We start from the raw sequence: 56,311 nt of genomic DNA, 5'->3' as shown, positions 1-56,311 counted from the left end.
GGGCATCGGCGCGGACGCGGCACGCGTCTTCGCCGCGGACGGCGCTTCGGTGATGCTGGTGGCCCGCACCGAGGAACCCTTGGCGAAGCTGGCCGCGGAACTGTCCGATTACGACGTCGCCTACACGACGGGCGACATCACGTCGGCGTCCAGTGTGGACGCGTTCGTAGCGGCGACGGTGTCCCGTTTCGGCCGCCTCGACGGCGCGTTCAACAACGCGGCGATGGGCGGCAGCGGCCGGCTCGACGCCGTTTCGGAGGAGGACTTCGACCGGATCATGGCGGTGAACGTGAAGGGCACGTGGCTGTGCCTGCGCGCCGAGGTCCGCGCGATGACGGGCCCCGGCTCGATCGTGAACGTGAGCAGCATCGGCGGCCTGCGCGGTAGTTCGGGCATGGGCGCGTACCAGGCGACGAAGCACGCGGTGATCGGCCTGACCCGCACGGCGGCCCACGACTTCGGGCCACTGGGCATCCGCGTCAACGTCCTGGCCCCGGGCCCCACGGAAACCCCGATGCTGGCCGAGCTGCGCCGAACGATCCCGGGCGGGGTGGAGGCCCGCATCGCGGCAACGCCGTTGCGCAAGGCGGGCACGGGCGAGGAGGTCGGCTCGACGGCGGCGTTCCTGCTGAGCGACCGTGCCAGCCACCTCACCGGGGTGGTCCTCCCGGTGGACGGCGGCTTCACGGCTTGACCCGTACGTCGTGAAGGCCACTGTGGGGAAGTTGTGCTTCCTCACGGTGGCCTTCACGAATCAGGCGTCCGAGTTCGATGGCGGGGCTCACGCCTGACGACCCTCATCGATGGAGGGTTCGGGTAGAGGTCGGAATGCTCCTGCGCGCTCTGCGCGAACTGGCGGAGGTACGGCGAAACCGGAGTTCCTTCCTGCTGCGAGTCTCGCAGAGCGAAGAACCCCGCGGTCTCGGCCGGAGCGACGACGCGTACCGCGATCAGCCCCCACAGCGCGATAGCGTCCCGCGTCGAGACATACCGCCGGCAGCAGAGGAATCCGAGCATGTTGAGCGACGAAGCGCGTGGTTGGCCGACCGGAAGTCCGCGGCGGACAGGTCGCCGGCCGGAGTGCCGCTTGCCTGCGCTTCGAACAGCACCGCCCGTCCATGCTGGTTTTCGACCAAGAGCTGACGTTCGTGCGTGTCGAGCAGGAGGTCGCGGCGGGATGTACGCCGGTCGTACCTGAAGACGAACGTGCTGAAGAGTACCGCGACGAACGACACCACAACGGCCCTGGGTGAAGCGCTCCAGCCTCCCGAACGACCTGTCCACCACCCGACTCAGGCCAGGTCGGGGATCAGTTCTCCGATCAGCCGGATGCTCTTCAGCGCCTTGTCGTGCGGGATGCCGCCGATCTGCTGCAAGCACATCATCCGGTCGATGCCCAGCTCCGCGTACGCGCGCAGCTTCTTGCGGCACGTCTCCGGGCTGCCCACGATCAGCGAGTCCTGCGCGCTCAGCACCTCGAAGACCTCGTCGTCGGCGACCTGCTCGCCCTGCAGGATGCGGGCGATCAGCAGGTTCGCCTCCGATGGGGTGTTCGCCGCCTCGCCGCGGAGGAAGTCGCCCGTCAGGCCGCCGCCGTCCGGGGACGAGAGCAGCTGTTCGTTGCGGGCGTTGGCGCGGACGAACTCCGTTGCCGCTTCGAAGAACGTCAACGCCGTCACCGTGTACCAGGCGGCCGCCGCCGCGGCGCCGTTGCGCATCGCCTCCTCGTCGGTGTCCGCGCAGTGGACGAACGTGAAGAAGCCGACCTGGTTGTTGACGTACGCGCCGACCGGGTCCGTGCACGCCTCGGCCGCCGCGCGGTAGAGGCCGATCAGGCGGCCCGCGCGCTCCAGCGACTCCCACATCGTCGTGCCCAGCACGCCAACCCCGCGCCGGCCCGCCTCCTCGAACGACGCCGGGCTCGCCGCCGCCTGCCAGAGCGGCGGGTGCGGGCGCTGCAGCGGCTTGGGCCCGATCGCCACGTCGTCGATCTGGTAGTCGTCACTCCCGTGGGAGAACCGCTCGTCGGTCCACATCTTCGGCACCATCTCGAACGCCTGCTGCGTCTGGGCGCGCGCCTCGACCGGCTCGATGCCGAACAGCCGCCACTCCGGGATGGTCGAGCGGGTCAGGCCCAGCTCGACGCGGCCGCCGCTGAGGTGGTCGAGCGTCGCCGCGCGTTCGGCGACGCGGATCGGGTGGTTGAACCGGCCCGGCGCGAGCACGGCGGAGTGGCCGAGCCGGATCCGACTGGTGCGCTGGGACAGCGCGGCCAGCATCAGCTCCGGGGCCGAGGAGAGGCTGAACTCCCCCGCGCCGTGGTGCTCGACCTGCCACCAGCAGCCGTAGCCGAGCTCGTCGGCGAGGACGGCCTGTTCGATCGCCTGGCGGAACCGCAGCTGCTCGTGCCCCTCCGGCCACGGGCGCGGGTTCTGGATCTCGTTGAACAGGTCGATCTGCATCCACGGCCTCCGCTCGTCGGACTTACCGAGAAGTCAGTCCCCGAGAGCGACCACCCCGTTACGCAAGTCGCACGTTCGGCCGAACGATCAGCCCGGCCCCAGGTCGGCCGACAGCCAGTGCTCCGGCCGCAGGAACACCGTGAGGTGCTCGCCCAGCTCCTTCCGCTCGTACGCCACGAACTCCTCGGCCGTGCCCGGCGGCAGGTACCGCGACGCCATCTCCAGCGACCGCTCGTCGGTGTCCGGCTCGGTCCGCGTCACCGGCCCTTCCACCGACACGTACCGAACCGTCGGCGACGTCCGCTGCGCCAGCAGGCTGAACCGGCCCGCGGCGAGGATCGCCCGCGTCTTGCGCGCGTCGGGCCCGGTGCGCACCCACAGCTCGCCACCCGGCGTGTACTGGTACCAGATGGGCACGACGAGCGGCGCCCGGTCGGGCCGCTCGACGACGGACAGCGCCCCGACGTGCGGTTGCGCCAAAAATTCTTCGCGTTCCTCCTTGGTCAGCACCATGCTCCGGAAGCTACCCGCGGGGTCCGACAAAAACGTGGGCTGACGCGACGGGGTGACACGGAAGAGGCGGTGACCATGGCCGTCCAGCCGAACGTGCCGCGCCGGGCCGAGGTGCTCGCCGCCCTCTCGCTGGCCATCGACCTCGGCCTCGGCCAGCCGATGGAGCACATGCTGCGCTCGGCGCTGATCGCGACCCGGCTCGCCGGCCGGCACTGGACGGCGGCCGATCCGGCGGAGATCGTCGGCGACATCGTCCTCGGCCGCTAATTCGGCGCGGGAGACCGGATCCTGGAGCTCTGCTCGGTGACGACCGGCCGGGTCGCCGACCGCGGGCACGTGGCCTACCGGCTGCGGGGGCACCGCGACGACGTCGACCACATCGTCGAGCAGCAGGCCTACTACGCGGTGCGGGACGGCGAGATCGACTGGCTGCGCGTCCTGTGCTCGGGTTACCGGCCGCTGCCCGGCTGAGATCCGGATCACGTGGGCGTGGCTCGCCGTGCCCACGGGGCCGCCGCCTGCCATCCTGTGCCGTCAGGAAGACAGGCGGACGGAGGCACCCGTGGGCGTCATCAGCTGGATCGTGCTCGGGCTCATCGCGGGGTTGATCGCGAAGGCCCTCATGCCGGGCAAGGACCCCGGCGGCTGCATCATCACGATCCTGCTCGGGATCGGCGGCGCCTTCGTCGGCGGCTGGGTCGGCAAGACCCTGTTCCACACCGACCTCGGCACCTTCTTCGACCTGCGCACCTGGGGCCTGGCGGTCCTGGGCGCGCTGATCATCCTGGTGATCTACCGGATGGCGTTCGGCCGGAGCCGCCGCGACTGACGCTCAGTTGAGGCTGACGCCGTACGCGCTCAGCGCCTCGCCGACCGGCTGGAAGTACGACGTCCCGCTGCCCTTGCCGGACGTGATGCCCAGGCCGACGCTGCCCGCGAACAGGCAGCCGCCCGAGTCGCCGGGGTTGACCAGCGCGTTGGTCTGGATCAGCTGGTAGACCGAGCCTTCGGCGTAGTTCACGGTCACGTTCAGCCGCTGGACCGAGCCCGACGTCAGGTTCGTCGTGCTGCCGCTCTTGCTGATCCGCTGGCCGACGGTCGCGGTGCCGGCGGAGCTGATCCGCTGGGTGGAGCCGTTCCACAGGGTGACCGCGCCGGGGGCGCTGCCGGTCGTGTTGCGGATCAGGCCGTAGTCGTTGGTCGGGAAGCTCGACCCCTGCGACGGCCCGACGTTCCACTGCGACACCGCGCGGGTGCAGTGGCCGGCGTCGACGATGTAGTTCTGGCCGCCGCGGTTGGTGTTGAAGCCCACCGAGCAGCGCGTGCCGCCGCCGGCGATGGCTTCGCCGTTGTAGATGGCCGTGTGCATCTCGCCGGCGACCCGTTCCACCCGGACGCGGTCGCCGAGTGACCCGGCGGCCTTGAGCAGCGCGTCGGTGCCCTTGGCGGCGTCGGCGACGGTCAGCACGATCTGGTTGGTCGTCGGGTCGAGCCCGATCGAGGTGTGCGCGACGGCGGGCAGCGCCTGCAGCGTGTCCTGCGCGCTGGTGAGGGCGGCGCTGGAGTGCTTGACCAGCTTGGCCTGCGCTCCCGCCGCGGTGACCTGGTCGGCGGCGGCCCGGTCGAGCACGTTGACGACGGGCTTCGCGGCGGCGTCGAGGTACCCGCCGGCGGCGCGGGCCCCCAGCGCGGCGGTGACCTGCTGCACCGTGCCGACGCTCGCGGCCTGCGTGCGCAGGAGCGAGACGGCGGCGGACTCGCTGATCCCCGCTTCCGCGGCGAGGGAAGCGACGGCGTCCCGCTGCACCGACGGCGAGTACCCGTCGATGGTGGTGGCGGTGGCGCTGACGGGCGAGAAGAACCCGATGGCCGCCGCGGCGGCGAGGAGGGTCGTGGCGGAGCGTGCGGTTCTGCGCATGCCGGGAGCTCACTTTCACGGGGAAAGCCGGCGAGGGGTGGCCACGCCGGCCACGGTGGGGGAACTGGTGAGCTCGAGGGTGCTGCGCGCGCCGCGAGGGGCGGTACCGACTTTCGTCGGACAGGACAAAAGATAGGTATCGGGCAAATCGCCTACGCAGTTTTCGCGGGCAGTAAGCCGGCCGGTGCGGTCGGTCACTGTGCGCGACTCGGGCGTACGAGTGGTTCCGCCGCCGGAGGGTCAGGGGGCGCGTACCGTTTCAAGAACGGACATGGCGCGCTCTCCTCCCCCTCGGGGCGCGCCCTGTCCGCCCCAGTGAGCAGGGGTGGCGCGACCGCTGCTTCCCGCACACAGCCGCAATCCGGCCTGCGCAGATGCCGCGCCGCGAAGCGCGGGCCACCCGCCGGACCCTCCGGCGCACGACAGCGGCTCGGGAGGCTCGCGGCGACAACCCGACTGCCGCCAGCCCTGGTCCGCGCGAAGGCCGCGCCGCGAAGCGCGGGACAGCCGCTACTGCGGGCGGCCCTCCCAATGCACCACACCCGGCGGCTCGACGAACTTCCGCAGGTGCTGCTCCTCGGTCCGCCCGTGCAGCGGGAACCGGAAGACCGACCCATCCGGCCACGTCAGCGTGTGCCGGCGGAAGTTCACCGCCGGCAGCTCCGGCTGCCGGGCCTCCCACACGATCCGCGGCGCCGGCGCGTCCGCCGGCTCGACGTACGTCGATCCCGTATCCACCAACGCCAGGCACGACGGCGAAAACGCCAGCCACGGCCCCCGCAACGACCGCAGCTGGTCGGCCAGGCCGAGAACCTGCGCGTCCGCCGGCCCGGTCACCCGCACGTCGCGCTGGAACACCCGGCCGGCCCCGCCGCCGTTGGCCAGCGAGAACACCGACACCACCGCGGTACCCACACCGCGCAGGACGCCGCGGAAGAACTGGCTCACCGGCTCCGAGCCCTCGACCGTCCCGTCCGGACGGCGGCCCGGTACCTCGAAGCCCACGTCGGGGTCGCCCAGGCGCAGCACGATCACCGGCTCGTGCCAGCGGTCGCGCACCAGGGCCTCCACGCGCTCGCGGAAGCCCGGGCGGACCTGGGCGTCGTCGGCCCACTGCTCGGCCCGGGCGTTGAGCGCGGCCGCGCGGTCGGTCAGATGTCGAGGTCCTTCCGGGTCTCCTCCGGAGTCCGGTCCCCGCCGATCTCGCTCTTGTCGAACCACGGTTCGTCCCCTTCGGGCGTCACGGCGTCCTTGCCTTCGGCGAACGCACCCTTCGCGGCCCCGATGCCGGCCTTCACACCCGCACCCGCGAGGAGCGGGCCGGCGCCGACCGAGGTGCCGAACATGGTCGTCAGCACGCGGTTGCTCGGCTGGAAGCCCTGGGCGACCGCGCCGAAACCGAACTTGGTCTCACCCGGCATCACGCCGACGCGCAGCTTGGTCGTGAACTTGACGACGTTCGTCGAGAACTTCGCCAGGAACTCGATGAAGGTGTCGAGCAGCTTGCCGAACTTGCCCAGGTACGAGGTGACCTTCTTGAGCACCGTCGCGGCCTTGGCGATCGACGCCGTCATGGCGGCGGCGACCGTGCCGCCGAAGCTGATCACCGACGCGGCCAGCGCCGGCAGCCACAGCGTGATCAGCCAGGACACCAGCTCGGTGATGATCCCCTTGATCACCTCTTCGATGACCACCATGACCATCGACCACATCTGCAGCACCTCGGCCACCGAGCCGGCGGCGGAGCCGATGCCGCGGATGCCCGAGGAGAAGTCGCCGAGCGCTTCCTTCGCGGCGTTGCCCGCTTCGTCGACCCACTCGGCCAGCGCGGTGTCGCCGGTCTTCTCGAAGTCGTCGGCCAGGGCGACGAAGCCCTGCGCGATCGTCACGAAGTTCTCGGACGCGTGCCCGATCGCCGGGCCGTCGCCGGTGACCTGGTGCAGCGCGTCCTGCAGCGGCTGGACGAGCTCGAGCAGCATGTTCAGGCCGTGGCTGACCAGCCAGCCGATCGGGTCCATCGCGAAGGTGACCATGTCGCCCGCGGCGGCACCGACGAACGCGGCCCCGTCGCCGACCAGCGCGCCGCCCGCGGAGGCCAGCTCGCTCGGGTTGTCGGCCTGGAACGCCTGCTGGGCGTGCGCGCCGATCGACTTGCCCGCCTTGTAGGCCGTGCCGGCCACCGGCACGTAACCGGCCGCGCGGTCGAGGTTCGCGCCCATGCTCTCGTCGTACGCCTCGACGTTCAGCGCGTCGGCGATGCTCTTCTTCGGCTCCGTCATTCGCCCTGGCCCCCGACCGCGTCGATTTCCGCCTCGTAGCGCCCGAAGGCGATCTTGCCGGCGTCTTCCATGCCCTGGTACATCTCCGCGGCCTTGGTCAGCTTCGTGGTGAAGCCGTCGACGCCGTCCTTCAGGTCGGTCAGCAGCGACCGCAGCTCGGTGAGGCGGTCGGTGTAGCCCTGCTTCGCGAACAGGCCGATCAGGCCCCAGGCCTCGTTCGTGACGTCGGCGGCGTCGATCTTGGCGCCGAACTTGTCCGCTTCACCCTCGTAGAAGGGCAATTGCCGGGCGTAGGCGTTGATCGCCCCGATGTTCGTCTGAATTCCGTCTGGCATCGCGGTTTCCCTAGGATCGGCGGAGGATGGGGCCCTGACCGAAGTCGTCGTCCTCGTCGGCGGCGGGCCGCCGGACGGGCCGCGACGGCTGCCGCGGCTGCGGTTCCGACGCGGGCTCGGGCGCCGCGGTTCCGAACGCCTCGGTCTGGGCTTCGCGAACCTGCGCGGAGACGTCCACGCCGAACGAGTCGCCGAAGGCGTCGTCGACGATCCCGGCCTGCTGCTGCACGGCCCCGGCGACCGCGCGCCGGATGGTGTTCATGATCGTGGCGGCGAGCTGCCCCGGCTCGACGCGCGTGGCCCCGGCGGTGAGCCGCAGGTCGGTGATGGCCCCGCCCGCCCCGGCGGTCACGGTGACGGTCCCGTCCGGCGACGTCACGGTGCTCTCCAGCCGAGCGACCCGTTCCTGCATGTCACCGACACCGGCGAACCGGGCCTCGGCCTGCCGCACCTTGCTGCGGAAGTTCTCGAACTGGGCGATCAGCTCGTCCATCTGGGCGGACATGTGTCTCCCTTGCGCATTACGGGGGCGTTGTCCGCATCATGACAGATTCGCCCGTCGCCCGATCCGCTTTCGGCGGATCCCGGCGTTCAGAAGTCGACGAGCTCGACGGACACCGCGCAGGTGTCCCCCACGTCGAGCCCCTCGGCTTCGCGGACGGCCCGCTTGACGGGCAGCACGTAGGCGCCGCGCGCGCTGTCCGGGAAGATCGACGTCCGCCACCCGGCCCCGCCGACGGTCACCCGGACGCGCACGGAACCGAACCCGCGCCGCGGACCCGCGGTGAGCTCGCGGATGTCTTCCGAAGCGTCGGCGGGCAGCGTCACGAAGACCCAGGTCTCGGTGCGCCGGGCGGACCACTCCCAGAGCTCGGCTTCGAAGACGACGTTCACGGCCGGGTCAGCGGCAGGGCGGCCGGTAGTGGTCGACGCGCAGGCCGCGGAACTCGAGCTCGTTCGGCGTCTTCCCGACGAACACCAGCCCGCGCGCCTCCGGCAGCGCCGAGGCGAACGAATACGGCGGGGTCCCCAGCTCGGGCAGCGACGTCCACCGATCGGGTGCGAACCCGAAGAACTTCGTGACCAGCCGCCCGTGGGTGGAGGGCACCAGCGTCAGCCACTTGTCGCCGCCGCTCCAGTGCGACGCCGGGCGCAGCTGGACGTACAGGTCGTCGCTCGCCCGGTAGGTCAGCCAGAACCCGGCCGAGTGCGAAAGGTCGGCCTGCGCTTCGAACTCGTTCGCCAGCCACAGCACGGCGACGTGCCACTCGGCGCCGACGAACGACACCTTCGCCGTGTAGCGGTGGTGGTCGCGGACCAGCAGGCTCCCGGTCGCCGGCACGGTGGCGCCTTCACCGCTGGCCAGCCACTGCTGGTACCGGTCGATCGACGGCGTCGCGCACTCGCGGCCCGCGGGCGCGGCACCGGCGGGCGGTGGGGCGAGCAAAGGGAAAACCAGCAGGGCAGCGATTGCCGAGAGCGTCCTGGCGAAGGGGAACCGACCGCGCATTCCCGGGAAACTAGCACAGGAAAGGACCCTTTCCCGCTGTTCACGACCGCCCGGCCGGGCGGCTGGGCCGGACGGCTAGGCTCGTCGTCGGCGAAAACGACCACCATCGCCGACGCCGAACGGCGGGCAAGTGCACCACGACGCGGGAGAACAACCCATGCTGGACCGAGCGGTCATCGACGCCCTCTTCCCTGCCGACCTGCCCGAACCGGGGCACTGGGAGGAGCGCTACCCCGCCCGGCAGCTGCCCGAGGGCGCGCTGGTCACGCGCTTCGGCCCGTCGCCGACCGGGTTCGTGCACATCGGCGGCATCTACACCGCCACCATCGACCAGGACGTCGCCCGCCGCAGCGGCGGCCGCTACCTCGTGCGGGTCGAGGACACCGACCAGTCCCGCGAGGTCGAAGGCGCGCTGGAGCAGTTCGAGCGCGGCTTCGCCTACTTCCACCTCGCCGCCGACGAGGATCTGGACCGCGGCGGCGCCTACGGGCCCTACCAGCAGTCCGCCCGCGAAGAGATCTACCTGACCTTCGTGCGCGACCTCCTCCGCCAGGGCAAGGCGTACCTCGACTTCGCCACCAAAGACGAGCTCGCCGCCATCACCCAGCGGCAGCAGGCCACCAAGCTCCCCACCGGCTACTACGGCAGCTGGGCCATCTGGCGCGACGCCGACCCGGCCGACGTCCAGGCCAAGCTCGACGCTGGCGACCCGTACGTCGTGCGGTTCCGCGTCCCCGAGGACGCCACTGCCGCCGGGGCCCGCGCCCGGTTCACCGACGCCATCCGCGGTCCGCTGGAAGCCGAGGCCAACCGCAACGACGTCGTCATCCTCAAGAGCTCCGACCAGAGCCCGCGGCTGCCGACCTACCACTTCGCGCACGCCGTCGACGACCACCTGATGCGGGTCAACCTGGTGATCCGCGGCGACGAGTGGATCTCGTCGGTGCCGGTGCACCAGCAGCTGTTCGCCGCGCTCGGCTTCGAGCCGATCACCTACGCGCACATCGCGCCGCTGATGAAGCAGGACGGCGGCAGCAAGCGCAAGCTGTCCAAGCGGAAGGACCCGGAGGCGTCCGTCGACTTCTACATCGAAGCCGGCTACCCCACCGAGGCCGTCCTCTACTACCTGCGCGGCCTGGCCAACGGCCGGCTCGCCGAGCTGCCGCTCGAGCAGGCTCTCACCGAGCCGATCAACCTCGCCGAGTGCGGGGTCGCCGGCCCGCTCGTCGACCTGGTCAAGCTCGACGACATCGCCGCCGACCACATCGCGACGCTCTCCGGCCCGGCGATCCTGGCGGCGGTCCGCACCTGGGCCGAGCGGTTCGACAAGGAGCTGCTGGCGGTCCTCGACGCCGAGCCGGAACTCGCGTTGCGGGCGCTCGCCGTCGAGCGCGACGGCGCCGAGAACCCGCGCAAGGACCTCAAGAAGTGGAGCGAATTCCGCGCCGTCTACGGGTTCTTCTTCCCGCAGCTGCACGCGGCGGTGACCGGGGCGGACGACGAGCGCATCGCCGCGCTCGGCGTCGACAGCGCGGTCGTGCAGGCCGTGGCGCGCGACTTCTCGGCCGATTACCGGCAGCTCGACGACGGCAGCGAGTGGTTCGACCAGATCCGCGCGGTCGCCGCCAAGCACGGTTTCGCCCGCAACGCCAAGGAGTTCAAGAAGAACCCGGAAGGGTTCCCGGGCTCGATCCGCGAAGCGTCGCAGATCATCCGCATCGCGCTGTCGGGCTCCACGCGCAGCCCGGACCTGCACGCGATCAGCCAGGCGCTGGGCCGCGACGAGGTCCTGGCGCGGATCGCCGCGCTGACCAAGTAGCGGCCGCTACCCGGCGAGGCGGGAACGGTCGTTCAGCACGGCCCAGACGACCTTCCCGCCCGACCAGGACCGGCTGCAGCCCCACGTGCGGGCCAGCTGCGCGACGAGCTTCAGCCCCATGCCGGGTTCGAACGGGGAGAGCCGTTCGAGCAGCACCGCCGGGCGCGTGTCCTGGTCGCCCACGGCCACCGTGCACACGCCCCGGCGCAGGTCGAGCCGCAGCCGCGGTTCCGAAGTGGTGTGCCGCAGCACGTTCTCGACGAGTTCGGTGGCGATGAACCGGGCGTCTTCGGCGAGCTCGGGCACGCCCCACGCGGCCAGCTCACCGCTGACGAAGTCGCGGACCAGCGCCGAGCTGCCGGCGGCGCGGGCGAAGGTGCGTTCGCTGCGCCGCCGCACCTGGTGGTCCGGCGCCGCCACCGCGGCGGCCAGGTCGGCGTCGGCCGCCACGACCGTGAACGGGATGCCGGGCCAGTCCCCGATCCGCCGGGCGACCAGCGAGAACACCCCGGTCAGCGACGCGTCGGCGATCGCCAGCGCGCGGATGTCGACCACCAGGCCCTCCGGCGCGTCCGTCGCGATCTCGAGCAGGCCGTCGCGCAACACCGGGTACGAAGCCGGGCCGAGTTCGCCCGTGACGGTGACCACGGTGGCCTCTTCGTGACTGCCGACGGCCAAGTGCACCGCGGAATACGTCATCGCCACCCCGTTGCTTCCCCGCTTCCCGCGGCTGTCGCCGCCACGGAGGGCGCGCACCTGGGTTTATACGTTAGCCGAGACACCACACCACGACGTGTAACCCCCATCGCGCGGACTAAACCCGCCCGGAACGCTCGGCGCCCGGAGTGTCCTCGGTGCCGGACTCCGGGCGGACGTGGCATGCTCGACGCGTGACCACCTGGATCGACGTGATCAACTTTGTGCGGACGCGGTACGAAGTCCTGGAAGAGTCGGACGGCTGGCTGCGGTTCCGGCTGCACGGCCCGAGCGACCGGACCCAGCAGGCGACGGTCCACCACCTGGCCGAACTCGACGGCGGCTCGTGGATCGAGATCTCCTCGCCGGTCGGCTGGGCCGACTCCGTCGACCTGCGGAAGCTCCTCGAGCTCGCCGGCGGTTCGGCGGTCGGCGGCGCGGCCGTGGTGGACGGCGTCGCCCTGCTCAAGCACACCGTCCCACTGGAGGACCTCAGCATCCAGGAGGAGTTCGAGCGGCCCCTCAAGGCCGTCGTCGCGCGCGCGGACGCCTTCGAGCACGAACTGACGGCGGCCGACGAGTTCTGACCGTCCACAAGGGACGCCCCGGCACCGCTCCCGTCCCCAGTGGACGGGACGCCGGTGCGCCCCACGGCGAGCGGTCGGGCATGCTTGTCCCCGGTGTCAGTGGGCCGAGGGGACGAGAGGGCGAGAAATGGGTGTTTCACCCGATTTGACCATTCCGGCGAAGGTCGACAGCCCGGTTCCGCCGAAGCCGCCGGCGTCCGGCGCCGCCCGGTGGCTGCTGGAGCACCGGGTCGCCCCGATCGGCCGCGCCGGCGCCGAGGACCAGGGCACCCCGCAGGCCTGGTGGAAGGTCATGTGCCTGACCGGCGTGGACTACTTCTCCACGCTCTCCTACCTGCCCGGCATCGCCGCGCTCGCCGCCGGGGCGCTCTCGCCGCTGGCCACGCTGCTCATCGTCGCGCTCACCCTGCTCGGGATGCTGCCGATGTACCGCCGGGTCGCCCGGGAAAGCCCGCACGGGCAGGGTTCGGTCGCGATGCTGGAGAACCTGCTGCCGTTCTGGCGCGGGAAGCTCTTCGTGCTCACGCTGCTCGGGTTCGTGGCGACGTCGTGGATCATCACGATCACGCTGTCCTCGGCCGACGCCACCGTGCACATGCTGGAAAACCCGTACCTGCCGGGCTTCCTGCACGGCCACGCCGTCCTCATCACCGTCGTGCTGCTGCTGATCCTCGGTGGGGTGTTCCTGCTCGGCTTCAGCGAGGCCGTCGGGGTCGCCATCCCGCTCGTCGCGGTGTTCCTGGTGCTCAACGCCGTGGTCACCGTCGCCGGGGTGATCGACCTGCTCGGCGACTCCGCGGCCCTGTCCCACTGGACCGACGCGCTGACCGCGGGTGGCGGCGGATTCGGCGGCATCGTCGGCCCGGCCGTGCTCGCCTTCCCGCTGCTCGTGCTCGGGCTGTCCGGCTTCGAGACCGGCGTCAGCATGATGCCGCTGGTCGCCGCGGACGGGAAGTCCGCCGAGGAGAAGCTGGAGTCGCGGATCCGCAACACGCGGAAGCTGCTCACCGTCGCCGCGCTCATCATGTCCGTGTTCCTCATCGCGACGAGCTTCGTCACCACCGTGCTGATCCCGGCCGACGCGTTCAAGGACGGCGGCGAGGCCAACGGCCGCGCGATGGCCTACCTCGCGCACCACGAACTGGGCGAGATCTTCGGGACCGCCTACGACATCAGCAGCGTCCTCATCCTGTGGTTCGCCGGCGCGTCGGCGATGGCCGGGCTGATCAACATCGTGCCGCGGTACCTGCCCGCCTACGGCATGGCGCCGGAGTGGGGCCGCGCCGTCCGGCCGGTCGTGCTCGTCTACACCGCGATCAGCATCCTCATCACCATCGCGTTCGGCGCCGACGTCAACGCCCAGGCCGGCGCCTACGCGACCGGCATCCTCGCGATGATGGTCTCGGGCGCGGTCGCGGTCAGCATCTCCGCGATCCGGCGCCGCCACCGCGGTGCCGCCACCGGCTTCGTCGTGCTGACGCTCGTGCTGCTCTACGCGCTCGTCGAGAACGTCATCGAGAAGCCGGACGGGATCGCGATCTCGGCGCTGTTCATCCTGGGGATCATCGTCGTCTCGCTGGTTTCGCGGGTCACGCGGACCACCGAGCTGCGCGCCGAGCACATCGAGTTCGACGACGAGGCGCGCCGGTTCATCGCCGACTCGCTGGCCCACGACGGCGCGCTGAACATCATCGCGAACAAGCGCCAGGGCGGTGACCACGCCGAGTACTCCGCCAAGGAGGCCGAACAGCGCGGCATGAACCCCGTGCCCGGGGCGGCCGACATCCTGTTCCTCGAGATCGACGTCGTGGACCCGTCGGAGTTCAGCAACGTGCTGCAGGTGCGGGGCGTCGACGTCGACGGCTACCGGATCCTCCGCGCCGCCAGCCCGGCGGCGCCGAACGCGATCGCCGCGATCCTGCTGACCCTGCGCGACGTCACCGGCGTCCGGCCCCGCTGCTACTTCGAGTGGTCCGAAGGAAACCCGCTGGGGCACCTGTTCCGCTACCTGCTCCTCGGCCGCGGCGACACCGCGCCGGTCGTCCGGGAGATCATCCGCAGCAGCGAGAAAGATCCCGACCGACGGCCCGGCATCCACGTCGGCGGCTGAGAGGAGATCCCGATGGGTTCGTTCGACGTGCCACTGGACGGCGAACGCGGCCAGCTCGAGGCCTTCCTGGAGGAACACCGAGGCGCCATGGAGGCTGCCCTCGACGGCCTCACCGAGGACCAGGCCCGCCGCCGGCTCGTCCCGTCGGCGACGACGCTGCTGGGACTGCTCAAGCACGTCACGTGGATGCAGCGCGTGTGGTTCGAGGAGTGCGTCGGCGGCAAGTCCCGCGGGGAGCTCGGCCTGGCCGCGAGTCCGGACGAGTCGTTCCGGCTCGCCGACGGCGACACCATCGCTTCGGTCACCGCGGCCCACCGGGAAGCCTGTGCCACGGCCCGGAAGGCGGTCGCGGACCTGTCACTCGACGCCGTCGTGACCGGTCACCGCACCGGACCGCGCACGGTGCGCTGGGTGTACCTGCAGGTGCTGCGGGAGCTGGCCCAGCACGGCGGGCACGCCGACATCCTGCGCGAGCAGATCCTCGCCGGCTGAGACGGCGCTTCGCGACGAGGGCGAGGTACCGTCGGCCGAGCGGTCGTGCCCCCGGGAACTCGCGTAGCTCAGCGGGCCGCGGGCGGCGGTCCCGCACGCCGGACCGGAGCGCGGGCCGGGGCCGGGGCCGGGGCGCGACCCGCCGGCGGACGCGGGCCCCGCGCCTGCTGCCGGACAGGGGGGCGACCGGGATCGCGGGCCGGCGGCCTCGCCTGGGCCTGGCGGACCGGGCGGCGCGCGGGTTCGGGCGGGGGCGGGCCCGGGCGGTTGGCCCACGAGTCGAACAGGAGGATCAGGCCCGCGAAGACCGCGCAGCCCAGTCCCAGCAGGACGTTGACCAGGGAACCGAGGATTCCGGCGACCAGCAGCACCGGCAGCACGGCCATCAGGCAGTACGGGTCGATCCGGCCGAACTTCCGGCGCGACCGCCCCTCGCGCGAGCTCATCGCGCCGCCCCCGGCTTCCTCCTCGACATTCTTGCAGTATGCAGCGTCGCGCCCGGCGGGGCCACCTCCCCGCGCAGGGCCGCCTCGACCTCGGCACCGGTGAGGCGTCGCGGGCCGACGTAGTAGAGCACCGAGCCCGGCGCCAGCTCCGCGTCCCAGGCCGGGTTGACCGCCAGGTCGGTGCCGGTGCGCACGGCCAGCACCGTCGCCCCGTACGTGCGCCCGAGCGCGAGGCGGCAGTGTTCGGCGGGGAGCCGGCCGAGGGACTCCGGCAGCGTGACGGAGAACGTGTCGGCGCCCCCGGCCGTCATCAGCTCGGCGTAGACCTCGGTGATGCCGGGGGACGTCAGCTCCTCGGTCACCATCCGCGGGGTGTGCCACTGGACGCAGCGGATCCGCGGGTCGACGTAGCGGACCAGCTCGGCGCGGTCGAGGTCCCGCAGCGTCACGACGACGTGCGCCGACGGCGTGGCGTGGTCCACCGTGACCGCGACCGCGAGCGCCGCGTTGTCGTCGGCCACGTCGACCAGGACCGCGGCGGCGCGGGCCACGCCCGCCCTGGCCAGCACGTCGGCCGCGGTCGGGTCGCCGCGGACGAACTGCACCGGCCGGTCCGGCATCGGGTGGACGCCGACCTCTTCCCCCGCGCACAGCACCAGCGCGGGCACCCCGTCGGCCAGCAGCTGGGCCACGATCCGCTCGGTCCGCCCGGCGGCGTACCCGATCAGCACCGTGTGGCCGCTCGCGCGCACCGCCTCCGTCCCCTGCATCCGCCGTCCCTTCGCCTGTTCCAGCACCGACGCGAGCTTGGTGAACACCGTCGTCAGGGTCGCGATCCCGCCCACGATCACGTAGGCGCCCACGAGGTGCCCGGCGAACGTTCCGGGCGAGAAGTCGCCGTACCCGACCGTGGTCGCGGTGACGACGAAGTACCACCAGTAGGTGCCGGGCCGGACCAGCTCGCTGCCCGCCGGCTCGGCCAGCGCCATCAGCGGCCAGCTGGTCGCGAACACGACGAGCACCACGGCGGCCGGCAGCAGCCAGCCCCGGCCCGGGTGCAGCACCCAGCGCGCGAACAGCCGCGAAAGGAAGAACGCCACCGGTCCTCCTCACTCAGCGCGACCGCGGTCCCGACACCCGATCACACGGTGCGACCAGGCACAACGGTCTTTACCCGACCGTGACGGCGGACAGAAACGGACAGAATCCCGCCGTTCCCGGGGAAAACCCGACCTTCCGTGGTGCACTGGCTCCGGGTCGGCGACCGATGCGAAGGGGTTACGCGCATGGCAAACGACGTCCGGCGGCGGTTCGGCGCGGCGGTCCTGGTGGTGGCGACGGCGAGCGGGGTGCTCACCGGCCCCGCGACCGCGGCTCCGGCGGCCCGCCCGGCACTCGAGTTCGCGAACCCCGGCAGCCAAGCGCTGTACGGCACCGCCTACGACGCGGCACTCGACAACCTGCTGCGCACCAACACGATCGGCTACGACCCGAAGTACGACAAGAGCGGCCTGCTCGACCCGGCCGTCGGCTTCGTCCGCGCGGGCGGCGGGTACGCGCAGCCGTGGACGCGCGACGCCTCGGTCAACAGCTGGAACGCGACGAGCCTGCTCGACCCCGCGCTCGCGCGGAACACCCTGTGGGCGGTGGTCGACAAGGACGCCGGCGGCGCCCTGCGCGTGCAGCAGGACGACCAGCAGTGGGACCAGGTCGTCTGGGCGACGGCCGCGTGGCACCACTTCCTCGTCACCGGCGACCGCGGGTTCCTCGAAAACGCCTACGCCACCACGAAGAACACGCTCGGCATCCGCGAAACCGCCACCACCGCGGGGTTCAACCGCACCTACGGGCTGTTCACCGGCGCGTCGTTCTTCAACGACGGCATCGCCGGCTACCCCGCGCCGCCCGCCGACGCCACCGAATCGGTCAGCACCGGCAGCATGCCGTGGCCCGGCGTCGCGAGCGGGATGTTCTTGAGCACCAACGAGGTCTACTACGCGGCCTACGTCAACGCCGCGAACATGGCCGGGCAGCTGGGCCGCCCCGCCGCGGAAGCCGCCGCGTACCGCACCAAGGCCACCGCGCTGAAGAACGCGATCAACCGGAACTTCTGGAACCCGAAGACCGGGCTCTACGACTACCAGCTCCTCGCCGACGGCACCCGCGGCGCGTACCAGGAGGGCACCGGGCTGGCGTTCGCGCTGATCTTCGGCGTCGCGAACCCCGCGCAGGCGCGCTCGATCGTCGCCAACGCCCGCGAAATGGCGTGGGGCATGCCCGACACCTACCCGAACTGGGCGCGCTACTCCGACGCGCAGCCGGGCCGGCACAACGCCATCGTCTGGCCGCTCGTCCAGGGCCTGTGGGCGAAAGCGCTCGCCGGGCAGGGCGACCAGAACGGCTTCGCCGCCGAGACCACGCGCCTGGCGAAGCTGGCCGGCGGCAACAGCGGCTTCTGGGAGATCTACCACGGCGGCACCGGGGTCGTCGACGGCGGCTACCAGCGGCTCGGCGACACCGTGAAGTTCCACTGGGGTTCCGAACCCGACCAGACCTGGTCGGCGACCGCTTTCCTCGATATGGTCCACAGTGGACTGTTCGGGCTGCGCTTCACCGCCGGCGGCCTGGCCTTCGCCCCGACCCTGCCCAGCGGCTGGGGTGACGTCACCCTGCGGCACCTGCGCTACCGCGCCGCGGACCTCACCGTCACCCTGCGCGGCGCCGGGACCGCGATCCGCTCGGTCACCCTCGACGGCAGGCCCGCCTCCGCCGAACTCCCGGCCACGCTCAGCGGCGCGCACACCGTCGAGATCACGTTGACCGGCGCACCCGCGGGCGACCGCGACGGCGACGGCGTCCCCGACGCCCAGGACCGCTGCGCCGACACCGCCGGAACCGTCGCGGGCTGCCCGGATCCGGCGCACCTGGAGGCCGAAGACGCGCACAACACCGGCGGGGTCAAGACGAACGTGAACCACACCGGCTACTCCGGGCGCGCGTTCGTCGACGGGCTCTGGGCCGAGGGCGCGGCGTCGACGTTCACGATCCACCGCGCCGGCACCGCACCCGCGACCGGCACGCTCGCCGTCCGGTACGCCAACGCCAACGGCGACGCCCGCACCGTGACGCTGTCGGTGGACGGCCGCCCGCTGCGGCAGCTGAGCTTCCCGAAGGTCTCCGACAGCTGGGACGACTGGGGCACGGCGACCTTCGCCGACATCCCGGTCACCGGCCCGGACCCGGTGCTCACCCTGTCCTACGCGGCCGGCGACACCGCCCGGATCAACCTCGACTGGCTCTCCTACCGCTGACCGCGAACACCATCCCGATGTCGGCGGCCTCCTGCACGGGGTCCTGCACCGCCTCGACGGTGAACCCGCGCGAGGTGAAGACGTCGCGGACGGTCTCGCGGTGCTCGCGCCAGCCTTCGACCTCGACGACCGCCTGCCGCACCAGCGGCCAGTGCCGGTCTTCGAGGCCGCGCAGGACGTCGAGCTCGGCACCTTCGACGTCGACCTTGAGCAGGTCGACGCGCTCGATGCCGTGCTCGTCGAGCACCGCCGAGAGCGGCCGGACCCGGACGCGGTGGGTTTCGAGCTCCCGCATGACGCGCAGCTTGCGGCCGACGACACCGCGCAGGACGGGGGCGGGGATGCGGCGCAGCCCGCCGCCGAGCCCGCCCCGCCGGATCATTTCGACGACGCTGGCGGTGACCCGGCGGCGCTCGACCTCGATGTTGCCCGCGTCGCGCAGCGACGACGAAAAGATGGTGGCGGCCGGGAAGTAGCTGAAGTCGAGCTCGGCTTCGACGGCGGCGAGACCGTAGGGCAACGCGGTCAGCCGGTCCGCGAAGAACTCGCTGGCGTTGCGCTCCAGGGTCGCGAACAGCGGCGGGAGCGGTTCGAAGGCGAAGATCCGCGCGTCCCCGCCGAGGCGTTCGAAGACGGCGGCGGAGAAGACGCCGACGTTGGCGCCGACGTCGAGCACGGTCGCGCCGGGGGAAAGGCCGATGCCGTTGGCGAAGTAGGCGCCCACCTCCTCGCGCAGGAAGGCCACCTCCCACGCGTTGATGCTGTGGAGGTCGATCGCGTCCATGGGCACGGCGAAGGAATATCAGCATCGGCCGCGGCGGTCCACCCCCGGAAGGCGCTTTCCGGGGTCCGCATGGACGGCCGGGGATCCGGGTAACCGCCGATCATGACCGAAGCCGAGCACCAGCCCATCAGCCCCGACGTCCCGCGCCCGCCGGGCACCCCGGACGTCGACCTCGACATCGAAATCCCCCCGGCCGAGCGCGAGAAGCCGGAAGGACAGGACGTCGACGAGGACGCGGGCGAGGTCGAACCGCCCTCGTGAGCTAGCCGGCCGGCCAGGGGCGGGCCGCGGTCAGCAGGCCGATCATGCCCGCGACCAGGCGCAGCTGCTCCACGGTCCGGATGTCGGCCTCGACCAGCCGCGGCGAGCAGACCAGGATCGCGAGAGCCTGCGCCCGCGAGAGAGCGACGTTGAGCCGGTTGCGGGACAACAGGAAGTCGAGCCCGCGGGGCAGGTCGACCGCCGACGACGACGTCATCGTCGTGATCACCACCGGCGCTTCCTGCCCCTGGAACCGGTCGACCGTGCCCACCCGCACCCCGGGGAACCCGGCTTCCTCCAGCGCACGGGTCACCGTGCGCGCCTGCAGGTTGTAGGGCGCGACCACGACGATGTCGGCGTCGCCGAGGGGCCGGGTCGTGCCGTGGTCGGTCCACGCGCGGCCGTGCAGGTCCGCGACGATCGCGGTGACGACCGCGGCTTCCTCGACCGACCGGGTCGTGTTGCCGGTGTGGTCGGTCTCGGCCACGTACAACCCCGCCTCGACGCCCTCGAGCGACCGGTCGGCCGCCGTCGGGTGGGCGTGGAGGCGGCCCGCGTAGGACAGGTCCGACACCGGCGCGCACACGGCCGGGTGCATCCGCCGCGTCTCGTCGAGGAAGTAGCCCAGCTCGGGCGGCATGATGTCGGCCTCGCCGATGAGGTGGCCCAGCGCCGAGGCCTCCGCGCCCGCCGGGTGCGTGCCCTGCACCACCTGCGGCAGCTGCTGCGGATCGCCCAGCAGCAGGACGTTCCTGGCGCACACGGACACCGCGAGCGCGTCGGCGAGGGCGAACTGGCCCGCCTCGTCGATGATCAGGTAGTCGAACGGTTCTTCGCGGATCGCGGCGTTGGCGAAGGTCCACGCCGTCCCGCCGACCAGGTGGCCGGTGTCGTGCTCCTCGCGCCACTTGACCAGCGCCGGGTTGCTCTTCGGCTGGTCCCACGGCGCCGCCGGGTCCGGCGTCCGCTTCGCGCGCTTGGCGCACGGCAGGTCCGGCGCGCTCTTCTTCGCCGCGCTCAGCACGTTTTCCACGGCCTTGTGGCTGTTCGAGGTGACCGCGACGGTCCGGCCGGCCCGCACGAGCCGGGCGATCAGCCGGCCGGCGAGGTAGGTCTTGCCCGCACCCGGCGGCCCCTGGACGGCGAGCGTCGAGCCGTCCAGCTCTTCGGCGGCCTCGATCACCGTGGCGACCAGGTCGTCCCCCGGCGCGGGCAGCGCCTCGCCGAAGCGCAGGCGGGGCGGGGTCCGGCGGAGCAGGTCGATCCCGGGGTGCCGCGGCAGCGCCGGGAGCGCGTCGACGGTCAGGCGGGCCAGCTCGGCGACGGCTTCGTCTTTGGGCGAGGGCCGCACCGGGCTGCCGGGCAGGACCGCGGTCGGCCGGTCGTTCGTGGTGGCGTCCGGCGGGCTGCTCTCCTCCACCGTCAGCTCGACCGCCGACGCCGCGACGACCTTCGCGTCGCGGGCGGTGTCGCCGTAGCGCAGCCGCACCTCGTCACCGGGCGCGAACGGGTGCGGCCGGTCGGGGTCGCACGCGAGCTGCAGTGTCCGCTTCGCCGTGCGCACCCGCCCGGCCGGGGGCACCCACTCCCCCGCTTCCAGCGCCACCGGGACGGCGCAGGCGGTGTCGACTTCGAGGTCGCCGAGCGGCGCGGCCAGCTGGCGGAAGTACTCCCACCAGGCCGGGTTGGTCTCGCGGCGGTGATAGCCGACCGACGCCGCCAGCAGCGCGCGGGCGCGGTCGTCCGCGGTGAAGCCGGCGGGGTCGTCCGGCAGCCCGTCGAGCAGCGGGTCGACCAGCGCGGCCAGCGCCGCGGCCCGTTCGGCACGCCGCTCGGCGGCGACGTCTTCCTCGGCCGCGCGCAGCAAAGCGTCCTCGGCGGACTCCTCGGCCGGTTCGGGCGTGTCGATCCCGGCTTCGGCGCGGACGCGGTGCAGGAAACCGAACAGCCGCAGGGCGGAGACGCAGTCGTCCTCGGTGTCCTCGGCGATCCGGCGCAGCACCTCTTCCGCGCGTTCCGGCTCGCCGGACCGGTCGAACGCCAGGTACTCCTCGTACTCGTCGACGTCGGACACGGCGGTCTTGCCGCGGGCGCCGGGCTGGTAGAGCGGCTCGAGGTGGCGGATCGAGTACGACCGCTGCGACACGCGCAGCGCCTTGCGCACGACGGCGTGCAGGTCCACGACCGCGCCGCTGCGCAGCAGGTGGTCGACGGTCTCCTCGCGGGTGCCGTGCACGGCCGCGAGCCGCTTGATCGCGGTCACCTCGTAGGGCGCGTAGTGGTAGACGTGCGAACCGGGGTGCTCGGCGACGCGCGCGGCGGCGAAGTCGACGAACTCCTCGAAGGCCTGCTTCTCCTGGGCCCGGCTGTGCGCCCAGAACGCCGTGAACTGCCGCTCGTCCGCCTCGGTGACCGCGCCGAAGAGGTACTCCAGCCCTTCGCCGGCGAGGGCGTGCGGGTCACCGGCGAGGTCGGCGAAGACGTCGCCGGGCGCGGGTGCCGGCAGGGCGGCCAGCGCGTCGGGGTCGACGACCTCGTAGGCGATTTCGCCGGTGGTGTCCTGCCGGACCTGGAGCGCGGCCTGGGCACGCAGGGCCTCGAACGCCGTCACGGACAGGTCCCGCGGCCGGTCACCCGGCCCGGCGGCGGCGAGCGCGTCGATCGAGCCCAGGCCGGCGGCGGTCAGCTTGCGCCGCTGGTCACCGCGCATCCCGGCGACGAGCGAGAGGTCCCGGTCGGCCTCCCGGGCCGACGAGCAGTGCCGGGCGAACGCGCAGCCGGCGCAGGCCGGGCGTTCGTCAGCCCACACGGGGACGGGCACCCGCGGGGCGCGATCGCGCAGGCGGGCCCGCAGCCGGGCGACGAGGGGCCGGAAGTCTTCGACGCGCAGCGTGCGGGTGGTGCCGTCGCTCAGCCCGAGGTGCAGGAGCGGCCCGGCGGCCTCGCCGAGGGCGTCGGCACAGGCGGTGAGCCGCACGACGGCGCCGGGCGTCGGGTGCCGGACCGGCTGGGCGTCGAAGACCTCGTAGCGGCCTTCGGCGTTCTTGACGAGAGCGTCGACCTGGCCCGTGAAGTCGCCGTCCCGGAGGACAGCCCGGGGAATCTCGGGCGCCCCGGCCCGGATGGCCGCTTCGGTCGCTTCGGCTTCCGCGGCCTCGGGACGCCGGCCGGGCACCGCGGTGTCGGCGGGGCGCGGCGCACCCGGCAGCCCGGCGGCCCAGGCCTGGTGGAGGAGGCTGCGGTGCTCACATTCGAGCAGGTCGGCAAGATCGGCTGGGGTGACCATCGCGGGGAAGTCTGACACGACGGCCGGGTGAGGCTGCCCGACACGCCCCGCGGCCGGTCTTGAATGAGTCGTTCAGGACCTCGGAAGACCTGAACGACTCATTCAGGACGGCTGCGGAGTGGGTCGGCGAGGCGGTCATCGGGTTGGGTTCGGCGGCGGAGTGGGTCGGCGGGGCTGGTCAACGGGGTAGCTTGGCGGCGCGGGGCGGCGACCCGGCCAACCGGGTGAGCCGGCGGGGCGACCTCAGCCTGGGCCAGCGACCCGGATCGGCAGCGCGGGCCGCCAGCGCCGCCGGGCCGCCGGGCCGAGCCAGCGGGGCAAGCATCAACCCGGGCCAGCCACCAGGTCAGCAACGCGAGCAGCCAACGCCGCCGGGCCAGCGAGGCAGGCATCAACCCGGGTCAGCAACCCAGATCAGCAACGCGGGCAGCCAACGCCGCCGGGCCAACGAGGCAGGCATCAACCCGGGCCAGCAACCCAGAACAGCAACGCGAGCAGCCAACGCCGCCGGGCCAACGAGGCAGGCATCAACCCAGGTCAGCAACCCAGGTCGGCAGCGCGGGTCGGCCAGCTGGGTCCGCAGCGCAGGTCGACAGCAGGGGCCCGCGACCCAACCCCGGCGGTGCGGATCAGGGGGGTCCAGCCGGCAGCGCGGGTCGGCTGGATGGGTCAGCAACGCGGGCCGGCGGCGCGGGCCAGCGCCCCAGGTCGGCAGCGCGGGTCTGCCGCAAGGCCAGCGACCCGGCGGGTGCGGGATAGTGGCCCAGCCGGCAGCGCGGGTCTGCCGCAAGGCCAGCGACCCGGCGGGTGCGGGATAGTGACCCAGCCGGCAGCGCGGGTCGGCGGCGCGGGCGGGCGCCCAGGTCGGCAACGCGGGTCGGCGGCGCGGGCGGGCGCCCAGGTCGGCAGCGCGGATCGGCAGCGAGGGGCCAGCGGCCCAGGCCAGCAACTCGGTTCGGCGCGGGTCAACGACCCAGGCCGGCGACCCGACCCGGCGGTGCGGGTCAGCGGCCCGGGTCGCCCAGCAGGCGGTCCAGCTCCACTGCCGCCTCCTCGTGGCCGGCGTCGCTCACCCGCTGCAGCTCCAGCAGGTCGCCCGCGGCCACCGCGCGGCGGGTGAGGAGGCGGCCGGCGTGGGTGCTGCCTTCGTCGAGCAGCTCGCTCAGCGCCGCGATGTCGTCGCGCGCGTCGGCCAGGTCGGCCAGGCGGTCGAGGGCGCGCTCGTTGCCCTCGTCGGCCAGGGCGCGCAGGGTGGCCGGATCCACGTTCGTCATGGCGGTCAGTCTGCAACCCTGCCCCTGGGGCGGGGTCAAGCGCGGCATGATGGTCAGGTGATCACCATCGGCAGGCTGGCCCGCTACGCCGGCGTCTCGGTCAAGACGGTCCGCGTCTACCACGCGAAAGGCCTGCTCCCGGAGCCGGAACGGGACGCATCCGGGTACCGGCGCTACACCGCCGCGCACGCGATCGACCTGCTCAAGATCCGCACCCTCGCCGAAGCCGGTGTGCCGCTGGCGCGCATCAAGGACCTCGGCGACGCGACGCCCGAGCAGGTCCGCGAAGCGCTCCACGACGTCGACCGCGAGCTGACCGCGCACATCCGCCGTCTCCGCGAGACGCAGCGTCGCCTCCGCCGGCTCGGGTCCGGGCCGGTGCACGGGCTGCCGCCCGAAGTCGCGCGGCACCTCGAGCACCTGCCGGAGCTGGGCTTTTCCGCGCGCTGGGTCGCCATGGAGACGGACCTGTGGATCCTGGTGTACGCGACGCACCCGGAGCAGGCCGCGGAGTCCTTCCGCGACCAGGCCCAGGCCCTGACCGACCCCGAGCTGAGGCAGCTCTACCTGGACTACGACCGCGCCCACGACCTGCCTCCGGCGGACCCGGCGATCGACGCCCTCGCCGGCCGGATCGTGACGGCCACCCGGCAGCGCTACGGCCCCGGTCCCCTGCCCGGCCTGGACGCGCCCTCGGCGGTCCCGGCCTTGATCCAGAGCGCGGTCAACGCCGGGTCACCGGCGTGGCGACGCCTCGACGGCCTGCTCCGCGCCCAGCTGATCCCCGGGAGGTAGCCGTGCCGCATCGAGGTCGCGTTCCCGGCGCCACCGGGCCCGTGCTCGGCCGCGCGCTCAAGGTGCTCGAAGCCTTCACCCCCGACCACCCCGCGCTGCGGCTGAGCGAGGTCGCCCGCCGCGCCGGGCTGCCCGCGGCCACCGCGCACCGGCTGCTGCGGGAGTTCTGCTCTTGGGGCGCGCTCGAACGCGACGACACCGGCGTCTACCGGGTCGGGTTGCGGTTGTGGGAACTGGGCTCGCTCGCCCCGCGCGGCCTCGGCCTGCGCGAGCGCGCCCTCCCGTTCCTGGAAGACCTTTCGCAGATCACCCGCGAGAACGTCCAGCTCGCCGTCCGCGAAGGCACCGAGGTCGTCTTCATCGAGCGCATCGCCGGCTCGGGCGCGGTTCCCGTGCTGACCCGCGTCGGCGGACGGTTCGCGCTGACCGCCACCGGGGTCGGGCTCGTCCTGCTCGCCCACGCGCCCGCCGAGGTGCAGGAAGACGTCCTCAGCCGCCCGATCGAGCGGTACACGCCGGACACCGTCACCGATCCCGATCGGCTGCGGCACCTGCTCGCCGACGTCCGCACCCACGGGTTTTCCATCAGCGAGCGGCAGGTGACCCTCGACAGCCTGTCAGTCGGCGCGCCGATCCACGGCGCCCGCGGCCAGGTCGTGGCGGCGGTGTCGCTCGTCGTGCGGCACGGCAGTGCGTCGCCGCACGCGCTGGCTCCGCTGGTCCGGACGAGCGCCCGGGCGATCTCCCGCGCGCTCGGCTGAGCTTTCCGTCTTATGGAAGAGCCCTTCGCGGCGAGGGGCCCGCCCGCCCAGGCTGGGGGCCCCGCCACGAGAGGACGAACTCCGATGAGCGCCATTCCCCGTGACCAGTGGTACGTCGCCGCCTACGGCTCCGAAATCGGCGCGGAACTGTTCAGCCGCACCATCTGCGGCGAACCGGTCCTGTTCTGGCGGACCCGCGACGGGAGCGTGACGGCCGTGGCCGACCGGTGCGTCCACCGGCGGTTCCCCTTGTCCCAGGCGCCTTCCCGGCTCGTCGACGACCAGGTCGTCTGCGGCTACCACGGCTTCACCTACGGCGCGGACGGCAAGTGCGTGGCCGTGCCGGGCCAGGCGCGGGTGCCGCGGACCGCGCGGCTGCCGCGGTACCCCGTCGTGGAGCAGGACTCCTTCGTCTGGGTCTTCATCGGCGATCCCGCCAACGCCGACGCCGCGCGGATCCCGCGCGCGCCCTACCTCGGCTCCCCCGGCTACACCACGGTCTCGGGGATGGAACCGTTGCGGGCGCGGTATTCGCTGCTCGTCGACAACCTGCTGGACCTCTCGCACGAGACCTACCTGCACGGCGGCTACATCGGCACACCGGAGGTCGCCGCCACGCCGATCACGACGGAGGTCGACGAGGAGAACGCCGTCGTCTACGTCTCGCGGCACATGGCCGACGCCGAATGCCCGCCGTTCTACGCCAAGTCGACCGGCCTGCAGGGCCGCATCTCGCGCTGGCAGGACATCGAGTACACCCCGCCCTGCCTGTACAAGCTGCACAGCCGCATCGCGCCGGTCGGGTCCGTGCCGCGCCCGGACGGCAGCGACCCGGACGCCTTCCACGTCGAGGTCGTCTACGCCATCACCCCCGAGACCGAGCACTCCACGCACGACTTCTGGGCCGTCGCCAGGGACTTCGCGCTCGACGACGAAGGCGTGTCGGCGTTCCTGGCCGAGAACAACCGCACGGTGGTGCTGCAGGACGTCGAAGCACTCGACGTCCTCGAGCGGGTCATCGCCACGGAACCCGATGGCTACCAGGAACTTTCGGTCAACATCGACACCGGTGGCCTGGCGGCGCGCCGGATGCTGCAGCGGCTGGTCTCGCCGTGAACCGGGTCCTCTGGGTCCCCGGCACCGACTGGCTGCACGCGATCTGCCACTGCGGCGCCGAACGCGACTTCGACGACCCGGTCGAGCTCTGGGACTGGCTCCTCGCCCACCCCGAAGGACACCGATGAACCTGGTCGTGGAAACCAAGGAAACCGTGGCCGACGACGTCGTCCGCCTGACGGTGCGCGCGCCGGACGGCGGGCCGCTGCCGTCGTGGGAACCCGGCGCGCACGTCGACCTCGAGCTGCCCGGCGGCGTGCGGCAGTACTCCCTGTGCGGCCGCCCCGAAGACACCTCGGCGTACCAGGTCGCGGTGCTGCGGGAGCCCGCCGGCCGCGGCGGCTCGGCGTACGTGCACGACGAGCTGGCGCCCGGGCACCGGGTGCGGGTGTCGGAGCCGCGCAACCACTTCCCGCTGGTGCCCGCCGAGCGGTACCTGTTCGTCGCGGGCGGCATCGGCATCACGCCGATCCTGCCGATGCTCGAACGGGCCGGCGACTGGCAGCTCGTGTACGGCGGCCGGACGCGCTCGTCGATGGCCTTCACCGACGAGCTGGCCCGCTACGGCGACCGCGTGACGATCCGGCCGCAGGACGAGGACGGCCTGCTCGACCTCGCCGGGCTGCCGGTCGAGCCGGGCACGGCGGTGTACTGCTGCGGCCCCGCGCCGCTTCTGACGGCGGTGGAACGGCTCGGCCTCGAAAACCTGCACGTCGAGCGCTTCACCGCAGAGCCGGACGACGGCCCGCGCACGGCGTTCGAAGTCGAGCTCGCCGGCTCGGGGCGGGTGCTGGCGGTGCCCGCGGACCGGTCGATCCTCGACGTGGTCGAGGAAGCCGGGGTCACGGTGCTGTCCTCGTGCCGCGAAGGCACGTGCGGCACCTGCGAAACCGGCGTGCTCGGCGGGACACCGGAGCACCGCGACGCCGTGCTGACCGACGCCGAGCGGGAAGAGAGCGAGGTGATGATGCTCTGCGTGTCCCGCGCGCGCTCACCCCGCCTGGTGCTCGACCTCTGACGGAGCGTCACTGCGCGGCGGACTCGGCCGATCTGTAGTGCCATGGGACGGGTGAAGACGTTTCGCACTTTCCTGGACAAGGCGGACGAGCGGCTGGGCGACGGGCTCGAAAGCGTGCTCTGCGCCCACCACCGGCGGCGGCTGCGCGGGCTCGGCTGGGGTGACGTGCTCGCCCCGGGCGGGTCGGCGGACCGGCTCGGCGGCCGAGCCCCGGTCCGCGACGGCAACCGCGTCGAGGTGCTGATCGACGGCGAGGAGTCGCTGCCCGCCGTCGAGGCGGCGATCCGGCGGGCGAAGTCGCACGTCCACATCGCGAACTGGCACGCGAGCGCGGACTTCCGGCTGACGCGCGAACCCGGGGCGCCCACCCTGCGCGAGCTGCTCGCCGAGACCGCCGGCCGCGGCGTCGAGGTGCGGGTGCTGCTCTGGGGCGGGCCGCCGGTGCCGGCGTTCCAGCCCTCGCGCAAGCTCGCGCGCTCGGAGCAGCGGAAGTTCACCGACGGCTCGGCGGTGCGCTGCGTGCTCGACGCCCGCGAGCGGACCATGCACTGCCACCACGAGAAACTGGTGGTCGTCGACGACGCGCTCGCGTTCGTCGGCGGCGTCGACTTCACCGCGCTGGAGGGCGACCGGCACGACAGCCCGGACCACCCGCCACGGCCGATCGGGTGGCACGACCTCATGACGCGGCTCGAAGGACCGGTGGTCGCCGACGTCGCGGACCACTTCCGGCGGCGGTGGACCGAGGTGGCGGGGGAAGACCTGCCCGCGCCCGCGGTGCCCGGGCCGGCGGGCGGCAGCCGGGTGCAGCTGCTGCGGACGGTGCCGAACAGCACCTACGACTTCCTGCCCCGAGGCGAATTCACGCTGCTCGACGGCTACCTCCGCGCGCTGCGCTCGGCACGTCGGCTCGTCTACCTGGAGAACCAGTTCCTGTGGTCGCCGGAGATCGCCGAGGTGCTGATCGACAAGCTGCGCACCCCGCCCGACGACCGGTTCCGGGTGGTCCTGCTGCTCCCCCGCAAGCCGAGCAACGGCTCGGACACCACCCGCGGGCAGCTGGGCCGCCTCCTGGACGCCGACGACGGTCACCAGCGGCTCCTCGCGACGACGATCAGCGCCCACGACGGCGATGAGGCGGCGCCGGTGTACGTCCACGCGAAGCTCGGCATCGTCGACGACGAGTGGCTGACCGTGGGCTCGGCGAACCTCAACGAGCACTCGCTGTTCAACGACACCGAGGTCAACATCGCCACCGACGACCACGCACTGGCGCGCTCGACGAGGCTGCGGCTGTGGGCCGAGCACCTCGGCCGCCCGGTCGAAGAGCTGGAGAACGCCGACCCGGCCGACGTCGTCGACCACCTCTGGCGCCCGCTGGCCGAGGAGCAGGCCGAGCGGGAACGCCGGGGCGAGCGGCGCACGCACCGGCTGGTGCTGCTGCCGGGCGTGTCCCGGCGGGCCGGGCGGTTGCAGGGCCCGCTGCGGGGGCTGCTCGTGGACGGCTAACGCAGGCGCAGCTTCCGCAGCGTCTTGAGCCCGGACAGCATGCTCTCGACGTACTTCTCGTAGCCCTGCCCCGGCCGCGGGCCCATCACCTGCTTCTTCAGCACGGCCAGGTTCTGCCCGTCGGTGTACTTGAGCAGGCCCTGGTCCCCGTGGCGGGCGCCGACGCCGGAGTTCTTGATGCCGCCCGACGGGGTTCCCTTGGCGGCGAACGCCGTCGCGAGGATGTCGTTGACGTTCACGTTGCCGGACTCGATGCGCGCGGCCAGCGCGCGGGCCGCCGGGACGTCGGTGCTCCAGATCGAGGCGTTCAGGCCGTAGTCCGTGTCGTTGGCCAGCTCGACCGCTTCGTCGACCGTGCGGTAGGTGTGCAGCGCCACCACGGGACCGAAGGTCTCCGTCACGCCGCAGAGCATGTCCTTCGTGACGCCCTCGAGGATCGTCGGCTCGAAGAACGCCGGGCCGAGGTCGGGGCGGGGCTTGCCGCCGCACAGGACCGTGGCCCCCTTGGCGACGGCATCGTCCACGTGGGACTTGACGCGGCGCATGTGGTCCACCGAAACGAGCGAGCCCATTTCGGGGCCGAAGTCGTACGCCGCGCGGACGTCGAGTGCCGAGGCCGCGGCCACGAAGGCCGTCTTGAACTCGTCGTAGCGGGACTCCGGCAGGTAGATCCGCTCGACGTGCATGCAGATCTGGCCGGTGTTGCCGAACGCGCCGAACACCGCGCCCCGCACGGCTTCCCCGATGTCGGCGTCCTCGAGCACGATCATGGGGTTCTTGCCGCCGAGCTCGAGGCAGCAGCCGATGAGGTTGCGGCCCGCCCGCTCGCCGATCACCTTGCCGGTGGCCGTGGAGCCGGTGAACATCACGTAGTCGGCCTGGTCGATGAGCGCCGGCCCGACGTCCGGGCCTTCGCCGCAGACGACCTGGAAGAGACCCTCCGGCAGGCCGGCTTCCTCCAGCAGCCGCACGCCGTACAGCGGTGAGAGCGCGGTCTTGTTGTCGGGCTTCAGCACGACCGCGTTGCCGGCCATCAGCGCCGGGATCGCGTCGGAAACGCCGGTGGCGAACGGGAAGTTCCACGGCGCGATGATGCCGACGACGCCCTTGGGCCGCCGGACCTCGGTCGACGACGTCACCAGTGGCACCGGACCGCCGCGCTTCACCGGCGCCAGCAGCTTGGCCGCCCGCTTGAGGTAGTGGCTCATCACCATCGGCGGGTCGCAGGTCTCCTCGATCGCCATCCGCCGGTTCTTGCCGCTCTCGACCTGGATGAGGTCGGCGATCGCCCGCGCTCGGTCGACGAACAGCGTGTGCGCCCGCTTAAACACGGCCAGCCGCTGCTTGACCGGCGTGGCGGCCCACTTCCGCTGGGCTTCGCGCGCGACGGCGAACGCCCGCTCGATGTCCGCCGGCGTCGACTGCGGCAGCTCGACGAGGACGTCGCCGGTGTAGACCTCGGTGAGTGCCCAGGTCGCGCCGGACCCCGGCACCCGGGCGACCAGCTGGTTCAGGAACGCGTCGGTCACCGAGGCCGGGCGGGAAAGCTTGACCGGGGTGAGGGTCATGACCGGCTCCCGAGGACGAGCTGGGCACCCATCTCGCCGATCATGATGCAGGGCGCGTTGGTGTTGCCGCCGGTGATCGACGGCATGATCGAGGCGTCGCAGACGCGCAGCGCGTCGACCCCGCGGACCTTGAGGTCGGGCCCGACGACGGCGAGCTCGTCGACGCCCATCCGGCAGGTGCCGACGCCGTGGTAGACCGACGTCGCGCGGTTGAGGATCGCGTCGCGCAGGGCCTGGCCCTTGAGGTCCTCGCCCGGGTGGATCTCTTCCTTGACCGCGCCCCCGAACGCCTTCGAGGCCATGATCTCGCGGACCATCTCCGAGCCTTCGCCGAGCACTTCGAGGTCGGCCGGGTCGGCGAGGTACTGGAAGTCGATGAGCGGCGCGGCCGTGGGGTCGGCCGAGGCGAGCCGCAGCGTGCCGCGGCTCTTCGGGTAGATCAGCGTGGTGAGGACGGTGAGGGCACCGCGCTTGTCGACGGCGTGCCGGATCGGGGCGTCCTGGTTGGGCGAGACGTAGGCCCAGGGCAGCAGGTGCAGCTGCAGGTCCGGGACCGCGTCGGCCTGGGAGGTGCGCAGGAACGCGACCGCCTCGAAGACGGAGTTCGCGAGGAAGGTGGAGCCGGGCCGCAGCAGCTCCTTGGCCAGGCCGCGGGCGAAGAACGGCGCCGTGCCGCGGAGCTTGCTGGAGGCCACCTGGAAGGTCAGGGCGTGGAACATGTGGTCGTGCAGGTTGTCCCCGACGGGCAGGTCGGCGACGACGTCGATGCCGTGTTCCTTCAGGTGCTCGGCGTGCCCGACGCCGGAAAGCATCAGCAGCTGCGCGGACCCGACGACCCCCGCGGCGAGGATGACCTCCTGGCCGGCCCGGACCGTGCGCCGGCTGCCGTCGGCGTCGACGACTTCAACGCCGGTGGCGCGGCCGTTCTCCACGAGCACCTTCTTCGCCAGCACGCGCGACTGGAGCTGGAGCGACGACGGCGCGTGGTGGAGGTAACCGCGCGAGGCGCTGTAGCGCAGGCCGTCGGCGGCGTTCTGCTGCATCCGGCTGACGCCCTCTTGGGACTCGGCGTTGTAGTCGTCGAGGATCTCGCAGCCGATCGCGTCGGCGGTGGCCTCGAGGAACTGCAGCGTCCCTTCCTGCGGGATCTTGTTGCGGGTGATGCGGATGGGCCCGCCGGCGCCGCGGAAGGCGTTCTCGCCGTCCTCGAAGTCCTCCATCCGCTTGTAGGCGGCGTTGACGCGGTCGGCGTCCCAGCCGTCGTTGCCCTCGGCGGCCCAGGAGTCGAAGTTGGCGCGGTTGCCGCGGACGTAGACCATGCCGTTGACGGAGCTGGAGCCCCCGACGACCTTGCCCCGCGGCACCGGCATCCGACGATCTAGAACGTGTTTCTGCGGGACGGAGTAGTAGCCCCAGTCGACGAGGTTCTTCAGCTGCGGCACGGCGTGCATCGGCGCCACCATGCCGGGCTTGGTGACCAGCAGCTGACTGTCGCTCTTGCCCGCCTCCAGCACGATCACGCTGGCCCCGGCCTGCGCCAGCCGCCCGGCGACGGCGGCACCGGAGCTCCCCGACCCGACGACGACGTAATCGGCTTCGTCGCTGCGTGGCGCCCGCTTCGCCATTTCCGCTCCTCGGTCCGCCCGGACACGTAAACTGTAACGTGTTCTAGTCAGGCAACCGTATAGCGTCGAGCCCCGGGAGCGCAACGGTCCTCGGCCCGGGCGGCCGGCCCGCGCACGAGCCGGAGCTCAGCCCCAGGTCAGCAAGCGGTAGTGCAGGCCCGTCGAGGACTCCAGCCACTCGCCCGCCGACTCCGGCGGCCGTCCCACCTCGGGCGCGTGCGTGTCCCCTTCGAAGGACTCCCGGAGCTCCGTCACGACGATGCGGTCCGCGAGCGGTAGCGCCGCCGCGTACACCGCCGCCCCGCCGATCACCCACACATCGCCGGAAACCGCGGACAACGCCGCGGGCAGGTCCGGGAACGTATCGGCCCCCTCCTGCGGGGTCCGGGACAGCACCAGGTTGCGCCGCCCGGGCAGCGGCCGGAACCGCGGCGGCAGCGACTCCCACGTGCGCCGCCCCATCAGCACCGCCGCGCCCGCCGTCACCGACTTGAAGTGCTTCAGGTCCTCCGGCAGGTGCCACGGCAGCTGCCCGTCACGCCCGATGACGCCGTTCGCGGACTGGGCCCAGATCAGCCCGATCACACTGCCACCGGGGCCTTGATGCCCGGGTGCGGGTCGTACCCCTCGAGCGCGAAGTGCTCGTAGGTGTAGTCGAACAGGCTCTCCGCCGGCTTCAGCTCGAGCGCCGGGAACGGCCGCGCCTCGCGGGCGAGCTGCGTGCGGACCTGCTCGACGTGGTTGTCGTAGACGTGGCAGTCGCCGCCGGTCCAGATGAAGTCGCCGACGCCGAGGCCCACCTGCGCGGCGATCATGTGGGTCAGCAGCGCGTAGCTCGCGATGTTGAACGGGACGCCGAGGAACAGGTCCGCGCTGCGCTGGTACAGCTGGCAGGACAGCCGGCCGTCGGCGACGTGGAACTGGAAGAACGCGTGGCACGGCGGGAGCGCCATGCGCGGGATGTCGGCCACGTTCCACGCGGACACGATGATCCGCCGCGAGTCGGGGTTCTCGCGCAGCGTGCGCAGGACCTCCGCGATCTGGTCGACGTGGCCGCCGTCCGGGGTCGGCCACGAGCGCCACTGGACGCCGTAGACCGGGCCGAGGTCGCCGTCTTCCGCCGCCCACTCGTCCCAGATCGTCACGCCGTGCTCGCGCAGCCAGCCGACGTTCGCGTCGCCGCGCAGGAACCACAGCAGTTCGTACGCGATCGAGCGGAAGTGGACCTTCTTCGTGGTGATCAACGGGAAGCCGTCCGAGAGGCGGTAGCGCAGCTGGTGCCCGAAGATCGACCGCGTGCCCGTACCAGTACGGTCCCCTTTGCGGGCCCCCGTTTCGAGCACGTGGCGGAGGAGGTCTTCGTACTGCGTGTCCGGCATGCCCGCGAGCCTAACCAAGGCGCACGGCGAACGGCGTACCCGGCCGCGCGACACCACCGAGTGGATCTTCGGGTCATAACTTGACTCATTCCAGATAGCGCCCTAGGGTCGGCGGTGATGTCCGACTACGAAGCGCAGTTGCGAGCCGTCTCGCTCCGCGTGACGCGGCCCCGGCTGGCCGTGCTCGCGGTGCTGCGCGAAAACCCCCACGTCGACACCGAAACGGTGATCGACCTGGTGCGCGGCGAGCACCCGTCGGTATCGCACCAGACGATCTACGACGTGCTGCGTGCGCTCACCGACACCGGGCTGGTGCGGCGCATCCAGCCCGCCGGTGCGACCGCCCGCTACGAGTCACGCGTGGGTGACAACCACCACCACGTCGTGTGCCGCTCCTGCGGGGCGATCGCCGACGTCGACTGCGCCGTCGGCCACACCCCGTGCCTCACCGCCTCGGACGACCACGGTTTCGTGATCGACCAGGCGGAGGTCGTCTACTGGGGCACCTGCCCCGGCTGCGCGGCCGACCGCACCCGAAATGATTCGCCGCTCTCGGAAGGAAGTAAATGAGCTCCACCCAGGACAACGGCCCGTCCAGCGCGCAGGGCGTGGACCAGAAGGCGGCGGCCGGTTGCCCGGTCGCGCACGACTCCGTGACCTCGCACGGCAGCGAGAGCGAGAACCCGGCGATCGACTCGCCGACGGCGAAGACGGGCGGCCGTCCGCGCACCAACAAGGACTGGTGGCCCAACCAGCTCGACCTCACGGTGCTGCACGCGCACTCGTCGAAGAGCAACCCGCTGGGCGAGAAGTTCGCCTACGCCAAGGAATTCGCGAAGCTCGACGTCGACGCCCTCAAGCAGGACATCGCCTCGGTGCTGACCACCTCGCAGGACTGGTGGCCCGCCGACTTCGGCCACTACGGCGGCCTGATGATCCGCATGAGCTGGCACGCCGCGGGCACCTACCGCATCCACGACGGCCGCGGCGGCGCCGGTGACGGCGGGCAGCGCTTCGCCCCGCTGAACAGCTGGCCGGACAACGCCAACCTCGACAAGGCGCGCCGCCTGCTGTGGCCGGTCAAGCAGAAGTACGGCCAGAAGATCTCGTGGGCCGACCTGCTGGTGCTGGCCGGCAACGTCGCGCTGGAGACGATGGGCTTCAAGACCTTCGGCTTCGGCTTCGGCCGCGTCGACACCTGGGAGCCGGAGGAGATCTTCTGGGGCCCCGAGGACGACTGGCTGGGTGACGAGCGCTACGTCAGCGACTCGGAAATGGCGCCCGAGGTCGGCGCGACCGAGATGGGCCTCATCTACGTCAACCCCGAGGGCCCGCGCGGCAGCGCCGACTTCAAGGCGGCGGCGAGCTTCATCCGCGAGACCTTCGCCCGGATGGCGATGAACGACGAGGAGACCGTCGCCCTCATCGCCGGCGGCCACACCTTCGGCAAGACCCACGGCGCCGGCGTGGCCGACGACCACGTCGGCCCGGAGCCCGAGGGCGCCCCGCTGGAGGCCCAGGGCCTCGGCTGGCTGAGCACGCACGGCAGCGGCAAGGGCCCGGACCAGATCACCAGTGGCCTCGAGGTGACCTGGACCGACAAGCCGACCGAGTGGAGCAACCGCTTCTTCGAGATCCTGTTCGCCTACGAGTGGGAGCTCACCACGAGCCCCGGCGGCGGCAAGCAGTACGTCGCCAAGGACGCGCCGGAGATCATCCCGGACCCGTTCGACCCGAACAAGAAGCACAAGCCGACCATGCTCACGACGGACCTGTCGCTGCGCTTCGACCCGGTCTACGGCCCGATCTCGCGCCGGTTCCTGGAGAACCCGGACGAGTTCGCGCTGGCGTTCGCCAAGGCCTGGTACAAGCTGCTGCACCGCGACATGGGCCCGGTCAGCCGCTTCCTCGGCCCGTGGGTCGCCGAGCCGCAGCTGTGGCAGGACCCGGTGCCGGCCGTCGAGGGCGACCTCGTGGGCGACGCCGACATCACCGCCCTCAAGGCGAAGGTCCTCGACTCGGGGCTGTCGGTCGCGGAACTGGCTTCCACGGCGTGGGCGTCGGCCTCCAGCTTCCGCAGCACCGACAAGCGCGGTGGCGCCAACGGCGCGCGGATCCGCCTGGAGCCGCAGCGCACCTGGGAGGTCAACCAGCCCGAGCAGCTCGGCAAGGTGCTCGAGACCCTCGAGGGCATCCAGCGCGAGTTCAACGAGGCCGGCGGCGCGAAGATCTCGCTGGCCGACCTGATCGTGCTGGCCGGCTCGGCCGCCGTCGAGAAGGCGGCGCGCGACGCCGGCGTCGAGACGACCGTGCCGTTCCACCCGGGCCGCACGGACGCCTCGCAGGAGCAGACCGACACCGACTCGTTCAAGGTGCTCGAGCCGCGGGCCGACGGCTTCCGCAACTACCTGCGGGCCGGCGAGAAGCGCCAGCCGGAGGTCCTGCTGGTCGACCGCGCGTACCTGCTCGACCTGACCGCGCCGGAGATGACGGTGCTGGTCGGTGGCCTCCGCGCCCTCGGCACGAACCACGGCGGTGCGGCGCACGGCGTCCTCACCGACCGGCCGGGCGTGCTCACCAACGACTTCTTCGCCAACCTGCTCGCACCGGGCACCCGATGGAAGGCGTCGGAGTCCGAGGAGAACGTCTACGAGATCCGCGACGTCGCGACCGACGCGGTGAAGTGGACCGCCACCGCGGTCGACCTCGTCTTCGGCTCCAACTCGCAGCTGCGGGCCCTCGCCGAGGTCTACGCCAGCGACGACGCCCGCGAGAAGTTCGTGGCCGACTTCGTGGCGGCGTGGACGAAGGTCATGGAGCTGGACCGCTTCGACCTCGCCTGAGCACGCACGAAGGCCCGGCCGGTCCACAGTGGACCGGCCGGGCCTTCGGCGTTCAGGAGCGCGCCGCGGCCTCGGTGAGAGCGCGGCGGGTCAGCACGCGGGCCAGGTGGCGGCGGTACTCCGCCGTCGCGTGCGGCTCGTCCGGCGGGTTCGTGCCCTCCGCGGCCAGCGCCGCCGCGTCCGCGATCGACGCGCCCGCCGCCAGTGCGCCCTCCGTCGCGGTGGCCCGCAGCGGTACGCCGCCCATGTTGATCAGGCCCACCCGGCCGCCGGTGACGGCCACGCCGACCATCGCCCAGTCGATCGCGCGGCGGGTGAACTTCTGGAAGCCCCAGCCCTGCCCGGTCTGGCGGGGCAGCCGGACCTCGGTGAGCAGCTCGTCGGGCTCCAGCGGCGTCGTGAACGGGCCGAGGAAGAACTCCGCCGCCGGGATGCGGCGCTCCCCCGCCGGGCCGCGCGCGACCAGCACCGCGTCCGACGCCAGCACCGCCGCGGGCAGGTCGGCCGCGGAGTCGGCGTGCACCAGCGAGCCGCCGAGGGTGCCGCGGTGGCGGACCTGGCGGTCGCCGACCTCGCCGGACGCGTGCGCCAGCAGCGGCGCGTGCTCCCGCAGGACCGGGTCGTGCGCGAGGTCGCTGTAGCGGGACAGCGCACCGATCACGACGTCGTCGCCGTCGAGCCGGACGTAGCGGAGCTCGTCGACCGGGCCGATGTCGACCACGTACTCCGGCGCGGCCAGCCGCAGCTTCATCAGCGGCAGCAGGGAGTGCCCGCCCGCCAGCACCTTGGCCTCGTCGCCGTGCTCGGCGAGCCTGGCCAGCGCTTCGTCCACTGTGGACACGCGCTCGTAGCGGAATTCGGCGGGGATCACCGGTCCACCTCCTGCCCCGAAGCGTCGATCACGGCGCTGACGATGTTGTGGTACCCCGTGCAGCGGCAGAGGTTCCCCTCGAGCCCGGCCCGGACCTCGTCGCGGGTCGGCTTCGGGTTGTCCGCCAGCAGCGAGACCGACGCCATGATCATCCCCGGCGTGCAGAACCCGCACTGCAGGCCGTGCTGCTCGCGGAACGCCCGCTGCACGGGGTGCAGCGACCCGTCCGGCTCCGCCAGCCCCTCGACGGTGGTGACGGCGTGGCCGTCGGCCTGCGCGGCCAGCACCGTGCAGGACTTGACCGACTCGCCGTCGAGCAGCACCGTGCAGGCGCCGCAGGACGTGGTGTCGCAGCCGATGTTCGTGCCGGTGAACCCGGCCGTGTCGCGCAGGAAGTGCACCAGCAGCGTCCGGTCCGGCACCTCCTCGGTCACCGGCCGCCCGTTGACCTCGATCGAGACCTTCACCGCGCGCTTCCCTTCCCAGCTTCTTCAAGAGCTTCCCAGACCCGGATCGGGGTCGTGGGCATGTCCAGGTGGTGCACACCGCGCTTCGAAAGCGCGTCGACCACGGCGTTGTGCACCGCCGGCGTCGAGCCGATCGTCGCCGCTTCGCCGATCCCCTTGACCCCCAGCAGGTTCCGGTCGGTCGGGGTGGCCATGTCGACGAGCTCGAAGTCCGGCAGCTCGACGGCGGTGACGAACGAGTAGTCCGCCAGCGTCGCGGTCGTCGGGTTGCCGTCTTCGTCGTAGGTGACGACCTCCATCAGCGCCTGCGCCGCGCCCTGCCCGAGCCCGCCGTGGCGCTGGCCGCGGAAGGTGAGCGGGTTGACGATCGGCCCGGCGTCGTCGACCGCGACGATCCGGCGCAGGTCGACCTTGCCGGTCTCGGTGTCGACCTCGACGACGGCGAGGTGCGCGCCGAACGGGAACGTCGGCTTGCCGCCGCCGAACCAGACGTCGGCCGAGAGCTTGCCCTCCCCGGCCGTCTCGGCGACCTGCGCCCAGCTCAGCACCGTGCTCGACGGCGCGCCGCGGACCTGCCACACGCCGCGTTCGGCGTCCAGCTCGAGGTCGTCCGGCGCCGCTTCCAGCAGGTCGGCCGCCAGCTCGCGGGCCTGCGCGATGACCTCGTCGGCCGCTTGCCGGATCGCCGAGCCGCCGAGCTGCAGCGACCGGGAGCCGAACGTGCCGACCGCCTTCGGCACCTCGTCGGTGTCGCCGTGCTTCACGGTGATCTTCTCCAGCGGCACGCCGAGCTGGTCGGACAGCAGCATCGCCAGCGACGTGCCGAGCCCCTGGCCGTGCGGCGAGCTGCCGGTCCACGCGACGACCGAGCCGTCCGGGTGGATGTCGACGCGGCCGCTCTCGCCGCCGGAGTCGCCGCCGGTGATCTCGACGTAGGCCGCGATCCCGAGGCCCAGCTCGACCGGGTCGCCGGCTTCGCGCCGCCGCTTCTGCTCGGCGCGCAGTTCGGCGTACCCGGCGGCGTCGAGGACCTTGTCCAGCGCGGCCGCGTACTCGCCCGTGTCGTAGGAGGCGCCGGTCGGCGTCCGGTACGGGAACTCTTCGGGCCGGATGAAGTTGACCCGGCGGACCTCGGCCGGGTCCATCCCGATCTTCGCGGCGAAGACGTCCATCCCGCGCTCGACCGCCGCGGTCGCCTCCGGGCGGCCCGCGCCGCGGTAGGCCGCGATCGGCGTGGTGTTGGTGACGACCCCGCGGCTGCGCGTTTCCACCTTCGGGAACCGGTAGACGCCGACGGCCATCAGCTCGGTCAGCGTCGGCAGGAACAGCGTCCGCGGGTACGCGCCGGCGTCCTGGATGACGTCGAGGCGGTAGGCCAGGACGGTGCCGTCGCGCTTCCCGCCGATGGTGACGGTGTTCAGCTGCCCCCGGCCGTGGGTCATCGCGGTGAGGTTCTCGCTGCGCGACTCCACCCAGCGCACCGGGCGCCCGATCTCCTTGGCGGCCCAGCCCAGAACGGTGGCTTCGGGGTCGGCGCCGATCTTCGCGCCGAAGCCGCCGCCGACGTCGGGCGCGATGACCCGGACGTTCTCTTCGCCGACGCCGAGGCTCGCGGCCAGCTGCGTCCGGGCGATCTGGGCGTTTTGGGTGGACAGCCAGGCCGTCAGCCTGCCGTCTTCGCCCCACGCGCACGAAGCACCGCGCACCTCGAGCGGCGCGGGCGCGACGCGCTGGTTCACGATGGTCTGCGAGACGACGACTTCGCAGTCGGCGAAGATGCTCTCGTCGAACTCCGCGACACCGTTGACCTGCACGACGTTGCTGCCGGTTCCGGGGTACAGCAGCGTCTCGTCCGCGAGGGCGGCGCCGATGCTCGCGACGGCGTCGAGGGGTTCGTAGTCGACGTCGACCAGCTCGGCCGCGTCGGCCAGCTGGTAGCGCTCTTCGGTGAGGACCAGCGCGACCGGTTCACCGACGTAGCGCACGACGCCGTCGGCCAGCCACGGTTCCTTGACCGGCCCGGCCGCGTGCGGTTCGAGCCCGAGCTCGGCGGCGGTGAACACGCCGAGCACGCCCGGCGCCGCCTTCGCCTCGCTGACATCGATGCCCCCGATCCGCGCGTGCGCGATGGGGCTGCGGACGAACACCGCGTGCGCGGCTCCGGAAAGCGCTTCCTCCCGCAAATCGTCCACGTAGGTGCCGCCCGCGGTGATCAGGTTCTGATCCTCTTGGCGGACGACCCGGGTTCCGACAATGCTCATCTGGTCTCCTGCTCGCCGTTACCCCGCCGATCATGCCTTGTCCACGGGGGTGCCGTCAGCCCGAGAGCGGGAAAGTCTTTCAGGCGTAAGCCTGCCAGCCGAGCACGGCGGCCAGCCCCAGCCCGGCGATCCCGATCCCGATGCGCAGCGGGGTCGCGGGCAGGTGGCGCACGAGGGTCGAGCCGAGCCACGAGCCGCCGAGCGAACCGAGGCAGACGGCGAGCGCGGCGAGCCAGACGACCTTGCCGGTGCAGGCGAACACGATCGCGGCGAGGAAGTTCGCCGATCCGGTGACCAGGTTCTTCGCGGCGTTCGTCCGGGCGAGCGGCTGGCTCCACACCGAGACGAGCAGGGCGAGCATGAGAACACCGGCGGCGGCACCGAAGTAGCCGCCGTAGATGCCGATGAAGAACGCGGCGACGCCGGTGGCGGGCCGGAGGCCGTGGTGTTCGGCGGCTTCGGCCAGGCGGCGCAGGCGCGGGCCCGCCATCAGGACCACGGCGGCGCCGCCGATGAGCCACGGGACGATCGCGGTGAACGCGCCGGAGGGCGTCAGGAGGAGCACGGCTCCGCCGACCGCGCCGCCGACGGTGGTGATGAGGCAGAGCGGGACGATCCGGGCGCGCTGGCCGGCGAGTTCGGGCCGGGCACCGGCGGCGGCCCCGGCGGTGGTGCCGAGCATGGCGACGGTGTTGGTGACGTTGGCGACGACCGGCGGCAACCCGGCGGCCAGCAGCGCCGGGTAGGAGACGAGCGAAGCGAGCCCGGCGATGGCCCCGGTGAGGCCGGCGCCCACGCCGGCGAGCACGAGGAGCAGCAGGGTGGCCGGGTCGGTGATCACGTTGTCATCTCAACACGGCGGGCCGTCCCGGTGCCGGTGAGCTTGCTCCCACCAGCGCGGCCCCGAGGTCCACACAAGACCCGCGGTATAGGTCGTTATACGAATTACCCGGGTCTTGTCCGAAACCGGACGGGATCCGCTCCCGGGCTTGCCCGCGCGCCGCCCGCCGTCCCAGAATCCGCGCTGACAAGGTTGTCAACGGCCCGGGAGGTCACGCATGGGCGAGCTCGACCGGCGGCACGCGCTCGCCCTGTTCGGGGCGGCCGGTGCCGCCGCGTTGCTGGTGAACCTGCCCGGCCGGGCGGACGCGGCCGCGGCGCCGCCCGATCCGGTCGCCGCCACGTACCTGCGGGTGCTGCTGCGGCACACCCGCTGGGCCGAGCAGCAGTTCGACGCGAAAGCCGGGATCTACCCGGCCCGCGACTTCACCTTCGCCGTCGTGCTCGGCAACGCCGTCCTCCTCACCCGCGGCGGCTACGACGCCGAGGTCGCGGGCGTCGGCCAGGACACGCTCAAGGCCCACACCCTGGCCACGCTCCGGCACTTCGCCGCGTCCAACCTGCTCACCGGCGGGACCGAGTGGGGCCGCAAGCTGTTCTTCGACACCACCTTCCAGTCGTACTTCCTGCTCGCCGCCCGTCTGCTGTGGACGGACCTGGACACCGCGACGCGCGCGAACGTCGAGCGCATCGCCACCGAACAGGCCGCGTACACGACGGCGCTCGGCACCGGCGACGACCCGGCGTCCGGCAGCTGGACCCCCAACGGCCTCCGGGGCGGCCACGTCGGCGACACGAAACTGGAAGAAATGGGCGTCTACGCCCAATCCCTCGCCCCGGCGCTGGCCTGGGCGCCGGCCGACCCGCGCGCGCAGGCGTGGCGCGACGCGTTCGGCACCTGGAGCCGCAACGAAGCCGGGCTGCCCGCGGCCGACCTGGCCAACCCGCGGCTCGTCGACGGCCGTCCGGTCAGCGCCAACACCGCCACCAACCTCTACGACACCTTCCTCGTCGAGAACCACGGCTCGTTCGGCCCGCACTACCAGGAAGAGCTCTGGCGCACGTCCGGCCGCAACGCGATGCACTTCCTCGCCGCCGGGACGCCGCTGCCCGAGGTGCTCACCGCCCAGCCGAACGGCGAACTGCTCTGGCGCACCATGCTGCTCATGACCAGCGACGCCGGCGAGCCGCTGATGCCGATGGTCGCCGACCGCGAGCACCTCTACGGCCGCGACGTCATCCCGCTCGCCTTCCGCGCCCAGGTCCTCGGCGACCGCTACGCCGCCTACGCCGAGGCGCAGCTGGCCGGCCGGCTCGAGCCGTACCAGGCTTACCCGCCCGCCGACCGGATCACGAAGTTCTCCGGGGAGCCGAAGTACGAGCCGGAGGCCCGGGCCGAACTCGCCATCAGCTACCTGCTGCACGAGTGGCGGGCGAGCCACGGCGGCCGGGTCACGCCGGTGCGCAAGGACGAGTTCGACGCCCACGCCGCCGGGGTCGCCGACTTCGGGACCGGGCCGGGGCTGCTCGCCCACCGCTCCCCCGCCGCCTGGGCGGGCACCGTGACCAAGCCCGGGTTCGTCAAGTTCGCCTGGCAGCCGCACCACGACGACTGGCTCTTCGTGCTCGGCGGCGCCAACCCCGCGCTGCTGCCCGCGACGAACATCGCCGTGCGCGAACGCCACGCGACGACGTACGAGAAGGTCCGCGACGGCTTCGACGGCACCGTCGGCGTCCTGCGCTTCGACACCGGGTACGCCGCCCTCGCCACCCTGCCCACCGGCGCCGCCGTCTACGCGAGCACCGGCGTCGCCGAGAGCGAAGGCGTCCTGAACGTCTACAACCTCGCCATGCCCGGCGTGCCCGGCCTCGACGGCGACCGCAGCTACACCGCGGCCGAAGGCACCGTGACCGTCAAGGCGCAGGCCGGGCCGGCCGGCGCGCGCACCGACGACGTCACCTTCGCTCCGGTCACCGCGCGGTACGTCCGGATGCTCGGCGTCCAGCCGGACCCGCAGTACGGCTACTCGCTCTGGGCGTTCGAGGTCCGCGACGGCGACGGCCCCGACCTCGCCCGGGCCGCCACGGCGATGGCTTCCTCTGCGGCGGCGGGCAAAGAAGCGAGGTACGCCACCGACGGCGACCCGGCGACGCGCTGGGCGGTGTCCACATCGGACCGGACGCGCGCGGACAGCTGGCTGGCCGTCGACCTCGGCGCCCCCGCGTCCGTCGACCGCGCGCGGCTGAGCTGGGAGGCGGCCGCCGGGCGGAAGTACCGGATCGAAACCTCGCCCGACGGCGTGACCTGGACGGCGGTGGCGACCTACCCGGTCCCGGCGCTGCGCAGCACCGGCGGCCGGCTGGACATCGACGGGCGGGCCGGGATCGTCGTCGACAGCCCGAACCCGCTCACCGTCACCGGCGACCGCGTCACCCTCTCGGACGGCCCCGCCGCGCCCCTGCTCGCGGAGCTGTACCCGGCACCGGCCGGCGCGAAGCCGTCCGGGCGCGTCGCGACCACCGCGCCGGCGGTCCGGGCGAGCGTCACCGACGGCTTCCTCGTGCTGGTCAACCTTTCCGGTACCGCTGCCGCGGGCACCGCGGAGCTCCCGCAGAACCGGCCGGAGAAGCGGCTCTACCACGGGGAACAGGTCCTCACGACGACCGGGACCACGTTCACGCTGGACCTCGCGGCCGCCGAAGGCCGCGTCGAACCCCCGCGGTTCACCGTGCGCGGCCCGGCCGGGCTGAAGGCGGTCGTGCGCGACGCGAGCCGCGTCGACCTCACCGCGCCGGGGCCGCTGCCGTCGGTCGTCACGGTGACGCCGGACGGCGGCCGCGCGCGGCCGGTGGTGCTGCCACCCCGCCGGACGGTGCCCGTCGTGTTCGGCGAGGTCCGGCCCCACCCCCTGGCCGACCTCGCGCTCGGCGCCCGCGCCTTCCCCGCCGAACCGCTGCCGCCCGGGATGTCGAGCCCGGCCGCCGCGGTCGACGACGACCCGGCGACCGCGTGGCGGCCCGGCCCCGGCGGCCGGCTGGTCGTCGATCTCGGCGCGGTGACCGCGGTTTCCCGGGTCGAGCTGGCCTGGACGCCCGGGCGCGTGCCCGCCGCCACGGTGGAAACCAGCACCGACGGCGTCACCTACACCACCGCGGGCCCGGCGGGCCGTGACCGCACCGCCACCGTGAAGATCACCGGGCCGGCCCGGTACGTCGCCGTCCGGACGGACTGGCGCGGCGGCGACGCGGGCCTCACGCGGTTGTCCGGGTGGACTTGATCGATTTCGGACCGGTCGCGGCGGGGCCCGGGGCGAGTACCTTGGCACCACAGGACTTGCCACCCCCGGCTCGGGAGGACGGATGCGCGTCACGATCGCCGAGGTCGCCCGCCGCGCGCGGGTGAGCAAGACGACCGTGTCCAGGGTCCTCAACAACAAAGCCGATGTGGACGCCGCGACCGCGATCCGGGTGCGCGAGGTGATCGCCGCGACCGGGTACATCCCCAGCGCCGGCGCGGTCGGCCTGGCCCGCGGCGTGACCCGCACGGTCGGGATGCTCGTGCCGGGACTGACCTGGCCGTGGATGGGTGAAGTGCTGCAGGGCGTCGCCGACGTCGTGGAGTCGAAGGGCTACGGCCTGCTGCTGTCCACCGCCAACCGCGGCGCCGAATCCCTGGACGAGTTCTCGCGGCAGGTGTCGGCGAAGGCGTTCGACGGCCTGCTGCTCATCGAACCGCCGGACGCAGTGCGCCACCTGCGCGTCCTGCACGACTCCGGGCTGCCGGTGGTGGTGATCGACGACCGCGGCCGCCGTCCCGCGTTCCCCTCGGTGGGCACGGACAACCGCCACGGCGGCGCGGTGGCGGCCCGCCACCTGCTCGCCACCGGCCGCACCCGGCTGGCCACGGTCACCGGGCCGCGCGACTTCGGCTGCACCGCCGACCGCCTCAACGGGTTCAACGAAGCCGTCCTCGACGCCGGGCTGACGCTCGACTCCCGGCTGATCATCGAAGGCGACTTCACGAGCGAAAGCGGCGAAGCCGCGATCCTCCAGCTGCTGGCGTCGGGCCCGGAGTTCGACGCGGTGTTCGCGCACAACGACCTCACCGCGGCCGGCGTGCTGGCCGGGCTGCGCAAGTCCGGGCGCGCGGTGCCGGGGGACGTCGCCGTGGTCGGCTTCGACGACATCCCCCTGGCCGCGCACACCCAGCCGCCGCTGACGACGATCCGCCAGCCGCTGCGGGCCATGGGCGAGACGGCGGCCCGGCAGCTGCTCGCGCAGCTCGCCGGGGCGCCGCCGCCGGGACGGCCGCTGATCGTCCCGACCGCACTGGTGGTCCGGGAATCGACTCAGGAAACGGTCAGCGCGCCCGACAGGGGCACGTTCCGCGACGAGTCGCCGACGTAGACGCGGTACTGCCCCGCATTCGCCGTCCACGAACCGGTCCAGTGCGCCAGGTCCCGCGGGGTGAGCGGGAACGACACGGCCTGGCTCTGCCCGGGGTTCAGCTGGACCTTCTTGAACCCTTTCAGCTGCTTGGGCGGCTCCCCGTTGCCGGCGGGCTGCCCGACGTAGAGCTGGACGACGTCGGCGCCGGCCCGCGTGCCGGTGTTGGTCACCGTCGCCGTCACGGTGGCGGTGCCGTTGGTCCCCTGCGGCGTGACGACCAGGTTCGAGAACCCGAACGTCGTGTACGACAGGCCGAAGCCGAACGGGAACAGCGGGTCGACGTTGCGGCTGTCGTACCAGCGGTAGCCGACGTTGAGCCCTTCTGAGTACTCGATCCGGTCGTTCGCGCCCGGGAACTGCTGGACGTTCGCCGTCGGCAGGTCGGCGAGCTGCTTCGGGAAGCTGACCGGCAGCTTGCCCGAGGGGTTGACGTCGCCGTAGAGCAGCGACGCGATCGCGTTGCCGTTCTCCTGGCCCGGGTACCAGCCCTCGATCACCGCGGCGACCTTGCCCAGCCACGGCATGGTCACCGCCGAGCCGGTGTTGAGCACGACGACCGTGCGCGGGTTGGCCGAGGCCACGGCGTCGATCAGGTCGTTCTGCTGGTGCTGCAGATCGATCGTCTCGAGGTCCTCGGTCTCGGACTCGCCGTAGCCGGCGAACACGATGGCGACGTCCGCGGTGCGCGCCTGGGCCACCGCGGCCGGGATGTTCGGCGTCTGGACGTGCTCACCCGCGCCGTCCACATAGGACACCGTGACGCCGGACCCGGCCCGTGCCCTGATCCCGTCGATCGGGTTCACCGACGCCGGTGACGGGTTCACCTTGGCGCTGCCGCCGCCGATGTTCTGCGGGTCGATCCCGTCGCCGCCGGAGAGCGCGATCGATTTCGTCGAAGCGGTCAGCGGCAGGACGCCGGTGTTCTTCAGCAGCACCGACCCGGCCGCGGCGACGTCCCGCGCGGTCGTCACGTTGGCCGCGTTCGTCACGACCGACTGGGGTGTCCCCCGCCGGGCCCGGTCGAAGACGCCGAACCGGAACATCTGCGTGAGCACCCGCCGGACCATGTCGTCGACGCGCGCCTGCGTGACCTCGCCGCGCGAAACGGCGTCGAGCAGGCCCTGGCCGAAGAACGCACCGCCGGGCATCTCCATGTCCAGCCCGCCGTTGGCCAGCTGCCGCGGGCCGCCGGTCGCCGAACCCCAGTCGGAGCCGACGAAGCCGCCCCAGTTCGCGTCCTGCTTGATCGCCGTGGTGAGCACGCCGCTGTTCTGGCACGCGGGAACGCCGTTGATCTGGTTGTAGGCGCACATCATCGACGCGACCTGGCCCTGGCTCGCCACCTGCTGGAACGCCGGCAGGTACAGCTCGTGCAGGGTCCGGTCGTCGACGATGACGTTGTCCGACGGCGTGCCGCGCGACGCCCCGGCCTCGACGTTGTAGGCGGCCGCGTGCTTGGCCTGCGCCAGCACGCCCTGGCTCTGGATGCCCTGGATCGTCGCGGTCCCGGCCGCCCCGGCGAGGTACGGGTCCTCGGCGTAGGTCTCGAAGTTCCGGCCCCACCGCGGGTCCCGGACCAGGTTGATCGTCGGGCCGAGCGCGATGTCGACGCCCTTCCCGGCGAACTCGGCACCCATCGCCGTGCCGTACCGGTTCAGCAGGCCGGTGTCCCAGGTCGCGGCGGCCGTCACCGGCGCCGGGAACTGGGTGACGCCGTCGAGGCCGTCGCCGACCCCGGCCGGCCCGTCCTGCAGGCCGAGCGCCGGGATGCACAGCTCGGGCACGGCGTCGGTGTTGCCGATGTACGGCCCGGTGGCCCCGTTGCCGTGCAGCACCTTCACTTTCTGCTGCGGGGTCATCGCGGCCATCAGCTGGGTGACGCGGTCGGCGACCGGTGCGGTGGAGCCGACCCACGGGCACCCGGCCGGCGGCGGTGCGCTGTCGGACGTGTGCACCGCGAACTCCCACAGCGAGACGCCCCACTGCGTGGCTCGCGCGGTGGCGTTCACCCGGACGTACCGCGCCGTGCCCGAAACGGCCGGGTGTTCGGTGCCGCCCGCCCCGGTGACGGTCGCCGCCGTCGTCCACGACGTCCCGTTGGTGGACAGCTGGACCGTGTACGCGCTCGCGTAGGCCGCCTCCCAGGTCAGATCGACGCCGCAGACCGCCCGCGCGCTGCCGAGGTCGACCTGCAGCCACTGCGGGTCGGCGGCCAGGCTCGACCACCGGGTCCCGGTGTCGCCGTCGACGGCCGCGCTCGCTCCGAACGCGTCCGACTGGACGCTCGACGCGGTCGCGGGCTGGCGCAGGCCTGCGTTCGCACTGCCGCACGCCTGGGCCGAGCCGTCGCCGAAGACCTGGAACTCCCACAGCGACACGCCCCACTGGGTCGCGCGCTGGGTGGTGGTCAGCCGGACGTAGCGGCCGCTGCCCGACACCGGCAGCGTCTGGGTGCCGCCGGTGCCGGTCGTGGTCGAGTACACGGTGGTCCACTGGCCGCCATCCGCGGAGGCCTGGATCGTGAACGCCTTGGCGTAGGCCGCCTCCCACTGGAGGACGACCTGGTTCAAGGTGTGTGCCGAGCCGAGGTCGACCTGCAGCGTCTGCGGGTCGGCGGCGAGGCTGGACCAGCGCGTGCCCGGGTCGCCGTCGACCGCCGCGCTCGCCGGGAAGGCGGCGTTCTCGGTGGAGGACGCGGTCACGGCGTGCCCTTGCGAGAGCAGCGCGGGGGCCGCCTGGGCGGCGAGCGGTGGGACGGCGAGCAGGCCCGCCGTCACCACCGCGGCGAGGACGAGCCGCCTCACTGGTAGACCCGCACGTAGTCGATCACCATGTCCTGCGGGAGCACGGTGCCCGCGCCCGGCGGGCCGGGGAAGTCCCCGCCGATGGCGTTGTTGAGGATCAGGAAGAACGGGTGGTCGTACACCCACGGGCCCCGCGTGCTCTCGACCGTGTCGCGGTTGATCGTCTCGAAGGCGTTTCCGTCGACGTAAAAGGTCATGTGCGAGGCGTCCCAGTCGAGCCCGAACTTGTGGAACCCGGCGGCGACGTCCTGCCCGAGGTCGAGGGGTGCGCCGATGCCGCCCGCACCGTTGTACGCCGGGGCGTGGATGGTCGAGTAGGCCAGGTTCGGCGACTTCCCGACGTGCTCCATGATGTCGATCTCGCCGCAGTTGGGCCACGGTGTGCCGCTGAAGAAGTTGGCGCCCAGCAACCAGAACGCGGGCCACAGCCCCTGCGTGCCGGACACCTTGATGTTGGCCTCGACGTGGCCGTAGGTGAAGCTGAACTTGCCGGCGGTGTTGATCCGGCCGGAGGTGTACTGGCAGGTGCCGCTGCCGCTGACCGGGTCGACCGGGCAGGCGCTGCCCGGCGTGGCTTCGCGGCGGACCTGGATGACGAGGTTCCCGCGGCCGTCCTGCTTGGCGTTGTTGTTGTTCGTGTAGTACTCGAGCTCGTTGTTGACGCCCGCGCCGGTCTCGGCGGTCCACTTGCTCGCGTCCGGGTTCGCGCCCGCGGCCCCGTTGAACTCGTCGCTCCAGACCAGCGTGCCCGGGAAGTGCGGAGCGGGCGGCGCGGGCGGCGGGGTCGTCGGGTTGCCGCCGGTGCCGTAGACGTCGAAGCCCCACAGCGAGTAGCCGTAGCCGTTCGAGCGGGCGGTGCCGTACATCCGGACGTACCGGCCGGACCCGTTGACGGTCAGGGTTTCCTTGAAGCCCTTGCCGCTGGTGGTCGAGTAGAGCGAGGTCCAGTTCGCGTTGTCGTTCGACACCTGGATCTGGTAGGCGACGGCGTAGGCCGGATCCCACTGCAGGACGACCTGGTGGATCGCGGCGGCGGCCCCGAGGTCGACGGTGATCCAGCCGGGGTCGACCCAGCCGGTGGTGGCGCTCGTCGCCCAGCGCGTGGCGGGGTCGTGGTCGAACGCCTTCGCCGGGAGGCACCCGGGGCAGGCGCCGTCGTCCTGGTAGGAGGACGCCGTGCCGGACTTGCCGTAGGACAGCAGGGCATCGCCGGGCTGGGTGGTGCCGCCCCCGCCGTAGACCTGGAACTCCCAGAGCGAGTAGCCGTACTGGGTGGCCCGCTGGGTCCCGGTGAGCCGCACGTACCGGCCGCTGCCGGTGACGTTCAGGGTCTGGCTGCCACCGGTCGCGGTGGTGGTCGAGTAGAGGGACGTCCAGGTGGCGCCGTCGGCGGAGGCCTGGATCGTGAAGGCCTTGGCGTACGCGGCTTCCCAGGTGAGGACGACCTGGGACAGCTGCTGGGTGGAGCCGAGGTCGACCTGGAGCCATTGGGGGTCGCCGAAGGCGCTGGACCACCGGGTACCGGCGTCACCGTCGACGGCGGCCGACGCGGGGAAGGCGCCGGATTCGGTGGAAGACGCCGTGACGGGGCGGCCTTGGGAGAGCAGAACGGGAGCGGCCTGGGCAGCCGGCGCGGTGAAGAGGGCGACGAGGGTGAGCGCGAGGACGGCGAGGGCGGTCCAGCGAGCCCCGACCCACCGGCGCCCGGTCCGGAGCGAGCCGGCCCGGCGGGCTCCGGTCCGACCGGCCCCGGTCCAGTCTGCCCCGGTCCAGCCTGTTCCGGCCGAGCGCCGGGCGGTGAACCGGCGGGTCCCGGTCCAGCCAGTTCCGGCCCGGCGGCCGGCAGTCCGGTTGGCCCGAGACCGGCGGCCCTCAGTTCCCTCGGTTCCGGCCGGGCCGTCGACGGGCCGGACCGGGCCACTCCAGTCGGCCGCCGGCCGGGGCGAACCACCACCCCCGTCGGCAGCCGGTCGAGGCGAACCACCACCCTCGTCGGCCGCCGGCCGGGGCGAACCGCCGCCCCAGCGAGCCCCCAGCCAACGAACCCCGGTCCGGCGGGATCCGGTCCAGCTTCCCCCGGCCCACCAGCCGGCGGGCCGGAGCGGGCCGGCCCGGCGGGCGGTGCGCGACACCACCCCACCCATCCGGGCGGATCTCGTTCCTCCCCCGGCGGCTGCGGACGGAGTGGTCTTCGGCGTGCGGCGTTGCATGGGCACCTCCACGGCGAACCGGCGCCGGGGCGGCCTTGCCCCGGCGCGGATCGGCTCACGTGGCCCTCGGCGCGGGTGTGGGTCCCGGCCGTCGGCACGCTCTTAGTTCAGGATATAAATAAAGAGCCGTAAAATGTCAACTTCCCTGCGCCGGACGGTCGCGGACCACGGCCGGGACTGGTCCGGGAGAACGAATCCGCGCCGGATCCTTGACTCCGCCGAACCCCGCGGTGTTGACTTCGACCCGCTGGAACCGGTTCCGTGACCGCCACCCGGATCGGTTCTCCGCGTCACGAACACCCTCGGGCTGACCGGTTCGCGCCGTCGCACCCACCCTGGTACCGCTCCTCCGGCTCACGGTGCCGGCGGGTGCCGGGGCGCGAACCCGCCGCACCACCCGACGCCGGCGCGAGCTGTGGGGCTCGCCCGGTCCCCTTCGCACGTCCTCCCCCGATCAGCAGGCAGGCCGATGAGATCAACGACGTTCTCCCCCGTACACCGCCTCCTCGTCATCGCCACCACCTTCGTCACCGCGGTCACCACCGCGGCGGTGGTCGGCGCCGCGCCGGCCCAGGCCGCCGCGTGCGGGACGACCAACCTCGCCCAAGGCCGCATCGCGACCGCGTCGTCCGCCGAAAACGGCGGCACCCCCGCGTCCGCCGCGGTCGACGGCAACGCCGGCACGCGCTGGTCCAGCGCGTTCAGCGACCCGCAGTGGCTCCAGGTCGACCTGGGCTCCGCCCAGCAGCTCTGCGACGTGGCGCTCACCTGGGAAGCCGCGTACGCGAAAGCGTTCAGCGTGCAGCTCTCGAGCAACGGCACGAGCTGGACCGACGCGTACACGACGACCACCGGCACCGGCGGCACGCAGACCGTGCCCGTCACCGGCACCGCCCGCTACCTGCGGGTCTACGGCACCCAGCGGGCGACCGGCTACGGCTACTCCCTGTGGGAAGTGGCCGTGCACGGCACCGGCGGCGGCACCACGATCCCGCCGACCGACCCGCGCAACCCCGACCTCGGGCCGAACGTCTCGGTGTTCGACCCGTCGACGCCGGCCGCGACGATCCAGAACCGGTTGACGCAGCTGGCGAACCAGCAGCACACCAACCAGTTCGGCAACGAGCGCTACGCCGTGCTGTTCAAGCCCGGCAGCTACAACGCCGACGTCAACCTCGGCTTCTACGAACAGGTGGCGGGCCTCGGCCTCTCTCCCGACGATGTCAACCTCAACGGCCACGTCCGCGTCGAGGCGGATTGGCTGCAGCAGGGCGACAACCCGAACAACAAGGGCAACGCGACCCAGAACTTCTGGCGCTCCGCCGAGAACCTCTCGGTGACGCTGCCCGCCGGGCAGGTCGAGCGCTGGGCCGTCGCGCAGGCGGCGCCGTACCGCCGGATGCACCTCAAGGGCAGCCAGATCCAGCTGTGGAACGGCGGCGACGGCTGGGCCAGCGGCGGCCTGATCGCCGACAGCAAGATCGACGGCGTCGCCGTTTCCGGGTCGCAGCAGCAGTTCCTCACCCGCAACAGCGAGCTCGGCGGCTGGCAGGGCGGCGTCTGGAACATGGTGTTCGTCGGTTCCACCGGCACTCCGCCGGCGTCGTTCCCGAACCCGCCCGAAACGGTCGTCGGCCAGACGCCGGTGATCCGCGAGAAGCCGTTCCTCTACGTCGACGGCTCGGGCAGCTACAACGTGTTCGTCCCGGCGCTGCGGCAGAACTCGCAGGGCACGAGCTGGGGCCACGGCGCGCCGGCCGGGCAGTCGATCTCGCTGAGCGAGTTCTACGTCGCACACCCGTCGGACTCGGCGGCAACCATCAACGCCGCCCTCGCCGCGGGCAAGAACCTGCTCGTGACGCCCGGTGTGTACCACCTCGACCAGGCGCTGAACGTCACCCGCCCGGACACCGTGGTGCTCGGCCTCGGCCTGGCGACGTTGATGCCCACCAACGGGAACGCGGCCATCACGACGTCCGATGTGGACGGTGTGAAGATCGCGGGCCTGCTCGTCGACGCGGGCGCGGTGAACTCACCGGTGCTCGTGCAGGTCGGCCAGCCGGGGTCGAACGCCAACCACGCGGCCGACCCGACGTCGCTGCACGACGTGTTCTTCCGGATCGGCGGCGCGGCCGTCGGCAAGGCCACGCAGACGCTGGTGGTCAACTCGAACAACGTCATCGGCGACCACATGTGGCTGTGGCGCGGCGACCACTCGAACGGCGTCGGCTGGAACGTCAACACCGCGGCCAACGGCCTCGTCGTCAACGGTGCGAACGTGACGATGTACGGCCTGTTCGTCGAGCACTACCAGCAGTACGAGGTGCTCTGGAACGGCAACGGCGGGCGGACGTACTTCTTCCAGAACGAAATGCCGTACGACCCGCCGGACCAGGCGTCCTGGACCAGCGGCGGCGGCCGGCAGGGCTGGGCGGCGTACAAGGTGGCCGATTCGGTGACCAGCCACGAAGGCTGGGGCCTGGGCAGCTACTGCTTCTTCAACACCAATCCGTCCATTGTGGCCAGTCACTCCTTCGAGGTGCCGAACAACAGCGGGGTCCGGTTCCACAACCTCGTTTCGGTCTCACTCGGCGGCGTCGGCACGATCGCGCACGTCATCAACGATTCGGGTGACGCCGCGAACACCGGGCACCAGGTGAGCCCGCTGGTCAGCTACCCGTAGGACGGCGGCGACGTACGCGTCCGGGCGGACCAGCCAGGCTTCGCCCGGACGCGCACCCAGCGCCCCGCCCACCGGGATCTCCACCGCCCGTGTCCCTTCGGCTCGCACGCCGGGGGTCGTCAGGACGACGAAACCGCGGCGGGACAGGTCACGCAACCGTCCATTTTCGACGGTGACGTCCGGCAGCAGTACCCCCGGCCCCGGCGGCGGCAGCGTCCCCCGCCGGGGCCGTCCGGCGTGCGGGCGCGCCGGATCGGGCGTGGTCAACGGCGAATCCGCGTACCAGAACGGTTCGGCGAGCCGGCCCGAGTCGACTTGCTCGTGCACCGCCGGGTCGGTGGCGGCGCGGGTGAGGACGTCCAGGCGGCGCGCGCGCTGCCCGTCGTCCTGCGGCACCAGGAAATCCATGGTCGCGGTCGTGACCGCCGCGTTCTCGACGGCCGCCGCGTGGCGCTCGGTGTGGTAGCTCTCCAGCAGCTCCTCTTCGGCGTGGCCGCGCAGGACCCAGGCGAGCTTCCAGGCCGCGTTCTCCGCGTCGGCGACGCCGGAGTTGAGCCCGCGCGCCCCGAACGGCGCGACCAGGTGCGCGCAGTCGCCGGCCAGCAGCACGCGGCCGACGCGCATCCGGTCGACGAGCCGCGTGTGGAAGCGGTACACCGAGCGCCAGACGACCTCGTACGGCCGGTCGCCGATGATCGCCCGGATCCGGTGGTCGAGGGCGCCGCCGGTCTCCTCGGCCGCGAGGTCGTAGTCGTCGGGGACCTGCCAGTCGATGCGGAACTGCGAACCCGGGCACGGGTGGATGAGCACCTGGCGGCCCGGGTTCCACGGCGGGTCGAAGTGGAACCGGCGCTCGGCCGCCCAGCCCGGCAGGTCGGCGCGGATGTCGCAGATCAGGAACAGGTCGCGGAAGGAGAACCCGGCCAGCTGCTGCCCGAGGGCCCGCCGCACGGTGTCTCCCCGCGAGCCCGCGCACGCGATCGCGTAGTCGGCCTCGATCCGGCGCGGCCCGTCCTGAGTTTCGCACTGGATTTCGACGCACCCGGGCTGGGTGACGCCGGTGACGCGGTGCCCGCGCCGGACGTCGATCAGCGGCTGCTCGGCGATCAGCGCGTCGAGGACTTCCTCGACGCGCGCTTGCGAGATGTTGACGAACGGCGGGAGCGCGGACCCGCCGTCGGGCAGCTTCAGCGAGAACAGCTCGGTCTCGCGGTGGAACGTCCGGGCGGTCGTCCAGGTGAGCCCTTCCTCGGCGAGACACCCCGCGCCGAGCGACGCCCAGACGTCCAACGTGTCCCGTTGCTGGCATATCGCCTTGGACCCCACGGGGTCGCGCACCTCGTGCTCGTCGACGAGCACCACCGGTACACCCCAGCGCGCGAGCAGCAGCGCGGCCGTCTGACCGACCGGGCCGCCACCGAGGACGGCAACTGTCATCGGTCTAGCCCTGGAGCTGGTCCCAGACTTCGCGGTCGCGTTCGGCGGTCCACACCACCGGCCGTTCGATGCCGCCGAGCTCGTCCCAGAGCCGCGAGACGTCGAAGGGCAGGCAGTGCTCGAAGATCGGCCAGTGCCCGTACTGGTCGTTCAGGGCCGCGTGGGTGCGCTCGAAGGCGTCCTTGAGCGTGCCGCCGGCGTCGCGAACCGCGCCGACCTCACGGATCATGGTGCGCAGGAAGTGCCGGGTCTGCGCGACGGCGGCCTCGACGGCGTCCCGGCCCCGGCTCACCCCACCGCGGCCGCCGATCAGCGTCTCCGCGCCGAACTCGCCGACGCGGTCCAAAGTGGACGAAGCCCAGTCCCGGTGGAACGCGTCCCCGGTGTACAGCGCGGCTTCGGCTTCGACGAGGTCACCGGCGTAGAGGATCTTCTGCCGCGGCAGCCAGGCGACGATGTCGCCTTCGGTGTGCCCACGCCCGCAGTACTGGAGGACGAGATCGCCGCGCTCGCCACCGAGGTCGATGGTGAGCCGGTCGGAGAAGGTCAGCGTCGGCCAGGTAAGGCCGGGGACGGAGTCCGCGCCTTTGGCCAGCCGCGGCATCCGCCCGAACTCACTGGCCCAGTCCTCCTTCCCGCGCTCGGCGACCAGCGCCCGGGTGTTCTCGTGCGCGACGATGACTTCGGCGTCGAACGCGGAGGCGCCGAGCACGCGCACGGCGTGGTAGTGGCTCAGCACCAGGTAGCGCACGGGCTTGTCGGTGTGTTCCCGCAGCTTGGCGAGCCACTCACGGGCCGCGACAGGAGTGGCCAGCGCCTCGAAGCAGACGAGGAAGTCCTCGCCCTCGATGGCACCGATGTTGGGGTCGCCCTCGGCGGTCAGCGCGTAGACCCCGTCGTCCAGGACTTCCAGGGTCTGCGCTTTCTCCGCCAGGTCGGCCGAAGAGGCGAAAGCTTTCTTCGTCACGGCTCGGGCTCCTTGATCGTCAAAGGATTGACTATCTCTCGGCCAGGCTAGCCCGCCAGGCCGCCGCACGGAACCCCCGCGTCGCCTAACCTTGGCCGCATGACCGACCGACCGGCCGACCTCGACTACCTCTCGTTCGTCGACTACGCGATCGGGAAGACGCAGGCCGAGCTCCCCGCAACCGACCCGGTGGCCATGCGCCTCGGCCTGACCCTCCACCGCCTCGCCGGAGCCCTGGTCTACGACTGGGAGTCGACGGTCCACCGCCCCCGCGGCTGGAGCTGGGGAGGGTTCCGGGTGCTGTTCGTGCTGTGGCTGGCCGGCCCCCTGGAGTCCCGCCACGTGGCCCGCCTGGCGGGCATGAGCCGAGCGGCGGTGTCGGCACTGGTCAAGACCCTGGAGCGCGACGGCTTGGTGACGCGCGCGGCGGTCCCCCGCGACCGCCGCGCGGTCGAGCTGGACCTGACGAAGGAGGGCCGCGCATCGGTGGCGGAGGCGTACCAGGAGCACAACGCCCGCGAGCAGGCGTGGTCGGCTTCGCTCACACCGGAGGAGCGAACGGTGTTGATCGGGTTGCTCGAGAAGCTGACGACAGGCCCGGCAGCAGCGGCGGCCCAGCGACTGA

Annotated in this window: 50 protein-coding genes (1 of these 50 cut by a window edge); 23 read left to right on the top strand and 27 right to left on the bottom strand. The window is 72.4% G+C overall.

Features of this window, described 5'->3' with window-relative positions; all coding sequences use genetic code 11:
* Positions 1-694, top strand: partial view of an SDR family NAD(P)-dependent oxidoreductase gene (locus ACLJQM_RS19215; protein WP_360780446.1) — the 3' portion only. 47 nt of this gene lie to the left of the window's left edge; the window shows 694 of its 741 coding nt (coding positions 48-741); the start codon falls outside the window, past its left edge; it ends in the stop codon at positions 692-694.
* A 424-nt stretch (positions 695-1,118) separates the two neighbouring features.
* The gene (locus ACLJQM_RS19210) at positions 1,119-1,253 is read left to right on the top strand and encodes a hypothetical protein (protein ID WP_410632226.1); all 135 of its coding nucleotides are present in this window, start codon (positions 1,119-1,121) and stop codon (positions 1,251-1,253) included.
* 39 nt (positions 1,254-1,292) lie between these two features.
* On the opposite strand, the gene ACLJQM_RS19205 is transcribed toward ACLJQM_RS19210, so the two are convergent.
* On the bottom strand, positions 1,293-2,462 hold the full coding sequence (locus ACLJQM_RS19205; RefSeq protein WP_410632225.1) for an LLM class flavin-dependent oxidoreductase: 1,170 nt from the start codon (positions 2,460-2,462) through the stop codon (positions 1,293-1,295).
* Positions 2,463-2,549: 87 nt separating this feature from the next.
* On the bottom strand, positions 2,550-2,975 hold the full coding sequence (locus tag ACLJQM_RS19200; RefSeq protein WP_247023837.1) for a pyridoxamine 5'-phosphate oxidase family protein: 426 nt from the start codon (positions 2,973-2,975) through the stop codon (positions 2,550-2,552).
* Positions 2,976-3,044: 69 nt separating this feature from the next.
* Between ACLJQM_RS19200 and ACLJQM_RS19195 the strand changes: the two genes are divergently transcribed.
* From ACLJQM_RS19195 to ACLJQM_RS19185, 3 genes are all read left to right on the top strand, one after another.
* Positions 3,045-3,242, top strand: a complete 198-nt coding sequence (locus ACLJQM_RS19195) for a hypothetical protein (protein ID WP_410632224.1) — start codon at positions 3,045-3,047, stop codon at positions 3,240-3,242.
* A gap of 36 nt (positions 3,243-3,278) precedes the next feature.
* Positions 3,279-3,446: a hypothetical protein gene (locus ACLJQM_RS19190; protein ID WP_410632223.1), complete on the top strand. Its 168-nt coding sequence runs from the start codon at positions 3,279-3,281 to the stop codon at positions 3,444-3,446.
* A gap of 91 nt (positions 3,447-3,537) precedes the next feature.
* Positions 3,538-3,804, top strand: coding sequence for a GlsB/YeaQ/YmgE family stress response membrane protein (locus tag ACLJQM_RS19185; protein ID WP_247023841.1), 267 nt, complete (start codon positions 3,538-3,540; stop codon positions 3,802-3,804).
* 3 nt (positions 3,805-3,807) lie between these two features.
* Here ACLJQM_RS19185 and ACLJQM_RS19180 read toward each other — a convergent pair whose 3' ends face one another.
* From ACLJQM_RS19180 to ACLJQM_RS19150, 7 genes are all read right to left on the bottom strand, one after another.
* Positions 3,808-4,893, bottom strand: coding sequence for a S1 family peptidase (locus ACLJQM_RS19180; RefSeq protein ID WP_410632222.1), 1,086 nt, complete (start codon positions 4,891-4,893; stop codon positions 3,808-3,810).
* A 510-nt stretch (positions 4,894-5,403) separates the two neighbouring features.
* A complete protein-coding gene (locus ACLJQM_RS19175) occupies positions 5,404-6,114 on the bottom strand; it encodes a hypothetical protein (protein WP_410632221.1) in 711 nt (236 codons plus the stop codon).
* Positions 6,045-7,172, bottom strand: coding sequence for a hypothetical protein (locus ACLJQM_RS19170; RefSeq protein ID WP_247023843.1), 1,128 nt, complete (start codon positions 7,170-7,172; stop codon positions 6,045-6,047). The genes ACLJQM_RS19175 and ACLJQM_RS19170 overlap by 70 nt, the downstream gene beginning before the upstream one ends.
* Complete coding sequence (locus tag ACLJQM_RS19165; RefSeq protein ID WP_247023844.1) at positions 7,169-7,507, bottom strand: hypothetical protein; 339 nt, start codon at positions 7,505-7,507, stop codon at positions 7,169-7,171. Before ACLJQM_RS19165 ends, ACLJQM_RS19170 begins: the two co-directional genes overlap by 4 nt.
* Positions 7,508-7,517: 10 nt before the next feature.
* Positions 7,518-8,012 carry a YbaB/EbfC family nucleoid-associated protein gene (locus ACLJQM_RS19160; RefSeq protein WP_247023845.1) on the bottom strand — a complete coding sequence of 165 codons (495 nt, stop codon included), beginning with the start codon at positions 8,010-8,012 and terminating at the stop codon, positions 7,518-7,520.
* An 86-nt stretch (positions 8,013-8,098) separates the two neighbouring features.
* Complete coding sequence (locus ACLJQM_RS19155; RefSeq protein WP_410632220.1) at positions 8,099-8,401, bottom strand: DUF1905 domain-containing protein; 303 nt, start codon at positions 8,399-8,401, stop codon at positions 8,099-8,101.
* Between the two features lie 7 nt (positions 8,402-8,408).
* On the bottom strand, positions 8,409-9,017 hold the full coding sequence (locus ACLJQM_RS19150) for a hypothetical protein (RefSeq protein WP_360780421.1): 609 nt from the start codon (positions 9,015-9,017) through the stop codon (positions 8,409-8,411).
* Between the two features lie 157 nt (positions 9,018-9,174).
* On the opposite strand from ACLJQM_RS19150, the gene ACLJQM_RS19145 reads away from it, so the two are divergent.
* On the top strand, positions 9,175-10,836 hold the full coding sequence (locus ACLJQM_RS19145) for a glutamate--tRNA ligase (protein WP_410632219.1): 1,662 nt from the start codon (positions 9,175-9,177) through the stop codon (positions 10,834-10,836).
* 6 nt (positions 10,837-10,842) lie between these two features.
* Here ACLJQM_RS19145 and ACLJQM_RS19140 read toward each other — a convergent pair whose 3' ends face one another.
* Positions 10,843-11,535, bottom strand: a complete 693-nt coding sequence (locus tag ACLJQM_RS19140) for an ATP-binding protein (protein WP_410632218.1) — start codon at positions 11,533-11,535, stop codon at positions 10,843-10,845.
* A 191-nt stretch (positions 11,536-11,726) separates the two neighbouring features.
* On the opposite strand from ACLJQM_RS19140, the gene ACLJQM_RS19135 reads away from it, so the two are divergent.
* The 3 genes from ACLJQM_RS19135 (at position 11,727) to ACLJQM_RS19125 (ending at position 14,721) form a co-directional block, all read left to right on the top strand.
* Positions 11,727-12,119 (top strand): hypothetical protein, encoded by a 393-nt coding sequence (locus ACLJQM_RS19135; RefSeq protein WP_247023850.1) that lies wholly within the window; start codon positions 11,727-11,729, stop codon positions 12,117-12,119.
* Positions 12,120-12,246: 127 nt separating this feature from the next.
* Entirely contained in the window at positions 12,247-14,229 is a 1,983-nt protein-coding gene (locus ACLJQM_RS19130) for an amino acid transporter (protein ID WP_410632217.1), read from the top strand.
* Positions 14,230-14,241: 12 nt separating this feature from the next.
* Positions 14,242-14,721, top strand: a complete 480-nt coding sequence (locus tag ACLJQM_RS19125) for a DinB family protein (protein ID WP_360780416.1) — start codon at positions 14,242-14,244, stop codon at positions 14,719-14,721.
* Between the two features lie 68 nt (positions 14,722-14,789).
* Here the strand turns inward: ACLJQM_RS19125 and ACLJQM_RS19120 are convergent, their stop codons facing one another.
* Positions 14,790-15,167, bottom strand: a complete 378-nt coding sequence (locus ACLJQM_RS19120) for a hypothetical protein (RefSeq protein WP_410632216.1) — start codon at positions 15,165-15,167, stop codon at positions 14,790-14,792.
* Complete coding sequence (locus ACLJQM_RS19115; RefSeq protein WP_410632215.1) at positions 15,164-16,267, bottom strand: ion channel; 1,104 nt, start codon at positions 16,265-16,267, stop codon at positions 15,164-15,166. The genes ACLJQM_RS19120 and ACLJQM_RS19115 overlap by 4 nt, the downstream gene beginning before the upstream one ends.
* Before the next feature lie 186 nt (positions 16,268-16,453).
* Between ACLJQM_RS19115 and ACLJQM_RS19110 the strand changes: the two genes are divergently transcribed.
* Complete coding sequence (locus ACLJQM_RS19110) at positions 16,454-18,478, top strand: MGH1-like glycoside hydrolase domain-containing protein (protein ID WP_410632214.1); 2,025 nt, start codon at positions 16,454-16,456, stop codon at positions 18,476-18,478.
* Here the strand turns inward: ACLJQM_RS19110 and ACLJQM_RS19105 are convergent.
* Entirely contained in the window at positions 18,450-19,262 is an 813-nt protein-coding gene (locus ACLJQM_RS19105) for an FkbM family methyltransferase (RefSeq protein ID WP_410632213.1), read from the bottom strand. The two genes, ACLJQM_RS19110 and ACLJQM_RS19105, sit on opposite strands and share 29 nt — an antisense overlap.
* A 102-nt stretch (positions 19,263-19,364) precedes the next feature.
* On the opposite strand from ACLJQM_RS19105, the gene ACLJQM_RS19100 reads away from it, so the two are divergent.
* Positions 19,365-19,523 carry a hypothetical protein gene (locus ACLJQM_RS19100; protein ID WP_247023856.1) on the top strand — a complete coding sequence of 53 codons (159 nt, stop codon included), beginning with the start codon at positions 19,365-19,367 and terminating at the stop codon, positions 19,521-19,523.
* Position 19,524: 1 nt separating this feature from the next.
* Here the strand turns inward: ACLJQM_RS19100 and ACLJQM_RS19095 are convergent, their stop codons facing one another.
* Both ACLJQM_RS19095 and ACLJQM_RS19090 read right to left on the bottom strand, forming a co-directional pair.
* Positions 19,525-22,809 (bottom strand): TM0106 family RecB-like putative nuclease, encoded by a 3,285-nt coding sequence (locus ACLJQM_RS19095; protein ID WP_410632212.1) that lies wholly within the window; start codon positions 22,807-22,809, stop codon positions 19,525-19,527.
* Between the two features lie 1,004 nt (positions 22,810-23,813).
* On the bottom strand, positions 23,814-24,083 hold the full coding sequence (locus tag ACLJQM_RS19090; protein ID WP_410632211.1) for a hypothetical protein: 270 nt from the start codon (positions 24,081-24,083) through the stop codon (positions 23,814-23,816).
* 57 nt (positions 24,084-24,140) lie between these two features.
* Between ACLJQM_RS19090 and ACLJQM_RS19085 the strand changes: the two genes are divergently transcribed.
* From ACLJQM_RS19085 to ACLJQM_RS19060, 6 genes are all read left to right on the top strand, one after another.
* On the top strand, positions 24,141-24,878 hold the full coding sequence (locus tag ACLJQM_RS19085) for a MerR family transcriptional regulator (protein ID WP_410632210.1): 738 nt from the start codon (positions 24,141-24,143) through the stop codon (positions 24,876-24,878).
* Positions 24,879-24,919: 41 nt separating this feature from the next.
* Positions 24,920-25,639: an IclR family transcriptional regulator gene (locus ACLJQM_RS19080; RefSeq protein ID WP_410632548.1), complete on the top strand. Its 720-nt coding sequence runs from the start codon at positions 24,920-24,922 to the stop codon at positions 25,637-25,639.
* An 84-nt stretch (positions 25,640-25,723) separates the two neighbouring features.
* A complete protein-coding gene (locus tag ACLJQM_RS19075) occupies positions 25,724-26,755 on the top strand; it encodes a Rieske 2Fe-2S domain-containing protein (RefSeq protein ID WP_410632209.1) in 1,032 nt (343 codons plus the stop codon).
* The gene (locus ACLJQM_RS19070) at positions 26,752-26,883 is read left to right on the top strand and encodes a hypothetical protein (RefSeq protein ID WP_281506302.1); all 132 of its coding nucleotides are present in this window, start codon (positions 26,752-26,754) and stop codon (positions 26,881-26,883) included. Before ACLJQM_RS19075 ends, ACLJQM_RS19070 begins: the two co-directional genes overlap by 4 nt.
* Entirely contained in the window at positions 26,880-27,773 is an 894-nt protein-coding gene (locus tag ACLJQM_RS19065; protein WP_410632208.1) for a PDR/VanB family oxidoreductase, read from the top strand. Before ACLJQM_RS19070 ends, ACLJQM_RS19065 begins: the two co-directional genes overlap by 4 nt.
* A gap of 51 nt (positions 27,774-27,824) precedes the next feature.
* Positions 27,825-29,282, top strand: a complete 1,458-nt coding sequence (locus ACLJQM_RS19060; protein WP_360780383.1) for a phospholipase D-like domain-containing protein — start codon at positions 27,825-27,827, stop codon at positions 29,280-29,282.
* Here the strand turns inward: ACLJQM_RS19060 and ACLJQM_RS19055 are convergent.
* The 4 genes from ACLJQM_RS19055 to ACLJQM_RS19040 form a co-directional block, all read right to left on the bottom strand.
* Positions 29,279-30,850 (bottom strand): succinic semialdehyde dehydrogenase, encoded by a 1,572-nt coding sequence (locus ACLJQM_RS19055; protein ID WP_410632206.1) that lies wholly within the window; start codon positions 30,848-30,850, stop codon positions 29,279-29,281. The genes ACLJQM_RS19060 and ACLJQM_RS19055 overlap by 4 nt on opposite strands.
* The gene (locus ACLJQM_RS19050) at positions 30,847-32,475 is read right to left on the bottom strand and encodes a GMC family oxidoreductase (protein ID WP_410632205.1); all 1,629 of its coding nucleotides are present in this window, start codon (positions 32,473-32,475) and stop codon (positions 30,847-30,849) included. Before ACLJQM_RS19050 ends, ACLJQM_RS19055 begins: the two co-directional genes overlap by 4 nt.
* Before the next feature lie 126 nt (positions 32,476-32,601).
* Positions 32,602-33,060: a dihydrofolate reductase gene (locus tag ACLJQM_RS19045; protein WP_410632204.1), complete on the bottom strand. Its 459-nt coding sequence runs from the start codon at positions 33,058-33,060 to the stop codon at positions 32,602-32,604.
* Entirely contained in the window at positions 33,057-33,854 is a 798-nt protein-coding gene (locus ACLJQM_RS19040; protein WP_410632203.1) for a thymidylate synthase, read from the bottom strand. Before ACLJQM_RS19040 ends, ACLJQM_RS19045 begins: the two co-directional genes overlap by 4 nt.
* Before the next feature lie 117 nt (positions 33,855-33,971).
* Between ACLJQM_RS19040 and ACLJQM_RS19035 the strand changes: the two genes are divergently transcribed.
* Both ACLJQM_RS19035 and katG read left to right on the top strand, forming a co-directional pair.
* Positions 33,972-34,424 (top strand): Fur family transcriptional regulator, encoded by a 453-nt coding sequence (locus tag ACLJQM_RS19035; protein WP_247023868.1) that lies wholly within the window; start codon positions 33,972-33,974, stop codon positions 34,422-34,424.
* Entirely contained in the window at positions 34,421-36,697 is a 2,277-nt protein-coding gene (gene katG, locus ACLJQM_RS19030) for a catalase/peroxidase HPI (protein WP_360780372.1), read from the top strand. Before ACLJQM_RS19035 ends, katG begins: the two co-directional genes overlap by 4 nt.
* A gap of 52 nt (positions 36,698-36,749) precedes the next feature.
* Here the strand turns inward: katG and ACLJQM_RS19025 are convergent, their stop codons facing one another.
* The 4 genes from ACLJQM_RS19025 to ACLJQM_RS19010 all read right to left on the bottom strand — a co-directional run bounded on the left by ACLJQM_RS19025 (position 36,750) and on the right by ACLJQM_RS19010 (position 41,137).
* Positions 36,750-37,568, bottom strand: coding sequence for an FAD binding domain-containing protein (locus tag ACLJQM_RS19025; RefSeq protein ID WP_410632202.1), 819 nt, complete (start codon positions 37,566-37,568; stop codon positions 36,750-36,752).
* On the bottom strand, positions 37,565-38,035 hold the full coding sequence (locus ACLJQM_RS19020) for a (2Fe-2S)-binding protein (protein ID WP_360780366.1): 471 nt from the start codon (positions 38,033-38,035) through the stop codon (positions 37,565-37,567). Before ACLJQM_RS19020 ends, ACLJQM_RS19025 begins: the two co-directional genes overlap by 4 nt.
* Positions 38,032-40,296 carry a xanthine dehydrogenase family protein molybdopterin-binding subunit gene (locus ACLJQM_RS19015; protein ID WP_410632201.1) on the bottom strand — a complete coding sequence of 755 codons (2,265 nt, stop codon included), beginning with the start codon at positions 40,294-40,296 and terminating at the stop codon, positions 38,032-38,034. Before ACLJQM_RS19015 ends, ACLJQM_RS19020 begins: the two co-directional genes overlap by 4 nt.
* 79 nt (positions 40,297-40,375) lie before the next feature.
* Positions 40,376-41,137, bottom strand: a complete 762-nt coding sequence (locus ACLJQM_RS19010) for a sulfite exporter TauE/SafE family protein (protein ID WP_247023872.1) — start codon at positions 41,135-41,137, stop codon at positions 40,376-40,378.
* A gap of 217 nt (positions 41,138-41,354) precedes the next feature.
* Between ACLJQM_RS19010 and ACLJQM_RS19005 the strand changes: the two genes are divergently transcribed.
* Entirely contained in the window at positions 41,355-44,414 is a 3,060-nt protein-coding gene (locus tag ACLJQM_RS19005; RefSeq protein WP_410632200.1) for a discoidin domain-containing protein, read from the top strand.
* Between the two features lie 82 nt (positions 44,415-44,496).
* Complete coding sequence (locus ACLJQM_RS19000) at positions 44,497-45,543, top strand: LacI family DNA-binding transcriptional regulator (protein ID WP_360780355.1); 1,047 nt, start codon at positions 44,497-44,499, stop codon at positions 45,541-45,543.
* On the opposite strand, the gene ACLJQM_RS18995 is transcribed toward ACLJQM_RS19000, so the two are convergent.
* Together ACLJQM_RS18995 and ACLJQM_RS18990 are read right to left on the bottom strand one after the other, a co-directional pair.
* Positions 45,486-48,389 (bottom strand): glycoside hydrolase family 3 C-terminal domain-containing protein, encoded by a 2,904-nt coding sequence (locus ACLJQM_RS18995; protein ID WP_410632199.1) that lies wholly within the window; start codon positions 48,387-48,389, stop codon positions 45,486-45,488. The genes ACLJQM_RS19000 and ACLJQM_RS18995 overlap by 58 nt on opposite strands.
* The gene (locus ACLJQM_RS18990) at positions 48,386-50,521 is read right to left on the bottom strand and encodes a discoidin domain-containing protein (RefSeq protein ID WP_410632198.1); all 2,136 of its coding nucleotides are present in this window, start codon (positions 50,519-50,521) and stop codon (positions 48,386-48,388) included. Before ACLJQM_RS18990 ends, ACLJQM_RS18995 begins: the two co-directional genes overlap by 4 nt.
* Before the next feature lie 547 nt (positions 50,522-51,068).
* Here ACLJQM_RS18990 and ACLJQM_RS18985 point away from each other — a divergent pair.
* Entirely contained in the window at positions 51,069-53,282 is a 2,214-nt protein-coding gene (locus tag ACLJQM_RS18985) for a discoidin domain-containing protein (protein WP_410632197.1), read from the top strand.
* On the opposite strand, the gene ACLJQM_RS18980 is transcribed toward ACLJQM_RS18985, so the two are convergent.
* Both ACLJQM_RS18980 and ACLJQM_RS18975 read right to left on the bottom strand, forming a co-directional pair.
* Positions 53,184-54,719 (bottom strand): FAD-dependent monooxygenase, encoded by a 1,536-nt coding sequence (locus tag ACLJQM_RS18980; RefSeq protein ID WP_410632196.1) that lies wholly within the window; start codon positions 54,717-54,719, stop codon positions 53,184-53,186. The genes ACLJQM_RS18985 and ACLJQM_RS18980 overlap by 99 nt on opposite strands.
* 4 nt (positions 54,720-54,723) lie before the next feature.
* Positions 54,724-55,686 carry an MBL fold metallo-hydrolase gene (locus ACLJQM_RS18975; RefSeq protein WP_360780340.1) on the bottom strand — a complete coding sequence of 321 codons (963 nt, stop codon included), beginning with the start codon at positions 55,684-55,686 and terminating at the stop codon, positions 54,724-54,726.
* 99 nt (positions 55,687-55,785) lie between these two features.
* On the opposite strand from ACLJQM_RS18975, the gene ACLJQM_RS18970 reads away from it, so the two are divergent.
* Positions 55,786-56,311 (top strand): MarR family winged helix-turn-helix transcriptional regulator (locus ACLJQM_RS18970; RefSeq protein ID WP_410632195.1); only part of this gene is annotated, 526 nt, incomplete at its 3' end.

This window comes from Amycolatopsis sp. cmx-4-83 (assembly GCF_046548815.1).
In the GTDB taxonomy this organism is placed as follows: Bacteria; Actinomycetota; Actinomycetes; order Mycobacteriales; family Pseudonocardiaceae; genus Amycolatopsis; species Amycolatopsis pretoriensis_A.
Note: the sequence above shows the minus strand (reverse complement) of the source record. Positions and strands in the feature narration are given on the sequence as shown.

Excerpts from the sequence above, each read along its gene's own strand:
- ACLJQM_RS19210 (WP_410632226.1), top strand. The coding sequence starts at position 1,119 with ATGCTGGTTTTCGACCAAGAGCTGACGTTCGTGCGTGTCGAGCAGGAG.
- ACLJQM_RS19205 (WP_410632225.1), bottom strand. The coding sequence starts at position 2,462 with ATGCAGATCGACCTGTTCAACGAGATCCAGAACCCGCGCCCGTGGCCG.
- ACLJQM_RS19200 (WP_247023837.1), bottom strand. The coding sequence starts at position 2,975 with ATGGTGCTGACCAAGGAGGAACGCGAAGAATTTTTGGCGCAACCGCAC.
- ACLJQM_RS19180 (WP_410632222.1), bottom strand. The coding sequence starts at position 4,893 with ATGCGCAGAACCGCACGCTCCGCCACGACCCTCCTCGCCGCCGCGGCG.
- ACLJQM_RS19170 (WP_247023843.1), bottom strand. The coding sequence starts at position 7,172 with ATGACGGAGCCGAAGAAGAGCATCGCCGACGCGCTGAACGTCGAGGCG.
- ACLJQM_RS19165 (WP_247023844.1), bottom strand. The coding sequence starts at position 7,507 with ATGCCAGACGGAATTCAGACGAACATCGGGGCGATCAACGCCTACGCC.
- ACLJQM_RS19160 (WP_247023845.1), bottom strand. The coding sequence starts at position 8,012 with ATGTCCGCCCAGATGGACGAGCTGATCGCCCAGTTCGAGAACTTCCGC.
- ACLJQM_RS19150 (WP_360780421.1), bottom strand. The coding sequence starts at position 9,017 with ATGCGCGGTCGGTTCCCCTTCGCCAGGACGCTCTCGGCAATCGCTGCC.
- ACLJQM_RS19145 (WP_410632219.1), top strand. The coding sequence starts at position 9,175 with ATGCTGGACCGAGCGGTCATCGACGCCCTCTTCCCTGCCGACCTGCCC.
- ACLJQM_RS19140 (WP_410632218.1), bottom strand. The coding sequence starts at position 11,535 with ATGACGTATTCCGCGGTGCACTTGGCCGTCGGCAGTCACGAAGAGGCC.
- ACLJQM_RS19130 (WP_410632217.1), top strand. The coding sequence starts at position 12,247 with ATGGGTGTTTCACCCGATTTGACCATTCCGGCGAAGGTCGACAGCCCG.
- ACLJQM_RS19125 (WP_360780416.1), top strand. The coding sequence starts at position 14,242 with ATGGGTTCGTTCGACGTGCCACTGGACGGCGAACGCGGCCAGCTCGAG.
- ACLJQM_RS19120 (WP_410632216.1), bottom strand. The coding sequence starts at position 15,167 with ATGAGCTCGCGCGAGGGGCGGTCGCGCCGGAAGTTCGGCCGGATCGAC.
- ACLJQM_RS19110 (WP_410632214.1), top strand. The coding sequence starts at position 16,454 with ATGGCAAACGACGTCCGGCGGCGGTTCGGCGCGGCGGTCCTGGTGGTG.
- ACLJQM_RS19105 (WP_410632213.1), bottom strand. The coding sequence starts at position 19,262 with ATGGACGCGATCGACCTCCACAGCATCAACGCGTGGGAGGTGGCCTTC.
- ACLJQM_RS19100 (WP_247023856.1), top strand. The coding sequence starts at position 19,365 with ATGACCGAAGCCGAGCACCAGCCCATCAGCCCCGACGTCCCGCGCCCG.
- ACLJQM_RS19095 (WP_410632212.1), bottom strand. The coding sequence starts at position 22,809 with ATGGTCACCCCAGCCGATCTTGCCGACCTGCTCGAATGTGAGCACCGC.
- ACLJQM_RS19090 (WP_410632211.1), bottom strand. The coding sequence starts at position 24,083 with ATGACGAACGTGGATCCGGCCACCCTGCGCGCCCTGGCCGACGAGGGC.
- ACLJQM_RS19075 (WP_410632209.1), top strand. The coding sequence starts at position 25,724 with ATGAGCGCCATTCCCCGTGACCAGTGGTACGTCGCCGCCTACGGCTCC.
- ACLJQM_RS19065 (WP_410632208.1), top strand. The coding sequence starts at position 26,880 with ATGAACCTGGTCGTGGAAACCAAGGAAACCGTGGCCGACGACGTCGTC.
- ACLJQM_RS19055 (WP_410632206.1), bottom strand. The coding sequence starts at position 30,850 with ATGACCCTCACCCCGGTCAAGCTTTCCCGCCCGGCCTCGGTGACCGAC.
- ACLJQM_RS19050 (WP_410632205.1), bottom strand. The coding sequence starts at position 32,475 with ATGGCGAAGCGGGCGCCACGCAGCGACGAAGCCGATTACGTCGTCGTC.
- ACLJQM_RS19040 (WP_410632203.1), bottom strand. The coding sequence starts at position 33,854 with ATGCCGGACACGCAGTACGAAGACCTCCTCCGCCACGTGCTCGAAACG.
- ACLJQM_RS19035 (WP_247023868.1), top strand. The coding sequence starts at position 33,972 with ATGTCCGACTACGAAGCGCAGTTGCGAGCCGTCTCGCTCCGCGTGACG.
- katG (WP_360780372.1), top strand. The coding sequence starts at position 34,421 with ATGAGCTCCACCCAGGACAACGGCCCGTCCAGCGCGCAGGGCGTGGAC.
- ACLJQM_RS19015 (WP_410632201.1), bottom strand. The coding sequence starts at position 40,296 with ATGAGCATTGTCGGAACCCGGGTCGTCCGCCAAGAGGATCAGAACCTG.
- ACLJQM_RS19005 (WP_410632200.1), top strand. The coding sequence starts at position 41,355 with ATGGGCGAGCTCGACCGGCGGCACGCGCTCGCCCTGTTCGGGGCGGCC.
- ACLJQM_RS19000 (WP_360780355.1), top strand. The coding sequence starts at position 44,497 with ATGCGCGTCACGATCGCCGAGGTCGCCCGCCGCGCGCGGGTGAGCAAG.
- ACLJQM_RS18985 (WP_410632197.1), top strand. The coding sequence starts at position 51,069 with ATGAGATCAACGACGTTCTCCCCCGTACACCGCCTCCTCGTCATCGCC.
- ACLJQM_RS18980 (WP_410632196.1), bottom strand. The coding sequence starts at position 54,719 with ATGACAGTTGCCGTCCTCGGTGGCGGCCCGGTCGGTCAGACGGCCGCG.